This is a genomic window from Rhodosalinus sp. 5P4 (genome assembly GCF_041365695.1).
Classification (GTDB): domain Bacteria; phylum Pseudomonadota; class Alphaproteobacteria; order Rhodobacterales; family Rhodobacteraceae; genus Rhodosalinus.
The window spans coordinates 334,162-391,832 of sequence record NZ_JBGFSJ010000003.1; the positions used below are offsets into that span (position 1 = coordinate 334,162).

Genomic DNA, 57,671 nt, shown 5'->3' on the forward strand with positions numbered 1-57,671 from the left:
TTGACCCCGTTGGTCAGCGACCGGTCGGCACCCGCCGGGCCGCCCTCGACGGCGAGGGGCCCGCGCAGATCGGACAGGCGGTGCGCCTTGACCGGGAAGATCTTCACGCCTTCGCGCGTGGTGGGAACCTCGTAATAAGGATCGGCCGTCAGCTCGATTTCCTGCAACTGGTAATAGTCCGTCGGGGTGAAGGTCGCCACGGGCGCGATGCGCGTCACGGTCACGGAGCCGGGAGCGGCCTCGGTCAGGCTCGACAGCCATGCCGCGGCCGAGATGTCGGCGTTCGGATCCAGCGTGAACTGGATCGTGTGATCCTGGCTGTCGTTGAGGCCGCGGATGATGGCGATCTTCGCCTCGATCTCGTTCGCGCCATCGGTGATCCGCACCCACTGCCCTTCGAGGAAGCCCTCGCGCAGCCAGCCCTGGACGTCCTCGTTCCCGGTGCCGAACGCCTCGGAGCGCACCAGCGCCGGCGAGTTCACGCCGCCCTCGGTGATGGTCGTGTAGAATACGTCGCCCGTCCAGATCTCGCGCTCGGCAAGCTTGGACAGGATCACGTCGTCGAGGATTTCCTGCGCCGATATGGCGCCGACAGAGCCGACGAAATCGGACTGCAGCAGCGTCAGCACATCCGCCGTGACCGAGAGCACCTCGTAGTCGCCGTCCGCGAGGCCGCCCGTTCCGGCGATGCGTATCAGGTCGCCCTCTTCCCAGCCTTCGTTGAGGAAGCTGCCGAAATCCTCGCCGGTGCCGCGCGTCAGCGTCGCGTTCGCGCCGGTATCGTCGAAGATGATCGAGCCCACGAACGCTGGCGCGGCGCGCAGACCGCCGACCTCCACGTAATCGTCCGGCGTGACGGTGACACCGTCTATCGCAGTCACGTTGGCGAGGCCATCGGTGACGACAGCGACCTCGACGTTCTGCGACGGCGCCTTCGTCAGCCGCAGCTCGTAGGTGTCGGAGCCCGTGGTCGGATCGTCCGGGATCAGGACGGTATCGCGGCCGCTTTCCAGCACGACCGATCCGACCGTGTCGTTGTCCACCACCTCGATGTCGAGAAGGCCCGTGCCCGAGCGCAGGTTCGGGAAGCGGTAGTCGTCATTCGCATCCAGCGTGACCAGCCCGATCGGCGTATCGCGCGTGACCGTGACATTCGTCAAAAGGGCCGGCGTGATTGCGCTGCCGTCGATGTCGAGCACCAGCGTCAGGCCAGCCTTGTCGAAGCCCCGGACGGTCGCCGTGGTGATGCCTGGAACCCCGGTGATCGACACGCTCTCGCCGATCTCGAAGCCGCTCGCGACCCATCCGCCCGAGCGTAGCTCAAGCGCGGCGTAGAGATCGCCGGTCGCCTCGTCCTCCCAGGCGATGAGGTCCATGTCGGCGGTCACCGCCTCTAGGTTCCGGCCGAAGCCCAGGACCGCCGTCTCGGGATCCTCGCGGACATCGTCGTTCTCGGCCGTGATCGTGATGAGAACTGCCTTGTCCCAGTTGGTGCTGTCGAAGCTGATCGTGCCGGTCGCCGCGTCGAAGCGGCCCGTGCCGCCATCGGACAGTTCGATCGCCTTATCGGTGAGCGCCTTGAGGCCCGCATCGCCGAAGAGGCCGCCGATGTTCACCTTTACCACGATCATGTCGCCGGCCTCCGGCGCCTTCTGAAGCTGCACGAGTATCTGGTCGGTCAGTTGTGTGGTCGCGTCGCCCTCGACCGTCAGCGTGCGGCCATCCTCGACGAAACCCGTGACGACACCTCCGACAACGGTCGCAGATCCGTTCTCGATCTCGGTGACCAGCACGCCGGGCGTGTCGTTGTCGCGCACCTCGACCTCGACGTTGCGGACGTCGATGGCGTCGTACTCCGCCACGTTGGAGATGACCGAATGCTGCACGACCGTGACCCGGTCGCCCTCGGCGCGGAGATCGTCCACGGCCAGCAGGTCGACCGTCTGCGGCGTTTGCCAGTTGTCCTTCGTGAACTTCAGAACGACCGCGCGGCTCGGCACGTAGAGCGTCTCGCCGTCGATCACGATCTCGCGCAGGAAGTCGGTATCCACCAGCTGGTTGCCGGGATCGAGGTAATCGACGCCGAGGATCTTCGCCTGGCCAACGGTCATCGCCGTCGCCTCCTTGTCGGAGGACACCCAGAGACTGTCGCCCGACCCGCCCGGCAGGCCGTCGTTCGGCATGGTTCCGTCCTGCTCCTCCTGCGGGGAGCGAGCGGCGGACACGGTGACATAGACCACCTCGCTGCCGGTGAGAGCCTTGGCGAGGCGCACGGTGTAGCTGTCGGTCTCGCGGACGGGGTCGCCCTCTCGCACGGCGGTGAAGCCGTTGGGGCCCTCGTCGATCACAACGAGACCCTCGCCGTCGGTGGTGACGTTGTAGTCGAGCCCGTCGATGACGAGGCCGTCATAGAGGAAGTCATCCGAGCGCACGATGTGATCGGCCGCGCCCGAGACGCCCTCGAGCTCGCGGGTGATGATGTCCTCCTGCACGTCGCCGGCGACATTGATGATGTCCGAGCCGAGGCCGCCGATCACCCGGTAGGCCACGCCGAATGCGGTGGAGCGGACGTAGAACTTGTCGTCGCCCTCGAGACCGTCGACCTCGACCACCTCCACCGTGGAATAGCGGACGTTGAGGCCCGCGCCGAAGATGCCCTTGTCGGTGATGGCAATATCGTCCGCGAACTCCGTGCCGAGCACCACGAGCTTGTCGAAGCCCGTGCCGCCCTCGACGGAGACCGGTGCGTTGACGTTGTAGCGGACCTCGTCCTGCCCGCCGCCGGCGCGGATGTCGGGCGCCTGCGCAACGGAGAAGCCGAGCCCGATCTGCGGGCTGGCCACACCGTCCTCGTCCAGCACGATAACATCGTCGGAGGTGTCGCCGACCGTGAGATAGGCGTCGAGGAAGTTGATCCCGCCATCGCCGTTGCGGTCCGTGACGTAGCCGCCCATGCCGTTGGACAAGGCCGCCTTGAGAGTGTCTCCGTCCGCCCGTCCGTCGAAGGCGCTCTCGCCGTTGGCGGCGATGTCCTTGAGCAGGCTGACGCCGGCCGCAAGGTCGGAGAGGTCGATCGTGCCGTCCTCGTTCCAGTCGTAATCCGTCGTCGCCGCGATGGCGAAGGCGCGCACGATGAACAGGTCGTTGTCGTCGTCGCCCTCGAGGCGCAGCTCGGACTGGTTGGAGTAGACGCGGAACTCGTCGTTGCCGCTCCCGCCCTGGGCGACCATCGGCGCGGAAGAGCCGCGCGAGAGCCAGCCGCGCGTGGTCGGCTTGAGGTCCGGGAAGACGTCTTGCGCCAGGAGGTTGCCATCGGCCTCGTTGCGGTTCTCGCCGAAGATCTGGCCGATCTGGAAGACGTCGTTGCCTTCGCCGCCGTCGAGTGTCGTGATGACGGTCGTGTCGTCGGAGTAGAAGTGGTCGTTACCGCCCTGCCCCTCGACCGTCAGCCGGCCGTTGAGCCCGGTGTCGAAGGCGATGCGCTGCACCTCGGCGCTGTCGAACGTGTCCTTGAGAACGTCCTGGTAGCCGTCCACCGAGCCGTGCAGGAGCGAGACATAGGCCGGCCGGTCGACGGTTTCGCCGGGCAGGAAGGCCGCCGCGCGCAGCAGGAAGATGTCGTCGTTCGGGTCGTCGACACCGTTCGCGGTGCTGTCGAAGCCGTAGATGAAGGCCTCGTCGACACCGTCATCCTCCTCGCCAGTGTCGAGGATGTTGATGATGTAGTTCCGTGCGTCGCCCTGGCTGCCGAGGGTATGGACCTCGTAGGTGTCCGTATCCGACTGGCCGTCGAGCGTTAGCGTGTGCATCGCGAGGACCGACAGCTCAAAAGTCTCGGCGGCGACCGTCGTCTCGGTGTCGTAAGGCTCAGTCGCGTAGGTGATCGACTTGAGCGCCGGGCTGGTCTGCGCGGCGGCATCCTGCAGGTAGTAGACGACGAAGCTGTCCTGCCCATCGTCCCGGTCGCCCGGCGCGGCATAGTCGCCTGTCACGGCGTCGGCGGACCCGTAGGCACGCGTTTCGGAGCCGAGATAGACGTATCCGGCGTCGCCCCAGGCGGTCAGCCCAGTGCTCCCGCTGGCATCGCCGAACTGGATCCGGTCCACGTCGGCATTGCCGAAGACCCGAGTTATCCCGGCCGCCGCGCCGTCATCCGCGATGTCCTGCTCGGTGCCCCACGGACGCCATGTCCCGATCGGTGCGCTGCGCGTGGTGTTCTGTGGCGTGCTGGGCGAGCCGGGCACGCGATTGCCCAGCGTCACCATTACCGCGCCCGCGATGATCTGACCGCGCAGGATGATGTCGGCGCCGAAATTCGGATCCGAATTCGCGAGATCGCCGCCGTCGTCTCCGTAGATGTCGATGTCCTTCGCCGCCACGATGGCGCTGTTCTCGTGCGAGGCGATATCGTCGCCTGCCCGCAACTCGACATAGCCTTTCTCCGCGAGGATCAGGCCATGCGGCAGCGGCCGCTCGTTGTCGTCGTGGGTGCCCGGCGCGGTGTCGTTCGCCTCCGCGAAAAGCGCCCAGCCGTCCTGAACCAGAAGCAGATCCTGGTTCTGCGAATTGTCGGCGGCCTCCCGCACGGTCAGGACGATGTCGCCCTCGTAGCTATGGGCGAGGACCAGCCGCAGCTGTCCATCCGTCTCCGTCAGGACGATGTCGCCCTCCGCTTCGAGCGCCACGTCGTCGAGGTTCTTGGCGAGGTCGTCGTCGTCGCCCAGTCCCTTGCGGCTGTCGATCTCGAATGCGTTGGCCTTCAGGCCGATCGAGCCTCCGTTCGCGTCCAGATCGACGATGCGGGCGAAAACGTTCGCCGCGGTGACGTCATCGGTGTTCGCATCGAGGATCGAGCCGTCGGTCGTCCGCAGGCTCGCGTCGTGGATGGTAGTGACGATCCAGACACGAAGATCCTCCCGGATCTCGTCGAGGAAAATTCCGTCCGTGCGGGCCGTGCTTTCGGCGGCGTCGTAGGCCCGCAGCACGCCGTCGGTATTGTTAAGCGTCGCGACGTCGATCTCGAGGAAGTTGTCGCGTTCGCCTATGCCGCCGGACAACCCGCTGTCGAAGACGATCGGTGTGACGACCTGCGCGGAGACGTCGGCCGGGTCGGGGTTGACGAAACCGGGCGCGTCCTTGTTCAGCGAGGCTGAGGACGAAACCATCGTGATGTTCACGCCCGCGACATCGGCCGGGTTCGAGTTGTCATCGTTGTTGGCGTCGATGATTGCCTGCGGCGAATAGAGCAACACGTCGTCGCCGGTCGAGCGGATGGACTCCACCCGCATGTGGCCGGTCAGCTCGGTCAGCGCGATGTAGCCGTCGGTGACGACCGTGATATCGCCGTCATTGTAGTTCTTGCCGTCGTTCGCGATTTCCGTGAGCGCAAGCACGTTGATCTGCGGCTCGCCCGGCGTGGTGTCAGCCGCCTTCACGATGATGTCGCCGTTCTCTGCCGATTGGGCAGAGCCGCCCGCTCCGGCCTGCAGACCGGCCAGGATGCGGTCCTTCGCCGCCCGATCCAGCCCGCGGAAGTCGTAGGTCGTCCGGGGGATCGTCGTCTGGACGAGATCCGTGCCGATGAAGCCTTCGATCGGGCCGACATAGGAATTGCTGCCCCCGTCGGGCTCGAAGAAGAACTCGAAGTAATTGCTTCCGACGGCGGTGCTGTTGTCGCCGGCAACCGGGTCGTCCTCCCATTCCACGGCGATGCCGACACGTCCCGCCGTGCTGGTCTGATGGAGACCTTGCTGCAGGAGCACGTCCGCCGTGTTGCCCGCCGCAATCCGGTCGACGTTCACGATGAACTCTCCGGCCTCCGTGCCCTGACGCTTCAGCGCGCGCAGATCGAGGTCGATGTTGTCGGCGGCGTCGATGGTGATCGCCTCGACGGCCGTCAGGCTCTGCGCCGCCGTTAGGCTTCCGCTCGGCGTCAGGTCGACGGCCGTGCCGTCCGGTGTGAGCGACAGCTGCACGGACAGGCCGTCATCGCTGACCTGCACGTAGTAGTAGGCGTTGTCCGTCAGGCCGAGACCGGAGCCCGAATACTGTACGAGCTGGCCATCCACGAAACTGTTCGACTGACCGAGGAAGATGGTGTTGGTCAGGCCGCTGACCTGGCTCGTCTGGAAGCTTTGGCTCTGGGGCAGACCGGCCACGCTGGTCAGGTCGACATTGAGCCGCTCGGTGGCCGAGCCCACGTCGTTGGCGGCCTCCACGTTCAGGATGTTCGTCACGATCAGCGCGGCGCGACCGTCGCCGGTGGTGACGCCACGGTCCTTTCCGGACAGGATCGAGCCCTTGCCGCCGCCGCCGGCATTGATGATCGAGGTGGTCCCGATCGGGTTGTTGATAGTGCCATCGATGATGACGTTGCTGTCGCCGGTATTGATGATCTCGATGAGTGTTGGTGCGACCTCGGCGTTGATCGTGAAGGTCAGCGGCGCGACCTTGCCGGGGTTCAGCCAGACGAGCGGACGGTCGGTGGACTGCACGTCGATGTTGTTGATCTCGATGTCGAGGAACGAGGCATTCGTGATCCGAACCCGCTCGAGCGTCTCGCGGAACGTCCATGTGCCGCCGATACCGTCCATGCGCGACGAGTCGAAGGCCACGTCGCCGGGACCCGGGTTGCCGATGTCGTTCACGACGATGCGCCTGCTCTTGATGGTGCCGGAATCGATGGCCGCGGCACCGGCGCCCGAGCCCTCGCTGTCGTCGATGGTGACATTGATCGCCTTGGTGATCTTGCCATCCTCGTCGACATCGACTTCGCGGATCACGTCCAGTTCCGGCGAGCGTCCCGACAGGATCGTCACGTCGCTGTCGAAGTCGATGTCGTCGTCGAAATCGGTGCTCTGGTCGCCAGATTCGCTTGATCCGCCAGATGCCAGCGAACGCTTGGAATGGCGGGCATTGTTGTCGACCAGAGTATGGCCGCCGTTCACGGTCGTGACGTAGAAAGCCAGCCGGAATTTGGAGTTGTCGAACTGGGCCAGCTCGGTGAATTCGCCGTCGGGATTCTCTACCCCCGGTGTGACGAGCTCGATGCGCGGCCCTGCAGTCACCTCGGCGCCGAGGGCGCCATCGACCTTGCCGGTCAGATCCTGCTGGAGCGTCGTGTCGGAATCGACATAACCGAACAGACCGGATGACCGGCTGTAGGCCGAAGCCTTCGTGCGCACGTCATCGAAGGACGTTATAAAATCCACGCCCTGATAGCCGATGATGTCGGCATTCGCGTTGATCGTGATCTTGTTGTGCGCCTGATACTTCGCGGTCGCGTCGGCCTCGCCCTCGGAGTAGAAGCCGCCACCCCGTCCGTCCGCGCTCGCGGTGATGTTCGTGGCCCAGCCAAGGTTCAGGTCGAAGCGGTCGCCCACGGTCGACTGCAGGATCACCTCCGAGGCCTCGACCTTGGCGCCCGAGCCGATCGTGACGTCGGCACGCGCGCTGTCGGTGACGAAGTCGGCACGCGCCTCGCCGTCGCCGCCGAAGCCGTTGCCGCGGGCGGTCGCGATCGAGGAGCCGCGAACAGCGCCGGAAGCCGCCAGCTTCGCCATGTTGCCGACCAGCACGACGGCGTTCGAACCGATGGTTACGTCGACGTTGTAGTCCAGGTTAATGCGGCTGTCCGCATCGGCCACGCCGACGAAGCCACCGGTCTTCGAGCTGGCGGAACTGTCGGAATCGGCATCCGCCACCGATGTCATGACAAGGTCGTTGCCCGCGATCACCTGGCTGCCGGCATCGATCTTGGCGAGGCTGTTCAAAGTGCTGGTGGTGCGTGCGTCTACATTACCGACGGCAACCAGCCCGCCGGACCCGTTGGTCACGCTGACGGTCTGATGCACGTCGGCCAGTGAAGCGATCGTGATGTCGCCGCCCGCCCGCAATAGATCGGCCTTGATCTGTGCCGCTACATTAGGCGTCGACGTGAGGTCCGCACGGTTCTGTTTTACGCCCACGATGGCACCGCTCGAACCTTTCGCCGTCGCCGACGAAATCCCGTCGCCCGACTGTGGCGCAAAGAGCGACAGCGCCACGCCGCCCTGACCGAGAAGACGGCCGCCCCCGCTCTCGCTCGTTATGTTGATGCGAAGGTCGTGATCGCCCGTGCCCGCGCTGATGTCCACGGCGATTGCGCCCAGCTTGTGCGCCGTGACCCCGGCCGGGTTCGCGACAAGGTCGAGCCGCGCCCCGCCCTGCGTCAGGCTGAGGCCGAACTCCGTATCGCTTACCTTGTCGACGTAGTAGGTATGGCCATCGATCAGGTCGACCAGTGTGCCGCCGTCGTCGTATTGCAGCGGCAGATCCGCCAGCCGGATCAGCGAATGGATGTCGGAGTTACCGGGATCGGTGGCAGAGCCGATGGTTCCCTTGTCCGGGGTGAGCGAGATGATCTCGGTGTCGAACGTGTCGGTATCGCCGGTCGTGTACTGGACGAAGGCGTCGTTGTAAGAACCGGTCACGAGGCCGGTATCGGTGCGGTCGAGCCGGATCGTAGCACCGTCGATGTCTTCGATCGTCGCCGTGCCCCCCAGGGCCAGATTCGCCAGTTCGATCGTGTCGCCGACCGCGAAGTCCGAGACATCTGCCCAGTTGTTTCCGGTCAGCGTCAGCGTCACGTAGTCGCTCGAATTCACGGTCTCATAGTCGACCGTCATCGACTGCTCGACGCGGTTGAAGTAGCTCAGGTTGTCCGAAAGCGTGATGATGCTGTCGGAGATCGACTGGACCGTGAAGGTACCGTCGTTGGCGCCACCGGCACTACCGGAGATGATGATCTCCTCGCCCTGCTTGAAGCCGTCGTCCAACCAGCTGCCGCCGTCGTCGCGGATGATCCGGTCGCTGCCGCCGTTATTGTCGTAGTAGACGCTGACATTCTCTGCGAACGCGCGCTTCAGCGCGATGGTGCTGTCGTTGATCTTGACCACACGGTAGAGCGTATCGGCCTCAAGACCGCCGATCGCCGTGGCCCCGGGATCTTCGAAATTGGTGCCCGGGATCGGGTCGCCGTTTGCATCGAACTGCGGATCAGTGGAGTCGTCCACGAATTCAACCCGGTAGAGGACGAGGTCATTGTTCTCGAGCCCGTGATCGAGCGGCTTGCCCTCGTCGGTCCCGTCCGTGATCGCGAAGCGGATATAGTCGTTGTCGTCCGTGGTGAGGTCGATGAAACCGCCGTCGATCGTTTCGTTCTGAAACACGTCGACCTGCCGGTCGGTGAAGGTTAGCGCCTCGGGCGCGACGTAAGTGACAGCCTCCCCGTCTTCGAAACCGTGGGTGAAGCCGAAGATCGTGTTCGCCTCGGTCGCGTCCGCATCGCTTTCGTCATCGACCTTGGACGGGAGGAACGACTTGTAGGCCGAACTCGGATCGAGCGCGATCGCGACGTCGTCCGTCAGCTTGATGGTGAGCGGATCCACGACGATGACGTAATAAGTCCCGTCGTCGGTCAGGCCCGGCAGCACGTTCGAGTCGGCACGGTAGATGACCTCGTCACCTGCGCGGAATCCGTGCTCGGATTGGAACGTGATTTCTTCTGTCGCAGGATTGACGAAAGATGTCGTCCCATCGAACTCGGCGCCGAAGGCGATGGTGTCCGCGTCCACCACGATGACGGCATATTCGCGGTTAAAGAATTCCGTCGTCGGATTGTCGTTGGAGTCGAGGATCACCTCCGTGACGAAGCCGTCCAGACCGCCGATGACGCCGTTGATATCCTCGTATTCGACGATCTGCCCGGTCTCAAGGCCATGCGCCGCGACCGTCACCGTATCATCGGTCGAACTGATGCTGTCGATCTCGTAGTCGGGAACGACGCCCGTGGCCGGCGTGGCCGACGCATCGACAGAGACGTTGCCCGCCGCGTCGACGGTCGCGCCGGTGTCGATCGTCGCGCGCACGACGGGCATAAGCCGGGCCACCGCGAAGGAGCCACCTACATCCACGCCGCCGCCAGAGGTGCCCTTCACGAATGAGTCGGCCTGAGGCTTGGCGCCCGCTATGATGGTGACCTCGCCCGTGCCACCATTTTCCTTGGTGACAACAATCGCGCTGTTGGAGCCGATATATGCGCTTGCCGCTACGTAATTCGGATCCAGCGTGAAGTCGCTGTCGTCGTTACTCAGCGGATCCCAATTTTCGCTGTTCTCGCGCGCATTGGCATAAGCGATGGCACTGTTGCTACCTGCATTCACAAGTCCGCCGGAGGCGGCAACGGTCTTTGCGTTTGCGGTATCCGAAGTGGTCGCCGTGATCCCAATCGAGCCGACCGTGATTTTGGGTGTTGCAGACTGCACACCGGACGCCTCGATACCAGCCTGCGCGCTCCCGTTCGCCTCGGCATAAGTTTCCGTTGTACCCACGCTGGCGATAGCGCCGATCGAAACGCTTTCGACATCCGCATCGGCAACATTCACGCCCTTGACGGAGATCGTCAGTCCGCCATCGAGCGTGACATCCGCGCCGCCGCCCAGATACGCGTCGAGCGAAGCCGAGGCGATCGCCTTGGCCTCGGTGAACTGGAACGACAAGGCGCTGCCCTTCGCGGCCTCGCTGAAGGCACGCGACTTGCGGTCGCTGCCGACCTCAAAATTGTGCTGTGCGTTGACGTCAAGCGACGCGCCGCTGATCGTGGCGCTACCGACGAAAGCAGACAGGGTCGGCGACACGGTGGAAGTGACGTCCATCGAGCCGACGCCGATCAGGCTGCCGCCCTTGGCCGAACCCGTCGCCTCGGCCTTCCCGTCGGAGACCGCGTTGACCTTGATGTCGCCGTCTACCGTGACCGTTGCGCCATTTCCGATGGACGCTTCGAGGACCGGCGACGCCACCGCGGTGGAAACCGGAATCAACGCGTCGATCAGGCCGCCACCTGCAGCATCGGCCGTCGACCTGGCGTCCGAGACAGCGACCGCCTGAACGGTCACGTTCTGGCCACCGACGACATTGCCGTTCATCCGCGCCTTGACGCTACCGCGCGACTTTGCGTTGGCGACGGACGCGCCGAGCGCGAAACCACCCACCGAGAAGGCGAGCGCCGTGGCCTCGGTATCGAAGGCGCCATGGGCATCGACGAGCACGCTCTTGGCGCCCGAGTCCAAGCCGTAGGTCGCCGGGTCACCCCCGGATTCCACGATCGCAAGGACGTCCGTCTTGTCCTCCGCCGTCGGGATCGAGCCCTGGCCCGAAACGATGCCGCCACCGCCCGCTCCGGTTTCGACGAAGACGCCGCGCCCACTCTCCTTGCTGATCACGCCCGTCGTATTGTCGCGTGTATGGTTGTAGAGCGCGACGACATCGAAACCCTCGCTGTCGGAGTCGAGATTGGTTCCCACGCGCGCCTTGATCTCAGAATCGAAGATCGCCCGGCCAAGCGTGACGCCAGCGGCCAGTCCTCCCGCGGTCACGCCGATAATGTCGACATCGGCCTTGTGCGACGCCCTTGCCAGAACTTCGACCTTGCCCGTGGAATCGATTTCGACGTTGTTGCCGATCTCCGCCAGGACTCTTGCAGCGGTATCGACGTAGACGAAGTTGAAGCTGGCGCCGATGGCGCCAACGGCACCTGCCGTCAAGTTTGCAATCACGTCGATTGTCGAGACGGCGTGGACCGTGATGTTGCCAACCTCGTGCTGCACCTCTTGGCCGTCCACGGTGGTCGCAATCCCGATATCGACATTGTTGCCGATCCGCGCATGGGTCTCGACGGTGCCGGCGTTGCCGTCGTCCGTGCTAATCTTCGTGAAGCCGACGCCAACCGCGGCGATACCGACCTGAACCGCGACCGTATCGCTGGTGATGTCCTTGTCGGTGGTCGCCGTCACCGAAAGGCTGTTGGCATCGCGGATGATCGCGTTGTCCGAGATCTCGGCAAGAAGCGTGCTGTTGTCATTGATGATCGTGACTGCGCCGCCAAGCGCGGCAAGTCCGCCCTGGCCCGTGATCACGATGTAGTCGAGGTCGCGCTTGCCATAGGCATCGACCGTGATGTCGCCCTGCGCCGTGATCGTGCCGCCGAGTTTCGCCGTGACGCGGCTGTTGACGTTCAGGACTGCAACAGAGGCCCCCGCACCGACCAGACCGACTGCGACGGAGCCGTCGCGAACCTTGACGGTGATGTCCTCGGAGGCATCGACATTGACGTCGTCGCCCGCGTTGACGACCGCACCGGATTCCACCTTGGCATTCACGCCGGGGGCCGACCCTGCACCTGCCGTCAGAGCCGTGTTCAGGTCGTTGCCGGTGAAGCTGTTCTCGTCCTGACCGAGTTTGCCGGATAGCGCGTCGAGCGACTTGGCCGCACGGTCGTCGGCCGAATTTTCGTCGACCTCGGAATTGGATGAACTGTCGTCGAGGCTTGCGAGGTTGGTGTTGATGTCGTCCGACGTGCCGTCGAGTTCGTCTTGGGTCTGGCTCGAGGCGTTTTCGGACCCATCGTCATCCTCGAGCGCATTCTGCGACGTCGTCGTGGTCGAGCCTTCAGTGTCGTTCTCCGCGCCGGAATCGTTGTAGCTGGCGGTGAACTGCTCCCCGACGGACCAGACGTTAACGGACGCCGCGAGGCCGACCACGCCACCCGAGCCAGAGATCGTGAAGCCCTCGATCCTCTTCTTGGACAGCGCGTTGACGCTGAGATCGGTCTTGACGTTGATCTCGGTATTCTGGCCGACGGACGCGTTCACGTCGTTCTTCATCGTGCCGAAGCTGACCGCGCCCGAAATCCCGACAAGGCCGATGCCGAGGGAGCCGGCGGCGTCGATGAGGCTCACGTCGTTCGCAGCCGAGACGTACACACCCTGGTTGACGCCAACAGTGTTGTCAGTATTGCGATAATCGCCGCTGCGCTTGTTGATATCGGCATTCGCGCCGATCCGCGCGGTCGCGTCGCTGTCGATCAGGCTAACCGTGACGGCGCCCGCGACACCGGCATAAAGCCCGCCCGCCGCGGCTACGGCGATATTATAGAGGCTCTCCGAACTGTCGGCCTGTACGATGAGACCGTGTGCTGTGTCGCGCTTGAACGAGCCGTCGGTGTTCCGGCCGTCGACCAGTACGTCGTCGACGCCCGTGCCCGAGCCGCCGGCATCGATCATGGCATAGTCGCCGATCGTCGCCGAGGTGTCTTTGTCGAACAGCATGACGCCGACGCCTGCGCCGACCCCGCCGCCGCCAATGCCGACGGCCACCGCTCCCGAGACCATCAGCATCGAGCTGTCATCCGTCGCACGAACGACGACGTCGCCGCCGGCCTCGATATCTGTCCTTTTCGTGCTGGAGCTGAATACGTCCGCCTTGGTCTGGGTCGTCAGCTTGACCACGCTGACACCGCCGCCGACGGCGCCGGTCCCGCTGCCGGCCAAAGCGAAGGCAACGATGACGAAGTCGGCCTTCGCATTCGCGTCCACGTAGACATCGTCGGCGGCGTCGATGATGACGCCCTCGGCTATCCATGCCTTGGTGTTGAGATCCACCACCGAGACGTCGACGCCCGGCGTGACGGCGCCCGTTCCCGAGACGGCGACACCCACGCCCACGCCCACATGATTGAAGTCCAAGGCCGCACCCACGATGACCGATTGCGCGCCGTTCGGTGTTCCCTCGTGCTGGTTGATCTTGGCGTCTTCGCCAACGAAGCTCGATGTATCGGAATTGATGACATTGACCGCGGCCCCCACGGCGACCGCGGCGGTCCCGCCAACCCCGGCGCTGACGGCGAAAGCCTCGACATCGTCCTTGGCGGTCGCAGTGACCGCGACGCCCCGGAAAGTCGCACTGGTTCCGGCTGTGCTCACCCGCTTCTTGGTGAGCCCCTGCTTGCTGTCCGCTGACAGGTTGTCCGTTTCGTCGCCGTCCGTATCCGCCTCGACCTGATCGGTGATCTCGCTGCTCTGGCCCGCGCCGACCTCTAGGGCGTCCTTGCTGGGCGCGGCGCTGCGAAGCGCCTCCTTGGTGGGCGTAGACCCGGCGGATGGCTCGTAGCCGTCGCTGCTCATCACAGCGTCTTCGGTCTCGTAGGCGATGTTGAACCGGCCTGTGCGCGCCTCGAGCGCCTTGTTGCCGCGGCCCGTGACCTCGGAATTCTCGCCGATGAAGGCTTCGGTGGTCTTGTCGACGACCGCAACGCCGACCGACACGCCGACCCCGGCGCTGCCGCCGACCGCGATCCCGCCCACGATGAGGTCGAACTCGCTCTCCACGACGGCTTCGACCCGAACCGAGCCGTCCGCGTCGATATCGGCGCCCTTCACCGTGGCGTCGTAGTCGTCCGGGTCATCATAGAGACGCACGTCGTCGCCGATATAGGCGCGCGTCGTGGCAGTCACGATGAAGACGTCGGCGGTCAGGCCTACGCCTGCGCTCGACGAGGCAGAAGCCGTCGCCGAGACGGTCGACATGTCCTCGGTGCTGATCGCGTCGACGGTCACATTCCCGTCGACGTGCGCCTTGACATCGTTGGCGATGAACGCCGTCGTCGTCTTTTCGATCGTATGGACGTTGACGCCGGCACCCACGCCCGCGCTCCCGCCCGAAGCCGCGATCGACCCGGCAATGGCCAGCATGTCCGTCGTGTCCTCGGCCCGCACCGCCACGTCGGGATCGTTGTCCGCATCCTGCGCCGTGATGGAAGTTCCCCGGCCGATGGAGGCTTCGGTCGTCTCGTTCATGACTGAGACGACGACCGAACCGCCTACCGCGGCGCTCCCCGTCGAAATGCCGCCCGCAGCGGCGATCATGATGAAGTTGTCCTTGGACGTGGCATCAACCTTTATGCCGTTGGCCCCGCCGGACACGAGGTCGGCATTGCCTTCAACGACCGACTTGACAACGTCGGTATGAACGAAGGTCGTGTTCGACACGCCAACCCCTGCCCCCCCGAGGCTGAAGCCGACGCCGCCGGCGATCATCAGCACGTCGGCATCGCCCTCGGCGAGGACCGAGACATCCTGGCCCGCGCTGAGAACGGTCCGGGTCTCCTCGGTCGTGCCGCCCTTCTTGACCGTGACCTTCGTGTCGGTCAGCAGAACCACGACGCCGATGGACGCGGCGACAGCCGCGCTGCCTCCGCTCGCGCCGAATGTGGCAGCGATGGAAGTTACGGTATCGAGGCTGTCCGCCTTCACAAAAATCGAACCGGTATTCGCGCGCAGTTCGGACTTCGAGCCGATCTCGACCCAAGTCTCGCGGTCGACCACAGTCACGTCGAGCGCGATGCCGACGCCGCTGTTGCCGAGCGAGACGCCGAGGCCGCCCGCGCCGGTGAAGATCTCGACGATGTCCGTCGCCTTCACCGTCACGTCGCCGACAGCGTGCAGCGTGACGTTCTCGCCCAGGGTCGTCTTGGTCTCCATCAGAACGACGTTGACGTTGACCGAGCCGCCTACCGCCGTGCCCTGGTTGCCGCCGGCGAGGCCCGAAGCAAAGCTGCTGAACGGGAGCGTTACCTCCTCGAGGAAGTCATCGTCATCCTTGGTTTCGTCGTCGCCCTCATTCAGAAGCTGGAGGGTCGCCTCCTTTGGCAGAAGCTTCGCATCCGCCTCGACCGAGACCGAGCCCGACCCGGTCGTGGTGAGCTGGGCATTGTCGCGGATATCGACCGTCGTATCGAAGTTGTTGAAGATATTGCCCGCAACAGCGAGCCCGACGCCGGTGCCGCTCTTCAGGCTGAGCGCAGCGCCGCCCGCCAGGTTCTGCACCTCGTTGTAGGACGTCGCCTTCACGGTCACGTCGCCACCCGCGCCGGTCAGTTGCGCGCCCGTGCCCACATCGATATCGGTCCGGATATCGACGTAGTTCACCGAGATTGCTCCCGCGATGGACTGGTTGTCCGTCGCCGCCCCCGCGAGCGATTGAACCTGGAAGCTGTTGGGGTCGTTCACGTCGGGCGTGGCTGCACGCACCTCCACCGAGGTGCCGGACAGGACGACGCCGGCATCCTCGATCACGACCTCGTTGTCGAGATCGGCGATGTTTACGCCGATGGCGGCCGAGACCGCGTTTGAATTGCTTGGCTTGAGCGAGATGGTCGACGAATTTGCAATGGCGCGGGTATCGACCGCCATGTCGGCCGCCACGGTGATCGCGCCGGTCCCGGTGATCGACGTGCCCGTCTTGACCGTGGCGGTATTGTCGAGATCGAGATAGTTCACCACGACGGATGCGGCGACCTTGGTGCCGCCCTTGGCGCCCGTCGACTTGCCGGACTGATCGGTCGAGTTGGTGTCGGCCTGATCCAGCGATCCGTCAGTGACGTTCTCGTTACTGTTCGCCGTGGGCGTTGCCGAGCCGCCCGACTGGCTTTGCGCGAAATCGGTGTTTTCCTTGGTCTCCTCATCGGAGGTCTTGCCCCCGCCGGACTGGCCCTCGACGCCGGCCTTCGCCTCGCCGATCACCGTCTGGTCGGTATCGGCCATGATCGTGACGGTTCCCGCGCCGGTCGCGTCGCGGGCGGCGAGCGCGTCGGTGTCGGTCTGCACGATGTTCAGAGCGATGGAGACGCCGATGCCGGTCTTGCCGCCCGAGACCTCGCCGTCCGAGGTCGTGGTGACCGTGCCGTCATGCTCGGCCTTGGCGCGGAAGTCGCCACCGCCCAACCCGATCGCGCCATCGCCATCGGCCTGCGTCCCCGTGCCGGCATAAGTGTCGTTCTCGACATAGGAGACCGCGACGGCGCCGCCGACATTCGTCGCCGCCGAGCCCTGGGACCCCGCCTTAGCCGTGGTCGTTGTCGTGTCGTTGCTCTTGGCGTCGATGGTGAAGCCGTTCGTCGTCCCCGTGACCGAGGCCCCGTCAACGAACTTCGCCCTCGTCTCATTTAGCGTGATCCCGAGCGCGATCGAGATGCCGGCGCTGAAGCCACCGGTGGTTCCCGTCTTCTTCTTCGCCTGCGAGGTGCCCTCGGCGGTCGTCGTGTTCTCCGTGGTGTTGACGGCGTCAAGATCGACCGTGCCGCCGTCTAGCTTTAGGTCGGCCACGACGCCCGCGACCCCGTTCTGGTCGGCTCCGAATATGGCCTGCGTGGTGGTATCGGCAACCGAAAGGGCGAAGGACCCCGCCACGCCGGTGCTGCCACTCGACGCGCCGGACTTCGCTTCGGCGCCATAGGTGTGCTTCTCGTCGCCCGAGACGTCGCGCAGCGTCGCCCCGAGCGTAAGGCCGTCTGCCGTTAGATCGGTGCCGTCACCGATTATGGCGGTGTTGGACAGTATTCCGACGTTAACCGCGACCGCGATGCCGATCGCGTCGCCCCCCGCCGTGGTCTTGGCCGTTCCGTTCGCCTTGGCCGTCGCGGTCTGGTTGGCGCTCGACTGCACCGAGACAATACCCGTGCCGGCATCGTTATCGTCGTTGCCGGCAATGAGCGTCACGCCATCGGCGACCGAAGCCGTAGCGGTCAGCTTGGCAACGTTGACGCCGATCGCCGCGGCAACCGACACGGACGTGCCGTTCTTGCTGGCGCTCTTCGACCCGGTGAGTGTCTTGCCGTCGGTGCTGGTGTTGGACTTGTTCTGGCCGAGGGTCGTCGCGCCGTCCTTCTGCTGATCCGCCGTCGTGCTGGAATTCTGGGTCTTCTTCGCCCCTTCCGCCGAAGCGATGACATTGACAGTGGAGCTACCGCCCGCATCCGCCTTGAGCTTGATCGCCCCGTCGGCGGTCACCTCGCGCGCCAACACGGCACGCCCGGTATCGTCGACATAGGCGACGCCCAGCGCCACGCCGACCGCGGTGCTGGTTCCCTTCACCTGCCCGTCGGCCGTCAGGGCACTCTGGCCGGAATGGTCCGCGGACGCGTCGAGCGTGCCGCCAAGCGTCAGGAGGCCGCCGGTCCCGATCCGGGCCAGCGTCTCGCGGTTATGCACCGAGATCGCAAGCGCCCCGCCCCCCGCCGTGCCGCCGCCGCTCGCGCCCGATTTCGCGACGGTCTGGGATTCGTGATCCCCGTGGGCATCAAGCGTGAGATTCCCCGCACCCGTTAGAACGACGCCGTCCGCAACCTCGGCTTCGGTGTGGATGTCTTCGACACCGATCGCGATGGCGACGCCCACCCCCGTCGTCTTCGACCCGTCGCTCGACGCGCCGGCATAGACCGCGTCGCTCTGTGCGTCGGCGGTGTCCGCCGCGCCATCGCGGGTGGGCGCCGCGGAATTCGACGCCGCAGTAAGCGAGACGTCGCCACCGCCGGTGATGGTCGTGGTCGACCCGGTCTCGAGCGCGGCGCGCGTCGTGATGTCCGTGATCGACAGGGCGAAGGAGCCCGCGATGCCGGTATCGACCGAACCGGAGGCGCCCGAGATGGCCGAGGCGCCTGAACCGTGCGTGTCGTCGCCGTCCGACGTCCGCATGCCAGCGGAAAGCGTCACACCGCCCGATCCGACATTCAGCGTCGCGCCGTCCGCGATAGTCGCGGTGTTCGACAGATCGCCCACATTGATCGCCACGGCGACACCTACCGCCGTGCCGCTTCCAGCCGCAGCCGACCCATCGGCGACTGCGTCGGCCTCCATGTTGGCCTCGGTCGTCGCGCTCAGGCCGGTCGCTTTGACCATCACCGCGTCGACGCTCACTTCGGCGTCCGCGTTCGTGACGTTCAGCGCGAGGGCCGCCGCTACGCTCACTCCACCGGTGGAATCGGAGGTGCCCTGGACGGACGTGTCCTTGCCGCCCTTCTTGCCGTTGAGGGGAGTGCTGGATTTAGATCCGGCGAAAGTCTGCTTGTCGTCGGCCTGCTTGTTGGCGTCGTCGCCGGAGCCGTCTGCACCCGCGACCGAAGCAGTCGCCTGCGCAACCGACGAACTGGTGTTCAGCGCCGAGAGCGAAACGCTCCCTTCGCTGTCGACATCCCGGCGCGCCTTCGCGGTCGCGCGGTTGTCCACGAAGGCGAGCGCGATCGCGGCGCCGATCGCCGTTGTACCGCCCACGACATCGCCTCCGGCCAGCGTCAGGCTCTTGCCGGTATGATCCGCGGTCGCGGAGATGTCGCCCGTCGTGACGACCTTCCCGCTATCGCCGAGATCGGTGGTCGTGTCGTTCTCGACGATGGCCAGCGCCACCGCACCGCCGAAGGTCGTGCCATTGCCCGATCCCGAGCCGCTGGTGCCCGCCTTCGACGTCGTCGCATCGGTGTGAGTGCCGGTGGCCTGCAGGGTCAGGACGTCGAGGCCCGCGACCTTCCCGCCCGCATAGGCTGCGGCGTCGAGGGCATTGCCGGAAAGCGCAGCCCGCGTGCTGTTGTCGCCCTTGAAGAGGACGAAGCCCGCCCCGATCCCGAGGCTCGCGGACCCGCCCTTCGTGTCCTCGTTCGGCGTTGCGCTGCTGGTGACGTTGGTGGTGCTGCTCGCGATCAGCGAGAGATCCGCGCCGTTGAACTCGACCACGGCGTCCTGCAGGACGAGGGACTCCACGTCCGTCGTCACGAAGTGTAGCACAAGGCCGCCCGCGATCGCGGTCTTGGACGGATTTCCCGCGCCGGAGACCGCGGTGATGCTGTAGCCGCCCGAGCCGTTCAGCGTGGCCGTCGCCGTGACGCTGCCGGTGTCGTAGACGGTGCCGCCGCCGAGATGCGTGCCCACGTTCGCGTCGACGACACCGATGCCGACCGCCATGCCGATGCCGGTCGCCGTCTCGCCGGTGTTGATGCCGCTGGCCGCCGCGCTCACCGTGTCCGTCTGCGTCGCCGTGAGCGCGACGCTGCCGCCGCCCGCGGTGGAGATGCCGCCGGAGGTGTCCACGAGGACCTTCGTTTCCGGCAGGTAGATCGAGACGACGACCGCGCCCGCGAAGCTCACGTCCCCGCCGTCGGACTCCGCCTTGTCGGTGGTATTGCCGTCCTTGTTCGGATCGGCGAGCCGCTTCTCAGACTCGTTGCCGCCGCCCGCCGATGCATCCGCACCGCCGGCGGTGGAGGTCGCCACGGTCGTGAGCGTGCTGGTCGTCGTGGCACTGAGGGCGACCGAAGCTGGCGCGGTCGTGCCGCCGATGGAGGCCGCATCGCCCAGTTCCACGCCCGTCTCCACGTCGGCGACGGTGACGGCCAGCGTGGCGCCGGCCGTGCCGCCCGATCCGTCCGCAGTGGTGGTCACCACGAGGGTCGTGCCGGCATGGGCATCGACCGTGCCGCCGGCATCGAGCGAGCTCGACCCGAAGATGCCGATGGCGGACTTGGTGAAGAGCGTCGTCACCGCCACGGCCGCGTCGACATCGGTCTGCGTGTCGGACCCGTCCGCATCGTCCTCTCCCGTTACGGTCACGGTCACGGCCGTGTCGAGGTCGATCTTGCCGGCGGCGGTCAGCGAGGCCGACTTGGTGGTGTCGCCATCGGTGCCCAGCCTGATCTTGGCGCTCGGAAGGCCGATCACGATCGACCCGCCAAGCGCGCCGAGCTGCGCGGGCGTGGGCGTCTCGGTGACCAGGGCGGTCGCCGACATGACGATGTCGGAGACGGTGGCCACCACCGCGCCGAGAACGTCGATGACCGCCGCGGGCGCGGCGAGGATGAAGCCGTCGACCGGGCCGGTCGGGATGAGGCCGTTGCCTTCCGCGACGGAGGTGAAGGTCGTCGAGCCGCCGGTGACCGAGCCGCCCTCGGCAACACGGATGTTCTCCGCGTTGACCACCACGGCGCCCGTGGTCGTCAGACTTCCCGCGAAGACGACGGTGTCGAGCCCGTCATCGCCGCCCGCGCCGTCGTCCCCGTTCACCGTGAAGTCCGCGGCGCCCAGGTTTATGGTCCCCTCGACGGTCAGGAGGTCGCCCGCGAGAAACTGGTTCAGGTCGAGCCCGGCGATTTCGGGGACATCCGGCAGAAGATCGGCGAAGACCGTCCCCTGGTCGTTCTTCAGGTTGATCGTCAGGCTGTTCGCGGGCAGATCGAAACTGACCCGCTCGAAGGTCGTGACGCCCTCGTTGTTCGCAACCTCGATCATGGTGCCGATCTGGCGCAGGACCGCGTCGTCGGACACGTCGGAGAGGTGGACGACCACGTCATCGGCCCCGGTGAAGGTCACGGGCTCCAGCCCGGTAAAGTTCAGCGCCGCGCCGTCCACGATCACCGCGCCCGAGGTCGGACCGGTGGCGACGTACTCGACCGTGCCCGCCCCGCCGGTATCCATCGCCAGCGTGTCGAAGCCGGCATCCCCGCCGTCGACGCCGCCGTCGAGACCGCCGCCCGCCGCGACGGTGAACAGATCCTCGGTATCGCCCGCGCCGACCAGGGTCTCGACCGCCTCGAAGCGCAGCCCCTTGACCGTGCCGGCGTTCTGCCCGTCCACGAGCCACTCGGTGTCCTCGGCGGGTCCGAGGAGACTGTCGCTTCCGGCGCCGCCGTCGAAGAGGATGGCCACGCCGGCCGGGAAACCGCCCGCGACGTCCAGCGTCAGGCGATCGGCGCCGTCCGTGCCGACGATGCGCAGTTCCGTCGTCTCGGCCAGCGCCTTCTGGTCCACAAGGTCGCCGGTCTCGTTGTCGTAGATCCGGAACGCGAGCTCGGTCGCGTCGTATTCCAGCGTCCAGCTGGCGCCGCCACTGCCGTCGAGATCGGCCATCGGGATGATGTCGGCGGAGAGGAGGTACCGCGGCTCGAGCGCCTCCATCTTGACCGCCGAGACACGGACGGGAATCCGGCCGCTCTGTATGGCGCGGAAAGTGCTGAGGAAGCGGTGCCGCGAGTCACCCGAGAACCAGGAGTTCCGCGTTCGAGCCCGTCGTACCTCGTCCTGGTCGACCTTCTCTGCCCCAGAGGCAAATGCCTTCGTTCCAAATGGAAAAGCCATGATGCGCGCCTCCCCGCGGGCGAGGGACGGGCCTTGAAAATCGGCACGGATGCGCCCGGCTGCACGCCGAAGACACATCCAAGGTCGTCCCCAGTCCTTTCAAATTATCACAAACTTGAGAGGGCGGACCAAAAAGATTAGATAAGCCTATCGATTGTTTTCTTGACTTAAGGTCAATCGACAATCTTCGTATACAAGATGTGCGCGAATCGGGCGCCGCGGAGGACCGTGAGCGGCGTCTGGAATCGTTGAAGGTACGGTGTCCCGCGTCTGGGACGATCATGCCCGAGACCCTTCTCAGGCAGGCGTGTTCGCGGCGGCATCGATCCGGGTCCGCGCATGCCCGGGCCCGTTCATTCCGTTCCTCCAACGAAGGAGATCAGCCGGTTGATCCGCCGGTCCTGCCGGACGAGATCGTGGCGCGCGCGCGCGTGCACCCGCTCCGCCCGCCGCTGCGCGCGCTGAAACAGGCTCAGCCGGAGACCTATGGCATGGGGCATGCGGGCAAGGCGCTTGCCGACGGGCGCACCGACCACGTCGAGCAGCGTATCCTCGAGCGACAGGATCGTCGACACCGTGCCCGGCTCGCCGCGGCGGCCGGCGCGGCCCGCGAGTTGCCGGTCGATCCGGCCTGCATCGTGGCGTTCGGTGAGGATCACGTGCAGCCCGCCATTGGCGGCGACCTCCGGATCGAGCGCGATATCGACCCCGCGGCCCGCCATGTTGGTGGCCACCGTGATCCGCGCCGTCCGCCCGGCCTCGGCGATGATGCGGGCGCTTTCGTCGACCGTCTCGGCATTCAGCACCTCGTGGGCCAGCCCGGCGGCCTCGAGCGCAACGGAGACCTCGCGCGAGGCCGCCACCGAGCGCGTCCCGATCAGCACCGCACGGCCGCGCCCCGTCTCGCGCCGCGTCTCCTCCACAACGTCGCGCCATTTCCCCGCCTTGCGCCGATGGACGCGCGGCAGCCGGAAGCGCAGCCGCGAGCGTTTGTGCGGCGGGATGCGCACCGTCTCGAGACCGAAGACCGAGCGCAACTCGCCCCGCACCTCCCAGGCGGTTCCGGTCATCCCCGCCAGACGCATGTAGCGACGGAAGAACCTCTGGTAGGTCAGCCGCGCGATCGCGAGGTTCTGACCGGTGATCTCCACCCCTTCCTTGGCCTCGACAAGCTGGTGCAGACCGTCCGACCACGACCGGTCCGGCTGAAGCCGCCCAGTGTACTCGTCGATGATCTGAACCTTTCCGTCGGCGACGAGGTAGTGCTCTCCGTTCCTGAAGATGTGCAGCACCGACAGCGCCTGCTGGACCACTTCCTCCCGGCGGATCGGGCTTTTCCAGATGCCGTCGAGCGCGGCGCACATGAGCCCGATGGTCTCCCGCCCCCCGTCGGTCAGGCGCACGCGACGCTCGTCGCCGTCCACAATGTAGTCCCGGCCCCGGTCGAGCCCGCGCGCGATCTCGAGTGCGACGCCGGTCCCGGCGGCCTCCGCGTCCGGGTCGGTCTGGCGCGAGATGATGAGCGGCGTCCGCGCCTCGTCCACAAGGACGCTATCGGCCTCGTCCACGATGGCGAGGGCGAGGCCGCGCATGACGGGCAGGTATGGCGCGGCCGGCTCCACGATCCGCTGCAGCCGGGCGCGGGTGCCTTGTGGGCCGCCATTGCCGAAGCCGATGCGGTCACGGAGATAGTCGAAGGCGATCTCGCTGTTGGAGGCATAGGCGATATCCATCAGATAGACTTCGCGGCGGGCGTCGGGGCTCATGTCCTCGAGGATGACGCCCGTACGAAGGCCGAGACGGGCATAGACCGGGGCGAGCATCCCGGCATCGCGCTCGGCGAGGTAATTGTTCACCGTGATGACATGCGTGGGAACGCCGGCGAGCGCCGCCGTTGCGGCGGCGAGACCGGCCACGAGCGTCTTGCCCTCGCCGGTCTGCATCTCGATCAGGGAGCCCCTCAACATGGTGAGCGCGCCCCGATGCTGCACTTTCCGCGGCCGCAGACCGAGCTCGCGGAAACTGGCTTCGGCCGCGAGCGCGACCCCGAGACGGCACGCGGCCGCCGTCAGGCCCGTTCGGCGTAGCCGGGCGCGTGCGCCAGCGATCTCCCTGTCGAACCCCGCTTCGTCGAGCGCCGCGAGACGCCGGCAGGTGGCCACGACCGCGGCAACCTGCGCACGGTCCGAAACCGGCGTAATGGCGGCACGCAAGGGCCGTGCCGCCATGCCGATGGCCTGCGCCCCCAACTCGTCCAGCCGGCCCGGGTCGCGATCCTTGCGCTCGGGGTAGAACCGGACCTGCGGCGGCGCGAAGCCCACATATGCGCCCGCGTCGGACAGCGGCTCAGGCCTCTTCGGCCTCCCGCTCCCCCGCCTCCGGCGCATCGCCGTCCTCGGCCGGCGCCCCCGCCGAGGGCGTTTCGGCGAACTGGCCGAGCATGGTCTGGAAATGCCGCTGCGAGAATAGGTGCAGGAAGGTGCATTCCAGCTCGTCGGTCTCGAACATCCGGCGCAACGGCTCGTCCCCGATCTCGCCCAGCTTCTCGCGGTCGACGGTCATGAAGCCCGACAGGGAGCGCCGTTCGCCGCTCGGCAGGTTGAACTGCGCCTGCATGGGCTTGAGAAGCCCCAGATCCATCAGCCGCTTGCAATAGGCCTCCGTCCGGCGGAACTGGCCCTGGTATTCCTGCAGGAAGCGCAGGATGTTCTGCAGGTAGACCGTCTGCTTGCCATCGGCGTCGAACAGCCGCTCGCCACGCCCCTCGCGGTTGCAGCCTTCGTAGTTCTCGTCAATGTTAAGAATGAAGTTCTTGTTGTCCCGGTCGGTCGAGAAGACGAAGGGGTAGCGGCGCACGAAGGCCGGGATGTAGGTTCCCGCCTTCCAGGTGCCGTCGGCTTCCACGAAGAAATTCTCCTGGTCCTTCGCGCCGAGGATGACGGCCGGCATGACCTTGTCCTCGTTCCCTGCGAAGACGATCGGGTAATGCGCCGCCGCCGCCGCGAACTCGACCGCTGTCAGCGGGACCGAGTTGACCTTCGACGCGAAGGCGTAGCTGCCGCCGCTCCGAACGCTCAGGTCGCCGTGTTCCGAGACCGTGACCGGGCAGGCATTCTCGTAGAAGAGCAATTGAGTTGCCATGAAAGTGTCCTCTTCCTTGTCTGGTTGCAGTGTTCTCGTTTCAGAAGCCTGTGTCGAGGGTCGAGAAGTATCTCAGGAATATCCGCGTCGCCGCACGGTAGATCCGGCCGGCCAGGGGCTTCTCTCCATGCGCGAAACGGGCATAGACCCGCTCGCCATAGGCCGGCACGCGCGGAGCGCCGTCGAGCGCGAGATCGAGGTTCAGCACCGCCTCCACGGTCCGAAGTTCATTGGGCGGCGCGGTCGGGTCGAGGGCGAAGCGGCCTCCGCCCTCCGTCGACAGGGCGCGTGAAGGCAACTGCCGCGTCAGACCAGGGGCGGTCCGGGTGATCGACGCCGCATGGACGGTATCGGGGTCCGAAACAAGGCGCACGTGGAGCGCTTCCGTCGATGAGCGCACGAGGTCGGCCTGCGCTTCGGGCACCAGAACGCGCACGACCGGGTCCTCGAAGGCCGCGACCACGGCCAGAAGATCGCCCCGGCGCGCGAAACGGCCGACAAGATCGGTTTCGACGGGGAGGATCACCTGCCCGTCCGACGGCGCCCGGATCACTGTCTCCTCGATGCGCTGCACGATCAGGTCGCGGTCGGCCTCGGCGGCGGTCAACTCCTCTTCCATGATGGCGAGTGCGGCCTGGTCGAACATGTCCTGCGCCGCGATCCGCCGCCGGATCTCCTCGATCCGCGCCTCGAGCACGTCCAGCCGTGCTGCGCTCAGCGGGTCGGAGAGCGTCATCAGCGGCTCGCCCGCGCGCACGGTCTGGCCTTGCGTGACATGGACCGTGTCGATCACGCCCTCGGCCGTGGCGTTCGCATAACCTTCGGGGCGCGGCAGCACGATGCCCGCGGCCACGGTGTTATGCGGCACCGGCACGGCGAGCAGCAACGCCGCCAAGAGGGATGCGCCGATGGCCGTCGCCGCCACCGCGCGGCCGCGCCGCCGGCGCAGCGTCGGACTGGTCAGCACATGCCACAGCCCCTTCAGGATGGGCAGGATCAGCATCAGGAACAGCGCCCAGACCGCCAGCACGATGCCGACCGTGAAGAACCGGGTCGCCACGAGGCCGATGATCGTGAAGGTGATGAAGAGCCGGTAGACATAAGCCGCCACGGCATAGACCACCATCCAGCCGCGCTCGCCCCTCGCGGTCACGGGATTTTCCGCATACGGCGTGCCGAAGACGTATTTCTGGACCAGATAGCCGAGGTAGCGGTTCGCCCGCTGCCCGAGATTGGGGATCTCGATGATGTCGCACAGGACGTAATAGCCATCGAAGCGCAGCAGCGGATTGCCATTGAACAGCAGTGTCGAGATGCCGCCGATGAGCATCACGTTGAAGGCGAAGGCGCGCACCAGCCCCTCCTCCGCGCCGGCCCAGACGATCATCGCGATCGCGGCCAGAAAGATCTCGACGAGGATCCCGGCACCGCCGACCAGCGCGCGCCGCCACTTGCTCTGGAAGGCGATGCTTTCGGAGGCGTCCACGTAGGGCACCGGCATGAAGACGAGGAACATGACCCCGATCTCGTGCACCTCCCCGCCCCAGCGCTTGATCGCGTAGGCATGCCCGAGCTCGTGCACCGCCTTGACCAGCGGGTAGGCGAGCAGGAGCAGAAGGAGGTTTTCCGCCGAAAGCACGCGGTCCACGGCGTTTTCCGTGACGGGCCCGAAATTCAGCGCGAAAAGCACGAGACCGTAGCCCACGACCCCGAAGAAGAGCAGCCAGCCGAACCATGAGAAAAGCGGCCGAACAATGGGAAAGGTCGCGTCGAGAAAGCCGTTGGGGTCGAAGACCGGCAGTCGGAGGGCCAGCGGGTTGATGAGCCCCTTGACGATCTTCTGCCGCTTCGTGCGGCGGCCCCGCTCGGACAGCTCGGCGATGTCGGGCGGCACGTCCCCCGTCAGCACGTCAGCCGAGTGCAGCTGCCCCACCAGTCGGACCAGTTCGTCTTGCGTCACAGCATCGACATCCATCAAGTCGACGGCGTCGCTCCAGATTTCCTCGAGCGCGCGCCGCCCATCCATCATCGCAATCAGGCGATAGGCATCGGGGCGAAACCTGTGGAACCGGCCCGAGGCGCGATCCTGAAGCACATACCAGACATCGCCGCGATAGACGTGGCGGTGGATGCGCGCGTGGCGGCGCAGGCGGGGGCGGAAGCCGGAGACCCGGTACCACGAGGCGCTCGTCCAGGTGCGTTGCCCGCTCATGGGGCCCAGGCCCAGGCCCGCAGCCTGACCCAGTCCACGATATCGTGCAGCACGACCCAGCCGAGCCGACGCTCGTCGATCTCGGTGCGGGCCACGCCCTCCATGCCGGGCCGCAGCTTGTCGATGTTGCCGCCGAACTCCGCCTCCACGCGGAAGAAGTTCCGCCCGTCGCCCTGCTGCGCGAGTGGCGTGATCCGCGCGACGGTGTAGTCCAGCGGCATCTCCGGGAAGGCGGCGAGGCGCAGCCTGCCCTCCTGCCCCGGCTCGATCGAGCGGATATCGGCCTCCCCGATCTCGAGGACCACGCGGAACCCGTCGAGCGGCGCGATGGTGAAGAGTGTCTCGCCCCGCTCGACCGAGGCGCCGACGGCCTGCGAGAGGTCGCCCTCGACTACGTAGCCGTCGAAGGGCGCGGTGATGCGGGTGCGGGAGAGCTGTTCGTCGATCAGCGCGATCTGCGCCTCGGTCTGCTCGATCTGCGCCCGCACGATATTGGCCTCGGCCGGATCGCGTTCCGCGATCGCCCGGTCCAGCTCGCGCGAGGACTGGCTGAGCGACGTGGCCAGGCGCAGCCGTTCGAGCGAGAGGTCCGACTCGTCGAGAACCGCGAGCACGTCCCCCTCGGCGACCAGATCCCCCGCCCGCGCCCGCTGCGCCGCCAGATAGCCGTTGAAGGGCGCGACTAGGCTTCGCTGGATGGTTCCCTCCAGCCGGGCCGGCGCGCTGATCGAATAGTCCACCGTGGTGAACCACATGACGACGGCAAGCCCGGCCGCGGCCAAGACAGCCAGCTTCGCACCAAAATGCGACGGGCCCAGAAGCGCCTTGGCGTAATGAAGCAGCGAGGCGCCGATCTTTCGGGGTAGCCAGCGATTGGCCAGCCGGCGATCCTCGATGATCGGGCCGGCGATGCTGGCGACGCCATCGGCCACCTCGATGTCGCGCACGCCGAAGGGATGGCCCTCGCGCCGCTCGAAGGTCAGAGCGCCGACGATCTCGTCATTCGACTTGAGCGGGATCGTAAGGACGTTCTCGACCCCGTGAGACTTCGCCAGATCCTCGTGCGCGAGCGCAACACGGAAATCCCAGTCCTCGGGCGCCGGGTAGAGGATCACCGCCTCCTGGTCCATCGCCTCGGTCATCGCGTGGGCCACTTCGCGGATGAGGTTGGCCCGGCGTCCGAAACTCGCCGCGCTCGACACCGCCTGCACGCGCACCCCTCGCCCCTTGCGCAGGCCGAGGCTGACCGTCTCGCAATCGAGCCGCCGCGCGAGTTCGGTGACCAACGCCGAGGCGGCCTCGTCCAGCCGCGGCCGCTCCAGAAGCGTCGCCAGCGCGTCGAAGGCGACCGTGATCCGCTCGCGCAGGTCGCCGTCCTTCACGTCGTTTTCCCGGCGCAACAGGATCTCGACCCAGGCTGCGCCCCACTGGATGCGGCGGAACAGGACCGTGGTCGCCGCGGCGGATCTCGGCACCTGGAAGGCCACTGCGCCGAAGCGACCGTCGAGCGCTGCCAGCGGATGCGCGAGCACGCGGCTGTCGGTACCCTCGCCCAGCACGACGCTCTGTCCGCTCTTCAGCGCTTCGTTCGCCGCCTCGGCCAGCCGTGCGTCGACGGCGCTGCCGACCGGCCAAGCCGCCACGGGTTCGTATGCGTCCCGCTCGGGGCTGTCCGAGGCCAGAAGCAGGCCCGTCGCCATGCCGTCGATCTGTCGGGCGAGGATGCCGAGCCATGCCTCGAGATACTGACCGGCGGTCTCGGCGTACTGAAAGCGGGTCCAGAGGGTCTGGTCGAGAACGGCGTAGGACACCGGCGCCGTCGCATCGGACGGCTCCGCCGGAGTATTTTGCCGGGTATCGCTCAAAAGCCGTCCCTTCCGCTGACGGCACCTCGGCGAGGGTCCGCCAGAACTTCGGCAAAAAACATCGCCAGTGATGCAAATTACCGGCCGACCGCCGAATCACCGATAATGATCATCTTTACAGCGATCTGCGAATTTTCAAAGCGAGACGATGATGCAAGCCGGATCGGGGCGAACGGATTTCGGGTCACGAGGATCACGATCCCAATCCGACGGCGGACACGGATATCGGGCACCGCGCGGCCGGTCGCCCGAGGGATGAAACATGCGCTTGGGCGTTTGGATTGTTCCGTCCCGCGCCCTGTGAATGGTTGTCGTGGGGACATCGCTTGACTCAGGCGCGCTCGTGAAGTTCGCAGCCATATGAGCCGCGCTCACCGAGGTCGCTCCTAGAACCGGGGCCGCGCCTAACGTAGAAACCACACATTTCGTGATTGACCAATGCGCGGAGAAACCGCACGAAAGCTGGCACAACGCCCCTGCATGTGCGGCGTGTTTCTTGGCTTCGCTCCGCGGCGGTGCCGCCGCCGAGGTGGTCGGCGCGCTGCTCTCCCGAGGGCTGATCGCCGAGACGACGACCGACAGTCGGCCCAAAGCCGACGCCGCCCTCAACCGGATCTGGCGCAACGACGAGGACGGCAACGCAATCCTCCTGCACATCACCGACGCGGGCCTCGTCGCCATCGGCGTCGAGCCGGAGGGCGGCGACAGCGCGCCCACGGACGCCGACGCGGCGCCGAGCGCGGAGGCCCCGCAGGACGGCCCCGCCGAAGCCGACCCCGCCCCCAAGGCGCGCACACCGCGCACGGGCACCAAGCAGGCGGAGCTGATCGAGATGCTCCGCGCCGAGGGCGGCGCGACCATCGAGGAGATAGTTGCGGCCCTCGACTGGCAAGCTCACACGGCTAGGGGCGCCATGTCCGGCGCGCTGAAAAAGAAGCTCGGCCTGACCATCACCTCCGAGAAGGTCGATGGCCGAGGACGCTGCTACCGCGTCGCAGAGTGACTGCCCTCAAGGCGTGTCGCCCGGTTAAACGTCAGGCGGCACGGGCCGGTTACGCTTTTTTCATTTGTTTCGATTATTTCACTTGAGGGGCGCCGCGCCTCTCGCTATCTAACCTCATGTGACCGACCCGAATGGAGGCCGACATGGAGAACGCTGCCGAAGTGATTGACCTGACGCGCCGGCTTCCGACGCGCGAGGAGATTGCGAGCGCGGCGGAGGCTGCGACCGCGCTCGCCAACGCGCGCGCCGAGAACGGTGCCCTCGAGATCCGGGGCGACGACGGCGAACCTGTCCGGCTGGCGCCGGCGCTGGCCAATATCATGATCGACCTTCTCGGCCACGTATCGCGCGGCGACATGGTCACCCTCGTTCCGACCGGCGCCATGCTCACAACCCAGCAGGCCGCCGACATCCTGGACGTGTCACGCCCATACCTCAGCAAGTTGCTGAAGGAGGGCGAGATCCCGTTCATCCCTGTCGGCTCGCATCGCCGTGTGATGCATGCCGACCTGATGGCCTACAAGGAGCGGCGGGATGCCGCTCGCACGGCGGCGCTGGACGAGCTTGCGCGGCTCGGGCAGGACTTCGACGCCTCTTGAGGTACGTCGCCGACCGTTTCGTCGTCATCCTCGATGCGAACGTCCTGTTTCCGTTCCGGAAGCGGGACGTTCTCTTGCGCTTCTCGCATGCCGGTCTCTTCCGGGCGCGATGGTCGGGCGAGATCCTCGACGAGTGGACCCGCAACCTGCTGGCTCTGAAGCCTCACCTCGAGGACAGCATCCGCGCGCAGCAACGGGCGATGCAGGACCACTTCCCCGAAGCGCTTGTCACCGGCCACGAGCCGCTGGTTGCAGCGCTCGATCTTCCTGACCCGGACGACCGACATGTGCTGGCTGCCGCCATTCAATGCGGCGCCCAGCACATCGTGACTGACAATCTCGCGGATTTTCCCGCCGAGAGGCTGGAGCCCTACGACATCGAGGCCATCGACGCGGACGAGTTCCTGTCGCGCACCTTCGATCTCTATACCGCCGAGGCGCTGGCCGTTCTCCGCGAGCTTCGCGCCATCTACAGGAACCCGCCGTATTCTCCGCCAGAGTTCGTCCTGGACCTGACCGCCAAGGGGCTTCCCAAGCTGGCGGCACGCGCCCGCCAGAGTCAGCCGTTTCTCTGAACGAGCACGCGCTGGGCGGATTCCACTGGTCCGGAGTCCACTGGAGGCAGGGTGGACTCCGGATCCACCGCGGAATCCACCTTCGCGACCGCACGAACTCCAATGATCTTTGGGCTTTCCAGCGCTCCGCTGGACTCCTGCTTCCGGGGTGGCTTCCCAAAAAATCGGCCCTGTCGCTGGCGATATTGCGCGCTGCGCCCTCCCCTATACACAATCGCCCGGAAGGAACCAGAAACTTCAACGGGTTAGCGGGTGGACCCCGACTGGACCCCGGAGCGGAGTCCGGGGTCCAGCAGGGAATCCGGTCACGGCTCCGGCGCGTCCGTCGTACGGTTTCTCGGACCATACAGCTTCTCGCCCAGCTGTCGGACCAGTTCCCGCTCGGGCCAGCTCAGACGCTCATCGTCGATGGAGACGGCGAGCACGCCCTGGTCGCGCCAGCCGTCGCATTTTACGCGGTCCGGATCACGGCGATCGCCACCGTAGCCCGGAGGATGCCACCGCATGGTCTTCATGTCTGCCCTCCTTCCGACTTTTCCTTTTCTGACTTGAGCAATCCGGCGGGAACGTCTGCCGGCTGCGTCACCCCATCGGAAGGTGAGCCGTCGCCTTGGTCTTTTTCAGCAAATGCGTCGCCGAGGTGCGCGGCACGGCGACGGCCGAGGCGCCGGCCATGCTCGCGGCGTGCCTCGCTCACCGGACCGGCCCACGGATTCCTGCCCATCCGGAACGGCCAGCTCGGGCAGTCCAAGGCCGTGCAGAGCCGCACCTCCCGCGCCGAGCCGTTGCAGCAATCGAGGCATTTCAGCCGCAGGGCGCGCAGCGGCGAGACACGGGCGTGGCCCAGCCGTTCCAGCTCGCCAGCGGACATGGTGCGAGGATCGCGGCCGACGTCGTAGCCGTCCTGGCACTCGAGGCCGATGTGGCGATGCTGGCTCATGCCCGCCCCTCCTGCCGTTCCCGTTCCATGGCGGCTCGGGCCTGCTGGGCCCGGCGACGGTCGCGGTCGTTGGCGAGGTCGATCCGGCTCTCGCCGGTCTCGCGACCGATATGGCTGCCCTTGCCGTGGCGGGCCCAGGCGATGAAGGCGTTGCCGATCCTGCCGTGGAGCGCGATCAGGGAGCTCTGGCTGGCGAGCGAGATGAGCGGCGCGAGATGGCGGGAGAGGAAGGGCAGCCAGTCCGCGGGGTTCGGGACGATGACATGCTCGACGAAGGAGAGCGGCGTCTCGATCAGCACGAAAAAGCCGTGGATCTCGCTCGGCCAGAACCGGATCTCGAGGGCGCCGCCCAGCATGCCCTCTTCGGTCAGGAGCTTATGCTCGCAGTCGAGCACGCGGTCGAAGGCCCGGTGGAAATCCACGCGTTCGGTCTCGCAGAGCCGTTCGGCCTCGCGGTACCAGTCGGGCAGGTCCGTGTCGTGGAAGCGGCCGGCGTCGTAGAGGCGGATCCTGTCGTAACTCATGCCTCGGTATCCTCTTCTGGTTGGGGGTGGTGGGGGTGGCGCAGGGCGGCGGGCTTCGCGGCCTCCAGCCGGGCGGACAGCGCATCGAGCGCGGCCCGGCGCGCGGCGAGCACGACCTGCATGCTGGCGGTCAGGCGGAATGCGAGGGTGTCGAGGCGCGCGGCGTCTGCGGGGTTGGGTGCGTCGGCTTCGGCACCTGCGATGGCCCGCATCTCGAAGCTGGCGAGCGGCCCGAGGCGGTTGGTGAGCCAGGCTTCCGGATCGGGGATGCTGCAGAGATCGACGCGGGCGGTCCGGGCGCGATGGCCGGGACCCTCCGGGCGGTAGGTCACCTCCGCGGAGGAAGGGGACATTCTGCTATTATAGAGGTCTCTATAATAGTCATTTGTCCCCTTCCTCTGGCCGTCCTTCTTCGCGGCCTCCCGGGTCGGCCAGAGCTCCGGAAAGCAGGCGGCCATGTCAGCCGCGTTCTCGAGCACGATGCCGGTCAGCGCCATCAGGTCGCGCCGGGCCGGGCGGAGGTCGGACCACGGCACGAGCGTATCGACGGTGACCGGCAGGACCACGTCCGTGAGCAGGTCGATCTCGAGCGGAGCGGTGGCGGTGCGGTTGACGCCGCGCCCGCGCCCCATCGCCTGGATCAGCTCGCCCTCGCAGATGCTCCAGCGCACGGCCTCGGCAATGGGATCGGCGTGTTCCTCCGTCGCGAGCGGCGCGGTGCGGGCGCCGGTGAGCCGGATGCGGCGTTCGACCATGGGATACCACCAGCCCGCATCCTCCGGGTTCGGCGTGGACACGCGGCCGGTCAGCACCGTGGCGATCAGTTCGACCGTGCGGGGCGCGGGCAGCGTGCGGCCGAGCACGACCATGCCGCCGATCCCGCCCCAGCGGTCGAGCCCACTCAGCGCGTTGAAATGCACCGCCTCGACCCGGGGCGGCAGGCCGGCCGACCTGAGCGCATCGATGGCGGCCTTCTGGCCCACCACCAAGAGATCGATGGCCTGGCCCGGGCGATGGCACTGGCGCGCGCGGAGGTCGATCCAGGCCCGGAGATCGCGGAGCCTGCTCGCGGCAGCCTTCCGGTCCCGCTCGGGCGCGTCGGCGGCAGGCGTCAGGGCGCGGGCCGAGGTCGGGCTGCCGGTCACCTGACGGACGCGGACATGCGGCTGGCGCGCGGCGACGGGTGTGCCGATGTCGATCCTCGGCAGGTAGGTCTGGACCAGTTCCGGGCGCAGCGTGGCGTCGAGATGCAGGATCGGCGCGCCAGCGGCCCAGCCTTTCCTTAGTGTGCTGCGCCAGCGCAGGCGCAGCGCCCGGACGGAACCCGCCTCGGTCATCTCGTGGACGAGTTCCGCACCGGCGGCGTCATGGCCGTTTTCGAGCGCTTCGGCGAGGATCAGCCAGAGCGTGGCGCAGCGTCCTGGCGGTGCCCATGGCTCGCCCGCAGGCGGCAGGACCGCCTCGATGCGCTTGCGCCGCTCTACCGGCGACATGCCAGGGCGGAGACCGGCATCGCGCATCCGGCGGCGTTCCAGCGTCGCGGCGTGGCGGCAGTCTTCCGGGGTGAGACCGACTGCTTCCAACAGACCGAGGCGGAGCGGACCGGGCTCCGTGACCCGCAGCGCCTTGCAGAGCCGTTCGCGCGCGGCGATCAGGTCGGCGGTGGCGCCGACATCCATCTTTCCCTTGCCGTTGTAGCAGGTGAGCGAGGTGCGGCCGGGCTCGAGCCCGTCCTGTGTCAGCGTGGCCTTGCCGTCGAGACCGCGCTGGCCCGACTGCCAGAAGGCCTCGTCGATGACGAGCAGCCCGACCTCGCCGATGGCCTGCGGCTTCATGTGGAAAAGGCTGTCATGGGCGCAGACGATGACCTGCGCCGCCTTCGCCAGCGGCTTCTGGCGCTGGTAACCGCACCCGTGGAACCAGGGGCAGTGAAGCAGCTCCGCGCCGTTCCTGACCTTGCAGCAGCTCTGTTCGACCGGGTGCTCGATCTCGAGCGCGTCGAAGGTGGCCTCGGTATCGAGGCACATGAGCCGGTCGGGATTGTCGTCGGTGGGATCGGGCGCGGTGCGGCCCTTCCAGAGCATGGCGCTGAGGCCGAGCGCCTTGAAGGCCGCGACCTGCTCGGCGCCAAGATCGTGCCGCGGGACGGCGTAGACGACCTTGCGCTTGCCGAGTCCGCCCGCGGCGATCAGCTCGGCGATGGCGGCGCGCGCGCTCGAGGTCTTGCCGAGACCCACGTCGACCGGCAGGCCGAGGAGCGGCGGCAGGGCCGCCCGTGCGACGATGTTGAAATCCAGCGGGTCGCGGTCCGCGTCGGGGTTCTTCGCTTCCTCCTGCGCCGCCTCGACCGCCGCCCAGTAGTCGGGGATTGCAGTCATGAAACTGGCGATGGCCTCGGCCAGGCTCGCGCGGGCCTCGTCGGGCGTGAGGGTCGGCGCGGGATAGGTTGGCGGCGGCGGCGGGATCCGCGCCGCACTGGCCACCAGCGCCGCGACGGCGTCCGGGCCCTCGGCGCAGAACAGGTCGTTGGCGTCGCCCGGGCTCTCCGGCACGGCGAGGCGGCCGTCGACGGCGAGTGCGACCTTGCGGGCCGCGTCGACGCCAGGATTGGTATCACGGTCAGGCTTCGCGTCGTTGTCAGCGAAGAGGACGAGATCGGCGTCCGGGAACCGCGCCCGCAGCGCCTCGGCCACCGGCATCAGGTTGCCCGCGTCCATCGCCGCGATCACGGTATGGCCCGTGGCGATGTGCAGGCTCGCGCCAGTGGCCCAGCCCTCGCAGATCAGGACGGGGCCGGTGCATTCCTCGAGCGGCGCGGGCTCGGCGCCCACCACCGCGAAATGCCCCTTCTTGACCCCACCGGCCAGGAAGCGCTTGGCCCCGTCCGGTGCGATGGTCTCGAGACTGTGGATCCGGCCGCCGATGTCCTGCAATGGCACGACGAGCCGGCGGCTCGCGTCCATGCGCAGGGCGAGCGACGCTGCCTGCTTGGCGACCAGATAGGGATGATCCTCCGGGGCGGGACGGGCGCTGGTCCAGATGCGGGCAGCGCGCTCGGCAGCCTCGTCCGCCGGGTTTGGCGCGGGCGCGGCATCGTCATCGGGGTTGCTCTCGGGCGGCGGCGCAGCGCCCAGCGCCGTTGGTGACTCGCCCGGATCGTTTGCGGGCGTTGCGCCTGGTGTCGTTCGCTGACGAGCTGGCCTAGGCAGCGCCGCCATGCCGATCCGGTCGGCGATCCAGTCAGTCGCATCCTCACGGGCCATGCCGAGGTCACGGCCGACGAGGTCGGAGAACCAGCCGCCCCGGCCTTCCTCGTGGTCGAACCACATCCCCGCCCGCGCGCCGGAAATGACGACCGAAAGGCTGCCCTTGCGGCCCCAGCGCCATTCCTGGCCCGCCCGAAAGGTCGGCTTGCCCAGAAGCTCCATTGCCAGCTCCGGCACGCGGGCGCGCAGCTCCGCATCGAAGGCCCGCCAGTCCCGCCCGCTCATCGCCGCCCCCGCGGAACGGGCGCATGCACGCCAGTCGGCCGGTGGGCCGAGGCGGCAGGGCGCAGGAGGTGGCGGAAACGGGCGGACACGGGGGCTGGGGAACCGGATTAGGGCGTTGTTGCCCCCGGTTCTGCCGCCCATCAGGCCGCCCTCGCGACGTCGGAACCGGTCCGCCCGGCTACAGAGCGTAGCGCCGGAAAGGGGTGAACCCTTCCGGCAAGGCATTGAAATCACGTCAGATCATGGGTGGACCCCAACGGGTAAAATGACCAATCCGGAGCGCTCCTGGCAGCCGTGCCCGATCAGAGGGTGGAACAGGCGCTCATGCGAACGGGGTGAACGGTTCCGCCATTCATCGGGAAGCCGACGCCGTGGGCTCACCCCTTGGAGTTGGCCATTGTCAGTGTTGTTCGGGATCCTTCGGTGGACCAAATGCCGCCAGCCGGCGCGGCAGGTCCGAGCGGCTGTGCAGCACGTCCACCACGATCACCAGGTCCGGCATCTCGACGAACACGATGAAATGCTGCCCCGCCCGCGTGACACGCAGGTCTTCCGGCAGGTCGGGATCGATCAGGCGGCGGCAATCCTGCGACGGTGCCTCACCCGACGCGATGGCGGCGCAGCGCGCGATGAGGTCCGCCTCATAGGCCTCGGCCTGGCGCGGCCCGAAGGTCTCCAGCGTCCAGCGCGCGATCTCGACGAGCGACCGTTCCGCCTGCCGCGTCAGCCGCCAGGGCTTCGGCATCAGGACGCGGTGCGCGCGGCAGCAAAGGCCCTGCGGATCGCGTCCTCACCGGTGCCCTCGGCGAGCACACCCGAGCGTGCCTCCTCGAGCCCCGCGGCGAGCCGGTCCCGCAAGGCAGTCATCTCTGCCTCCTCGCGTTCCAGCAGGCGAAGTCCGGCGCGCAGCGCCTCCGACGCATTCTGGTAGCGGCCATCGGCAATCAGCCGGTCGATCAGGTCGGTCTGGCTGTCGGTCAGGACGACGTTGCGGGTCGGCATTGGCATCTCCTCTGGGCGCATTGGCAATATATGCCAATGAGGGTCATGTGTCGACCAGTTGCCGTCTCCCGCGTCAGCCGGTCTGCCGCGGATCGGGCCCCAGCACCCGCTTCGCTCCACCACGCTGTGCCGAGGGCAGCCGGATCAGCGTGGCCATGGCGTCGGCAAGCTTGTTGGACACCGGCTCGCCCTCGATCTGCTGCTCGAGGAACCAGTCGACGAGGCAGTCCTTTTTGCCCTGGTCCTCGGCCGTGATCCCGAACCTTGCGATCGCCGCTTGCATCAGGTCGAGGTAGGGCGTCGTATACGGCACCGCGTCCATGCCCGCCGCCGGTCGGACCTCGGGTACAAAGTCCAGCCAGATCGCCTTCACGAGGAAGCGCGGCATGCGGATGTCGATGAACTCCCAGTCCCGCGCCGTGAGTCGATCGGAGAAATACCTGCCCTCCCGCCACTGCTCGGGCCGAATGCTGGTGTGATAGCCTGAGTGCAGGCCGAACCCGCTGCTGCTGCCGTAGCCCCAGCCGTTCGGGCGCTCCTCCGTGTACCGGCCCTGCGCAATGAGATCGCCGTCCCGCAACGCGACCAGCAACTCGTTCTCGGCCTCCCCCTTCCAGGCGATCGTCGGATCTTGAGGCGGGTTCCAGTGGTTGTGCGCGGGCACAGGCTTCGGCGGTGCCTTGGCCGCCTCGGCTGCGCGCCGCGCGACCGTCACATTCTGCACATGGGCCAAGGCCTCTGCAAAACTCCATTGGGTACGGTCGAGCGATTGCAGCGACATCTGCGGCCTCGTGATTCATGCTGGATGACATGAACATAATGGGAACGCCCGAACCCCTCAACCCATTCCGATGTTGGATGGGTGGAGGGGTTCACCCTTTCCGGAGGGGCACGGGTTGACCGGTTCCGAGGTCGCGGGCGGCGGCGCGATGCGGCACCGATGGGCCATGATGTTCGATCCCGGTCCCATCCGTCGCCCCAATCCGCTCGCCCCCTCGGTGATGAGGGGCACGCGAACCGTCAAGAGATTGGTCGCGCGGCCATCTGGCAGGGTGAAATCTCTGATATGATGCACCAAAACCATCTGATCCGAATAAGAGCCGGCAGCAGAGCGGAGCCTCGCTTCATTTGCGAGCTGATTAATTCGCCTGTAGGTCAGGAATACTTTCAGTCTCGCGCAAAGAGTTCCAGCGGCTTGAACACGATCAATTCGACCGTTGTTCGCGAATTTCAATTTCCGCTGCCATGTATTGAAACTCAAAGACACGAGCTCACAAAGCTTGATCAGATTTCCGCCAGTGCGGCGAACATCGAAGAACGCCTTTTGAACGCGCGAAAGCTATTCAAGATGCTCTTGAACGGGGATCGATGACCATTGTCCTTTAACGAAGCCAACACCGTCGAAGCCTTCATCCGCGACCGCCTTTCGGGCAGCGCCAGTCCAGCCGCGGTTGCACCCGGCCTCGCCCGGCAAGGCGGCGCGATCTCCGGCCTTGGCTGGCATTTCGTCGGCCCCGTCGACCTTCCGCGCCAGTCGCAGGAGGCGCTGGTCGAGCTCTGGCTGCGCGACGCCCTGATCCGCCTGAACCCCGACATCACCGCCAATCCGTCCCGCGTGGACGACGTGCTCTACCGCCTGCGCGCCATCGTCATGAGCGCGCGCTCGGACGGGCTGGTGAAGGCCAACGAGGAATTCGCCGCCTGGATGCTCGGCGAACGCTCCATGCCCTTCGGCGCGGACGGCCAGCATGTCACCATCCGCCTGATCGACTTCGACGACATCGAGCGGAACAGCTTTGTCGTCACCCAGCAGTTCACCTTTCGCGCCGGCAAGACCGAAAAGCGCGCCGATCTGGTGCTGCTGATCAACGGCCTGCCGCTTGTCTTGATCGAGGCCAAGACGCCGGTTCGCTCCAGCCAGAGCTGGCTCGACGCCGCGCTCCAGGTTCATGACGACTACGAGCAGAACGTGCCGGAGCTGTTCGTCCCGAACGTCTTCTCGGTCGCCACCGAGGGGAAGGAATACCGCTACGGCTCCGTCCGCATGCCCGTCGATCTCTGGGGCCCGTGGCGCACGGATGCCGACGGCCCGCAGTCGATGGGCGAGGTCGAGAAATCGGTCAACGCGATGCTGCGGCCCGCGATGGTGCTGGACCTGCTCGCCAATTTTACCGCCTTCGCCACGCAGAAGGGCAAGCAGCGCATCAAGATCATTGCCCGCTACCAGCAGGTCGAGGGCGTCAACAAGATCGTCGAGCGGGTCGTCGCCGGCCAGGTGCGCAAGGGGCTGATCTGGCACTTCCAGGGGTCCGGCAAGTCTCTGCTAATGCTGTTCGCTTCCAAGAAGTTGCGCCTGCAACCCGCCTTGAAGAACCCGACAGTGCTGGTGGTGGTCGACCGCATCGACCTCGACAGCCAGATCGCCGGCACCTTCTATGCCGCCGACATGGCCAATCTGGTGCGCACCGACAGCCGCAAGGAGCTGTCCGACCTGCTGGCCAAGGACGTGCGCAAGGTCGTCATCACCACGATCCACAAGTTCGCCGAGGCAGACGGCGTGCTGAACGACCGCGACAACATCATCGTCATGGTCGACGAGGCGCACCGCACGCAGGAGGGCGACCTCGGCCGCAAGATGCGTGAGGCGCTGCCGAACGCGTTCCTGTTCGGTCTGACCGGCACGCCGATCAACCGCGCCGACCGCAACACCTTCTACGCCTTCGGCGCCGAGATCGACGAGAACGGCTACATGAGCCGCTACGGGCTCAACGACTCGATCCACGACGGCGCGACCAAGGAGCTGCATTTCGAGCCGCGGCTGGTGGACCTGCACATCGACCAGCAGGCGATCGAGGAGGCCTATGCCGAGCTGACCGAGGGCCTCACGGACGAGGACAGGGACAAGCTCGGCCGCGCCGCCGCAAAGATGTCGATCCTGGTGAAGGCTCCGGAACGCATCAGCGCCATCTGCGCCGACATCGCGCAGCACTTCCAGACGAAGGTGCAGCCGAACGGTTTCGGCGCGCAGGTGGTGACGTTCGACCGCGAAAGTTGCGTTCTCTACAAGAAGGAGCTCGACAAGCACCTGCCGCCGGAAACCTCCGACATCGTCATCTCGGTCAACAGCGGCGAGCCGGAATACGCGGCCTACAAGCGCGACCGGGATGCCGAGGAAAAGCTGCTCGACCGTTTCCGCGACCCAAAGGATCCGCTGAAGATCATCATCGTCACGTCGAAGCTGCTGACCGGCTTCGACGCCCCGATTTTGCAGACGATGTATCTCGACAAGCCGCTGCGCGACCACACGCTGCTGCAGGCGATCTGCCGGACAAACCGCCCCTACGGCGAGCAGAAGACGCACGGCCTGATCGTCGACTACCTCGGGATCTTTGACGACGTCGCACAGGCGCTCAAGTTCGATGAGAAGGGCGTTCAGAAGGCGGTGTCCAACATCGCTGAACTGGCTTCAATGCTGCCGTCCGCGATCCAGAAGAGAGATCCGGACAACCAGAACTTCGATGAAATGGAAATGGATTGCGCTGAATGTGGCGCAGTACTGGATCGCGAGGAGGTCTTCGAAGCTGCAATCGGCGAAGCCACAGCAGGTGACGCATACATCGCCATGACCGATGGTGGAGAACCCCCAGTGACCACATGCCCAGAATGCCATCGTGAAAGCTGGGTGAACGGAGAGGGCTGCGTCCTCTGTCCAGGTGCTGATCTGACGTGTTCAATGTTTGGAGAGGAGTTCAATCCGGACGATTTCAATTATGACGCCGGCATGTGTTCATACTGTGCCTGGCGAATGGACAAGGTGATGCGGGAGTAGCACGGTCGAGCTGTTCTATCCTACTACTCGCTAAAGTTTGGTCTCAGTTCCTTTTCGCGAAGGCCACTAGCGTCGAAGTGTTCAGCCGGGAAAACTTGAAACCACAATGATTTCAGATGCTTGCAAGCTATTCACCAAAACGGCGCAGTCATGAGGTCCGGAGAATATCGGCACTGAGAGACCGCTTCCGGGCCTCCTGGCAGCAGGGCCAGTGCTCAGCCCCAGCCGCATAACCCTCGAAAACCAAGGAAAAATCCGGCCCCAGCCAGATGGGGAGAACCTTTTCGCTAGGGCAAGTGGCGGAGGGGATGGAACCGGAATCGAACGTTCTCCGGCCCCTAAGCCATTGGATTTCATTTCATGGAACCGAGTTGCATCCGATAAGCGGTCCAGACACGAGCGATATCGAACGGCGCTGGTGCAGGCCGAGGCGATCAGACATGACTCGGTCGCGGTGATGGCGCTGGCGAACTGGACGACGCCGAAGACGTTCTAGGCGTTCCCGCCCAAAGCGGTGGCGAAGAACCAGAGGGGTGTGCGCAGTCGCGCATGGAGAAGCGAACATGCCGGCCATCGAAAGTGTCATCAATGGGGATGTTCAGCGGATCACCGCCTATGTCCGCGCTTTGCAGCGCGCTCACAGGATAGAGGAGCGATGACCTTCAACCTCGCGCCGGTCGAAACCGCTTGTCGCAGAGTCAGCTTCCTGGCTTGGACTGACGAGGCAGACCTTGGGAAGGCTGGTCCTCGTAGGGTCACGCAAATTCCAGTTGTCTCGACGCGTTGTCGCAACTATTTCATAATCATGAGAGAGATCGCGGACAGTTCTGCAGCGAAGCGTTTGACGGCGCTGATCGTGTGCCTTGCGCTCATGATCGCCGGAATAGCTGCGGCTGTCGCGATCGAACATCCGGGGCATGACAGCAGTGGAAGCGTCGCCTGGACGTCGTCCGATTATGGGTCGATGGACCACGCATCGCACCAGATGGCGTCCGGGAAATCCGACGCGGAGTGCTGTGAACCCGACACCACGGCTGCGTCGAGCTGCCATATATCAGCCTGTTGTCTTTCCGAACTGCAATACTCGAACGTTACGCCGTCCCTGGAGCACAGCCGAAGCGCCTGCGCTCAGTCGATGGGAAATCTGGTCGGACCTTCGATCAACACCCCTCTCCCTGAACGACCTCCCCGACTTTCCTGACAGGTTCTTGCGGGTCCGAGCCCTCGAGCGGCTCGGGTCCATCTTGAATTTTGGGCCGATCCACAGCGGATCGGCTGCCAGGAGGTTGCAATGCGTGGACGCTACACGGCTCTCGCGATCCTTGCCTTGGCGGGCGGCGCCGCCGGCGGCATCACCCTAGAGAGGTTCTACCTCAACCCGGCGAGTATGGACGGGTCAGATGGCCCGGAGATTCTCTATTGGGTCGCTCCGATGGACCCGAATTTCCGGCAACCGGGACCGGGCAAATCGCCCATGGGGATGGACCTGATCCCTGTCTATGCCGGTCAGGAACCTGCAGGCGATCCCTCAGAGGTCTCGCTCAGCGCGGCCGAAATCAATGCGATCGGGGTACGCACCGCGCTGGCGCGGATGACGGACGTGGCTCCGAAGATCGAAACCGTCGGATTTGTCGGCTATGACGAGCATCTGACCAGCCATGTCCACACGCGCGTCGATGGATGGATCGAGTTGCTGAACGTGCGCGCGGTGGGTGACGTTGTCCAAAAGGGTGACGTGCTGTTCGAGCTCTTCTCGCCGGAATTCGGCGTCGCAAGCTTTGATTTTCTGAGGGCCGTGGAGAACGGAACGGGGCTGTCGCGCGAGGCGGCTCGCAACAAACTGCGGAGCCACGGTGCCACCGAGCGACAGATCGCGGAGATCGAGGCATCCGGAGAGGTCGCGCGTCGCATAGCCGTCGAAGCCCCGAGGGACGGTATCGTGGTGGCTCTCGAGGCCGCGGACGGCATGTTCCTGCAGCCGGGAACGCAGGCGGTGTCGATCACGGATCTGAGCCAGGTGTGGCTGATCGTAGATGTGTTCGAGCGTGACATCTCGCGCCTTTCGGAAAACATGACTGCTGTCGCCAGCTTCGAGCATCTTCCGGGGCGAGTCTTCGAAGGCAGGATCGACTACGTCTATCCCGAGCTCGACCCGCGCACGCGAACCCTTCCCGTGCGCCTGCGGTTCGACAATCCGGAAGGCCTGCTTCGGCCCGGCATGTTCGGGAACGTGAGCCTCCTTCCCAATACAAGCCGTCAGGTACTGACAGTTCCGTCCGAGGCCGTGATCCGCACCGGATCGGCGGAGCGGGTCATCCTGAAGACGGGCGAGGGAACGTTCCGGCCCCGGCTCGTCACGACGGGCCTGCGCGACAGTTTCGGAGAAGGCGGCCGCACGGAAATTCTGCAAGGCTTGTCTCCGGGTGAGGAGGTCGTGGCCTCCGCCCAGTTCCTGATCGACAGCGAAAGCGCCCTGAGTGCGGGCTTCACGCGGATGGCGCCGACAGATGAAGAGCCCGCGCGCGGGACAGGCACGCTTGTAGCACTTGACCGTGACCGGCGGGTCGCGACGCTTCGCCATGGTACTCTGGAAAGCCTCGACTGGCCGGCCATGACGTCCGAGTTCCCGGTGCGCGCGGACGTGTCGCTGGACCGGCTGCGGGAGGGAGAGGAAGTGTCGTTCCGCGCCGCCCGGGGCGCCGACGGTCTGCTCGGCCTGATCGAGCTGGGTCCCGATGATGGGGTCGCGGCGACGGGAACGGGCATGGCCCTAGCCGTAACGCCCGGAGGCAAGCTGAAGCTCGATCATGGCCCTATTCCGGATCTTGGCTGGCCGGCAATGCAGATGGACCTCGATGTGGCCGGTCTCGATCCGGCAAGCGTTCCACTCGATACGCCAATCGAGTTCGATCTCGCCAAGGATGAGAACGGAATGTTCTCCATCATCGCCGTGCGCGCCGAGGGCGAAGATGCACCTGCGGTGGGGAAAGTTGACGAGACGCCGACCGCGGCGGCGCCTCCTATCGTCGTTTCAGGAACGATTAACGCCATCGACCCGGCAACTGGACAGGCAACGATCACCCACGGACCGATCACCGAAATCGGCATGCCAGGCATGACGATGGCGTTCGCTGTGGACCCGGAACTGGACCTCTCTGGAACCGAAACAGATCAGGAGATGACCCTCACCTTTGCAAGGCCGGATGGAATGACCATGGTGCTGACGGCTGCCGCGCCTGTCGTCCCGAGTGCGCCGCCAATCACCGTCACCGGTACCATCGACGCCGCAGATGCCGAGGCTGGGCGGGCGACCATAACCCACGGGCCGATCATGGAGATCGGGATGCCGGGGATGACGATGGAGTTTGCCGTCGATGCCGATCTCGACCTGGCCTCTCTGCCGACCGGGACGGAAATGTCGCTCACCTTCGCGCGCCCGGACGGCATGACGATGGTGCTGGCAAGTGTCGAGCCCACGCAGCCGCCGATGGAGGTCTCTGGCACGATCAATGCGGTCGACCCTGATACGCGGATGGCCAACATCACCCATGGGCCCATGGCCGAGATCGGCATGCCGAGCATGACCATGGATTTCGCCATCGCCGATGACATCGATCCGGCCGCCTTGCCCACCGGGGAGGAACTCACCCTGCTTCTGCATCGCAACCCCGACTTCTCGATGACACTTGTCGGCACCGCCGCTGCGCGGAGCGTATCGCAATGATCCCCACCATCATCCGCGCCTCGATCGCGAACCGCTTCATCATCGTGGCGCTCGCGCTCATGTTGGCGGCGGCCGGGGTCTGGGCCATCCGCGAGACGCCGGTGGACGCGATCCCTGACCTGTCCGACGTCCAGGTGATCGTGCGCACGCCTTATCCGGGTCAGGCGCCGCAGGTGGTCGAGAACCAGATCACCTATCCGCTCGCCACCGCCATGCTTTCGGTGCCCGGGGCGCAGGACGTGCGCGGCTTTTCCTTCTTCGGGGACAGTTTCGTCTATGTCGTCTTCGAGGACGGCACTGATCTTTACTGGGCGCGCTCGCGGGTGCTGGAATATCTCGGCCAAATTTCCGGAAGCCTTCCCGAGGGCGTCTCCCCGCAGCTGGGGCCGGATGCGACGGGCGTAGGGTGGATATACCAATACGCCCTGATCGACCGCACCGGGAACCATGACCTGTCGCAGCTCCGCACGCTTCAGGACTGGTTCCTGAAATACGAGTTACAGGCAGTCGAAGGCGTTTCTGAAGTCGCCACCATCGGCGGGATGGTCAAGCAGTACCAGGTCGTCGTCGATCCAAACAAGCTCAGAGCCTACGACATCACGCTCGCGCAGCTGCGCGGAGCGATCCAGGCCGCGAACCGCGAGACCGGTGGCAGCGTGATCGAGATGGGCGAAGCGGAGTTCATGGTCCGCTCGTCGGGCTACATCGACGAGCTTGCGGACCTCGCCAGCGCGCCCTTGAGGGTCAATGAGCGCGGCGCCGCGCTGACGCTCGGCGACGTGGCCGAGATCCGGCTCGGGCCGGAGATGCGCCGCGGCGTCGGCGAGTTCGACGGGATTGGCGACGCCGTGGGCGGCGTTGTGATCCTGCGCTGGGGCGGCAACGCATTGGCCACGATCAAGGCGGTGGAGGCGCGGATCGCGGAGTTGCGCCCGAACCTGCCCGCGGGCGTCGAGATCGTGACCACCTACGACCGCTCCGGTGTGATCGAAAGGGCCATAGAGAATCTTCAGAAGAAGCTGACCGAGGAATTCATCGTCGTGGTGCTGGTCTGCGCCGCCTTCCTTCTGCACCTGCGCTCGTCGCTGGTTATCCTTCTGTCGCTTCCCCTGGGCATCTTCGCGGCCTTCATCCTGATGAAGGCCCAGGGCGTGAACGCCAACATCATGTCGCTGGGTGGCATCGCCATCGCCATCGGCGCCATGGTCGACGCCGCCATCGTGATGATCGAGGCGATGCACCGTCGGCTCGAAAAGGAGAAGCTGACGGCTGAGAACCGTTGGCGGATCGTGCTGGAATGCGCATCCGAGGTCGGACCTGCGCTGTTTTATTCGCTCGCCATCATTACGGTGAGCTTCCTGCCGGTCTTTGTTCTGGAAAATCAGGAAGGACGGCTGTTCAAGCCGCTGGCCTATACCAAGACCTATGCGATGGCGGCAGCGGCGATCCTGTCGATCACGCTGGTGCCGGTGCTGATGGGCTATTTTGTCCGCGGCCGCATCCTGCCCGAACGCAAAAACCCCCTAAATCGCGTCGTCGTCTGGATGTATCGCCCGTTCCTTGACGCGGCCATCGCCTGGCCCTGGGCCACGACCTTTCTTGCCGCCGCTGTTGTCGCCTCAATGTGGTATCCGCTCCAGCGCCTCGGTTCGGAGTTCATGCCGGAACTGAACGAGGGCGACTTTCTCTACATGCCGACGCTCTACCCCGGCGTCTCCATCGGCAAGGCGCGCGAGGTCCTGCAGCAAACCGACAGGCTGATCGCGACCATCCCCGAGGTGGAAACAGTACACGGAAAGCTTGGCCGTGCGGAAACCGCGACCGATCCGGCACCGCTAACGATGATCGAGACCACCATCCAGCTTAAGCCGGAATCCGAATGGCGCCCGGGCATGACGATGGAAGGGATCCGTGACGAACTTGACCGTGTGGTTCAGGTGCCCGGCGTCACGAACGTCTGGATCCAGCCAATCAAGAACCGGATCGACATGCTGGCGACGGGGATCAAGACGCCCGTCGGCGTGAAGATCTCGGGCGCCGACCTGAACGTCATCGAACAGATCGGTATCGCGGTCGAGGAGGCCGTGCGCGGCATAGACGGCACCGCCTCGGCCTATGCCGAACGCCCCATCGGCGGGCGCTTCATCGAGATCGACGTGAAGCGCGACGCGGCCGCCCGCTACATGATGAGCGTCCGCGACGTGCAGGACGTAGTGCAGACGGCCATCGGCGGCATGCAGGTGTCGGAGTCCGTCGAAGGGCTCGAACGGTTCCCGATCAACCTGCGCTACCCGCAGTCCTGGCGGGACAGTCCCGAGCGGCTCGAAACCTTGCCCGTGGTCACGCCTTCGGGCGCCCATGTCCCGCTCGCCGCGTTCGCCGATATCCGGATCGTCGATGGCCCGGGGATGATCCGGTCCGAGAACGCCCGGCGCACGGGATTCGTCTTCATCGATATCGCGGGCCGTGACCTTGGCAGCTATGTCGCCGAGGCACGCACGAGGGTCGCCGAAGAGGTCACCTTGCCTCCGGGCTACTCGCTCACCTGGTCAGGGCAGTACGAATACATCGAACGGATGCAGAAACGGCTGACAATCGTGGCCCCCGCGACGCTTCTGATCATCACGCTGATGCTCTTCATGGCCTTCAACCGGGTGATCGAGGTCGGGATCATCCTCGCGGCCCTACCGCTGGCGTTGGCCGGGGGCGTCTGGTTCCTGTGGTATCTCGCCTTCGACATCTCGGTGGCCGTGCTTGTCGGCTTCATCGCGCTCGCAGGCGTCGCGGTCGAGACCGCCATCGTGATGCTTCTCTACCTCAACCTCTCTTGGGAAAAGCGCCGCAAGCTCGCGCAGACCGAGAACCGCAATCTGACTCGGGACGACATCGAGGAGGCCGTCTTCGAAGGCGCGGTTCTGCGGGTCCGGCCCAAGGTCATGACGGTGGCCACGATCTTCGCGGCTCTCATCCCGATCATGTACGGCACCGGCACCGGGTCCGAGATCATGCAGCGGATCGCGGCGCCGATGATCGGCGGCATGGTGACAGCGACCTTGCTGACCCTTTTCGTGATCCCATCGATCTTCGTGATCTGGAAGGTGCTGGCTCTGCGCCGCGTAAATCGCGAGATCGCCCCCCTCATTCTGCGGCCTGAACAATCTGTGCCTGCCGAATAATCGAACCGTAAACCAACTGATGGAGCTTCTGATGAAGACACTCACTGCAACCCTCGGCCTTCTGGCTCTGACGTCCATGCCGGCCTTCGCCCAGATGAACCATGGCATGGACCATTCCAACATGCCGATGTCGTCCGAACAGATGGAGGGCGCGGTCCACGCAAAGGCCGTGGTCAACTCGATTGGCGACGGCACAGCCAATGTCAGCCATGATCCGATCCCGGAGATCGGCTGGCCTGCGATGACCATGGATCTCCCGCTACTGGAGAACGCGGAAATGATGGGGGAGATTTCCGCGGGCGATGAAGTTACGATCATGCTCGTGAAGGGATCGGACGGCATGTACGCAATTGGCGCGATGATGCCGAACTGAACCACGCAACGCAGCGACCGGCCACTCCGCGCCGGTCGCCCACACTTCAATGAACTGGCCGAGAAATGAACCGAAAACTCTCCCGCATTCTTTCCGCGACCGCGATTTGCCTGTCGGCAACTCCGCTTATTGCGCATTCCGAAAAGGAAGGCACAACGCCGGCAGACGGCGCGCAGCTGACCGAGACGCCCGAGATGATCCACATGGTGTTCGACGACCCGATGCGGATCACCATGGTGAGACTGTTGAACGCGGATGGCGCCGAGATGCCGATGGAGCGCGGCACCGGACTGGCGCCGTCGCTGGAGTTCCATGCCGAGCCGGAACCCCTGAGCCCTGGCAGCTACACGGTGGAATGGCGTGGGCTGGCGTCTGACGGCCACGCCATGCAGGGCAGTTTTTCCTTCGAGTTGGCCGACTGAGACCGGATGCTGGCCGCGCTCGCCTCTGCCGATGCCGTCACATGGCTTTCGATCAGCGTGAAGGTGCTTGCCTATGGGGCGACGCTCAGCGCCATCGGCAGCGTGCTTGTGCTTGTGGTATTGCGCGAACTGGGCGAAGGCGGACGCACCGCGCTTCGCCTGACAGCCGTCGCCTCAGCGCTCGCCGCCGCTCTGTTCTCGGCGCTGCGGCTGCCAGTGCGGGCCAGTTTCCTCATGGGCGGCACCTGGGACGGCGCGACGGACACAATGATCCTTGGGATGGTGGCGGACAGCCCGCTTGGGACCAGCGTGGCAGTGCGGCTCGCGGGGCTTGCCCTGATACTCGCGGCGCTCTGGCGCGCGCGCGCGGGCCTTGTCCTCGCTGTCATAGGTGCATGTATCGCTTCCGTGTCCTTCGCGCTGCGCGGCCATGCGCTCGGCGAGCCGCGGGTGATTCTCGGCGCGCTCATCACGCTGCATATCCTCTGCCTTGCGTTCTGGATTGGCGGCTTTGCGCCGTTGGCGCGGGCGGCGCGATTGGACCCGCCAGCACAGGCCGGCGCCCTGGCCCATGAATTCGGGCGGCGCGCGCTTTGGGCCGTGGGCCTTGTCGTCTTTGCTGGCGGAATCACGCTGGCACTCCTGGGCGCCGCGACGCCATCCGCCCTGTCCAGCCCCTATGGACAGATGTTCGCGGTCAAGCTCGTCCTTTTTGCCGGCGTGATTGCGCTGGCCGCCGTCAACAAGCTTACGCTGACACCGGCGCTGCTGACCGGGGCGCCGGGTGCTGGCGCGCGCCTGCGCCGTTCCATCGGCGTCGAGGCGGGATTGGTGGCAGGCATCCTTGTCGCGACAGCGGCACTCACCACGCTTTCCGCGCCGCCGGGCAACGGCGACAGCGCGCAGGCCGCACTTTCCGCGCCATCCCGAGGGGCGGCGCACCAGACGTATGGAGAGGCTTCATGACCCGCATCACACGCCGGCAATTCCACATCTCCGTGCTGGCCGCCGCGGCCGCCGCAACATTGCCGACCTTCGTACGGTCCGAGACCGCGCCGATCCTGCACGCCCGGGAGGGCAGCGCCCGGCTGGCGCCGGCGGAGTATCCGGAGACGCGGATCTGGGGCTATGACGGCACCGTGCCCGGCCCCGTACTGCGCGCACGCCAAGGCGAGCGGATGACACAGAGCTTACGCAATGACCTCCCCCAGGCCTCAAGCGTGCACTGGCATGGCATCCGGATCGAAAATTCCATGGATGGCGTCGCCGGACTGACGCAACCCGCCGTCGCGCCGGGGGAAGAGTTTCTCTACGATTTCGCGCTGCCGGACGCGGGCACCTATTGGTACCATCCCCACAACCGCACCTACGAGCAGATGGCGCGCGGCCTCTACGGCGCGCTGATCGTCGAGGAAAACGAGGGCGCGCCGGACGTCGATCTGGACGAGGTGCTGTTGATCGACGACTGGCGCGTCACCGACGACGCCCAGATCGCCGAAGGCTTCGGCAACATGCATGACTGGGCGCATGCGGGCAGGATCGGCAACTGGATCACGGTAAACGGAAACGGAGTCTGGTCGAGCGAAGTGGCGCACCACACCCGCATGCGCCTGCGTCTTGTGAACACGGCAAATGCCCGGATCTTCACGTTGGAGGGGCGCGGGCTGGAAGGTTGGGTCGTCGCGCTCGACGGCATGCCGCTCGAGGCGCCGCAGCCACTTGGCGAGCTCACCCTCGCGCCGGCGCAACGGGCCGACCTGATTATCGATGTGGTGGCGGGTGAAGGTGAGGAAGCGTTCCTTGTAAGCTTCGAGCGGGACGGCGGTTACGCCATTGCGGCCTTCCCGGTTACGGGTGTTGCCCGACAGGCCCGCCTCTCCGCACCGGGCGCCTTGCCGCCAAACCACGTCCCCTTCCTTGGACCCTTGGAGACCGCTGCGCGGGCTGAACTGCGAATGGAGGGCGGCGCCATGGGCGGCATGCGCGGCGCGATGATAGGTGGACGCATGATGGGCATGCGTGACATGGCGGCAGAGGGCAAGGTCTGGGCCTTCAACGGTATGGCGGACATGGGCGATACGCCGCTGCTTGACGCGCGCATGGGAGAAACCGTGCGGATCGCCATGATCAACGACACCGCCTGGCCCCACGGGATGCATCTGCACGGGCACCACTTCCGGCAGATCGGCGTGGACGGTCGTTTGGGTCCATTGCGGGACACGATCCTTATGAACCGCGGCGAGACTGTTGAGATCGCCTTCGTGGCGGACAACCCGGGCGACTGGCTCCTGCATTGCCACATGCTGGAGCATTCGGCCGGTGGAATGATGACCTGGCTGCGCGTTACGTGACGCGTAGCTCGAAGGAAAACCGAACTGGGAGATACAACCGATGAACCGCAGACACTTCATCCTCACTGGCCTCGCCTCTTTCTTGGGCGCGGCGACGCTCACCCGCCCGGCACTGTCAACGCCCGGTCAAACGGAGGTTTTCAAATCGCCGACCTGCGGCTGCTGCTCGGCCTGGGTCGACCACATGGCTCGTGCCGGCTTCGATACAGTGGCGCGCGACGTCGATCAGGAAACCCTCTGGTCGATGAAAGCCCGGGCAGGCATCACACCGGAACTGAGTTCGTGCCACACAGCATTCATCGACGGCTACTTCGTCGAAGGCCACGTGCCGTCGGGTGATGTACAGCGGTTGCTGGCCGAGCGCCCTGACGCGCTTGGCCTCACGGTGCCTGGCATGCCGATTGGGTCGCCCGGAATGGAAATGGGCAACCAGCGCGACGCCTATGACACACTGCTCGTTCTGCGCGACGGCAGCACGGAGGTATTCGAGAGCCACGCCTGAGCTACACTTGTCGCCTCGAAGGGAATGAAGGAGTGGCGTCCGCGCGGGCCTGCGGCTTCGGGAGAGATCGGTCGCGAAACCGAATATCATTGGCACGCCCGCGCCTGCTCCCGCATCACTGCGTAGTCGGTGATCATCTCCGATACGGCCGACCCTTCCGGCAGCAGGACCAGCTCCTCAGCCGCCCGCGCCTGAAACTCATCGCTGTACCCGACGACAGGTGGACACGCCCCTGGCCCGCTACCGTCAGAACTGACCGTCGTGCAGCCACTCAGCCAAATCGTCGCGAGAGCGAGGGCGATGCGCCGCCGCCTCGAGCATCCGTCGTTGGGCGTCATGCATCTTCTCCATGGTCTCAAGGCGTTCGACGAGGCGTCCCGCTCGCTCCCCGGAGCGCCGAAGCGAAAACAGGAACAAGAGCACGGCGAGCGCGATGGCTCCGTAGCGCAGCGCCGCCCGCATCCACGGGCTCGTGGCAATCCCGGTGACCAGCCTGGCGATCACCGCCGCCCCCGGCGCCAGTCATCGAGACGCGCGTAGATCGTGACCGCGATGCCACCGAGTGCCACGACGATGAACACCCAGCGAAGCGTGTCGAGATACGGCAACAGCGGCAGGATCGCGGTCTGGGTCTCGGCCAGGACGCTCTGCGCAACCTCCACCCCGGCCGCGCCCAGCGTGGCTACGCCTGCCGCGCCACCCCCCTTCATCGTGCGGCTGCCGGCCAGCACTTCGCGCGCGGGCGGCGTTTCGGCTGCAAATGCCGTCGCCCGCACCGGGAACCGCTCGCCCCAGTGGCGAGCGGGCCCGAGGTCGACATGGATGAACCCCGAGCGCGGGTAGAAGCCGAAGCCGAGGAACCCGACCTCGCGCGCCGCGGTCTCGAAGGCCACGGGGTCGTGGTTCGCCATTGCGATGTCGAATGCGGTGCCGTCGACGTGCTTCGAGTGGGTCGCGCCGCCGACGGCACGGTTGTGCTCGGGGCTGCGATAGGCGGAGCGGACGATCAGCGGCTTGCCCAGCCGGTCGCGGAGCGCCTGCAGTTTGTCGATCGGGGGCTCGTTGATCAGCAGCTTGCCGGTACCTCGGCAGGCGATTTCGGCGGGCGAGAAGTTCGGCCAGCGCCAGCCGCTCTCGGGCACGTCGCGCCAATGGCGGTGGAAGGTCGTGGTCGTGGGTCCTCCGAAAAGAAAAACCCGCCTCGAGGGCTGACGCATTCCGCGCTGTGGGGCACGAACCCGCCGTCTGAGGGCTGACGCATTCCATTCGGTGGGATATAGGCGACGTCGCGCGCGAGATGCGCGTCCGCGAAGAGCGTGTCGAGAGCGGATGCGAACGCGCTGGTCATTGCTATATTGCTCCCATGAAACAGGAATCGATTTCAGAGCGCCCGACGAGGATCCGAGCCGTTCAAGCTCTTTCAGAGGCTTTCGTTCACCAGCACCCGGACACATCCCTCGACCCGAAGGGCTACGTCGCAGATTTTCGCGACACCCTGCTTCCGCAGGTCTCGCTGGAGGATTTCGAAGCAGACCTATCCTCGGGCGACGGCAACGAGCTGGAGACCAAGTTTCGGGCGGCCCATTCTTCATCAGGGCTGGCGGTCAACTGCTTCGCGCCGTTTCGGAGCCGGCTCGCCGACCTCGCCATGCCGATGGGTGCCGGTTTCGACGATCTTCGCTTCGAACGGAAATGCCCCACCGGACTCCGCGGTGGCCGTGCTCCCAACCTCGACGTCGTGCTTTCGGGCCCCAGCGGCGTGGTCGGGATCGAGTCCAAGCTGACCGAACACCTGTCGGCCCACCGGGCCGAATTCTCGCCCGCCTACGAGGAGCAGATCAGGGACGCGCGGCGCGATCAGGGATACTTTCGCGAGATGCTGCGCCTCCGGGATCGCCCGGACCAGTACACTTGGCTCGACGCTGCACAGCTCATCAAGCATGCCTTCGGTCTGGCTCGCACCTTTCCAGACCGCCCCGTGACGCTGCTCTATCTGTTCTGGGAGCCTGCGAACCCGGGTGCCGGTCCGGAGTTCGCCGCCCATCGGGAGGAGATCGAGGAGTTCAGGGCGCGCGTGGCAGGATCATCGCCGGCGTTCGAGGCGATGAGCTACCCGGAACTCTGGCGCTTCTGGCAGGATACCGAACCGGCCGACTGGCTGGTCCGGCATCTCAGCGATCTCAACGCCCGATACAGCGTCACGCTCTGACTCGTCAGGTCCGTCGTGCCGAGCGCAGCACCTGCGGGCGGGTGCAGATCGGCAGCGGGTTGGACTCGATCTCAAGCCGCACCCACTCGTCGCGATCCCGGTCGGGGATCGTGCGGGCGTAGAGCGGCTGGCCGAGGGTGTTGACCGTCTCGAAGGTGTCGGCGGGGGCGTAGTAGATCTCGAAGAGCCCCTCGATACCCTCAGGATAGAAGAACGCCTTGTCGGTCGGCACGGTGAAGCCGACCCCGCCCCGGTAGCGGCGGAAGGTGATGCCGCCGAAGCTGACCTCGTCGGCCACGCGGCCCCGCAGGTCGGCCGCCGCGGCGGTGTTGAGATAGGTCTCCCGCACTTCCTTGTGGGCCACGAGATCGGCGAAGAAGGCAGAGCCGCATTCGGCGCGGATCTGCACGGCGCCGACCGGCTCTACCGCTACTATGTCAGCCAGACGGTGCTGAAGCACGGCGCCGGATCCTGCCCCGTCGGCCGAGTCCCCGCCGCCGAGATCGAGGCGGCCGTCATCGACCAGTTGCGCGTCGTGTTCCGCCAGCCGGAGATCGTCGCAGGGACGTGGAAGGCGGCACGCGGCCACGCCGACGACATCACCGAGGCCAACGCCCGTGTGGCCCTGCTGCAGCTCGACCCGCTGTGGGACGAACTCTTCCCCGCCGAGCAGGCCAGCATCGTCGCGCTGCTGGTCGAGCGCGTGGACATCGGCACGGACGGGCTCAACGTCCGCCTCCGCGTCGACGGCCTCGGAGGGCTCGGTACCATTCGACCGAGTACCACCGGAATCGAAGTGTTCAGGTAGTCAGTCAGGAAAGCATTTCAATTTCAGAGGGCTACAGGCTCTACACCGAAACTGCGCAGTCGAGAGGTGCGGAGAATATCGGCCTCGAGAGACCTATCTTGGTTCAGCCAGCGCTGGCGCCAGTGCTCAGCCCATCCCGCATAACCCCCTAAAACAACGGAAAAATCCCGCCGCAGCCGGATCGGGAGAACGCTTTTGCAGGGGCAAGTGGCGGAGAGACAGGGATTCGAACCCTGGAGACGGTTTCCCGCCTACACGCGTTCCAGGCGTGCGCCTTCGACCGCTCGGCCACCTCTCCGTGAGGATGGTGTTTGCCTCAGGCGCGCGCGCGATGCAAGGGGGCGCTCAGTCGGCGAGGTGCAGCGTCACGCGTCGGTTCTGGCGGCCCTTCTTCTCGATCTTGCCGAGGCGCAGCCCCCCGATCTCGCCGGTGCGCGCCACATGGGTGCCGCCGCAGGGCTGAAGATCCACCTGGTCCTCGCCCGCGCCGATCCGGACGAGACGCACCCGCCCCGCGCCGCTGGGCGGGGCGACCGACATGGTCTTGACGAGGCCGGGGTTCGCGGCGAGTTCCTCGTCGGTGATCCAGTCCTCGGTCACGGGAAGATCGCGTGCCACCAGCGTGTCGAGCTCCGCCTCGAGCGCGGCCTTGTCTTCGGGCGCCTCGGGCATGTCGAAATCGAGCCTGCCCTTGCCCTCGCCGATGGCGCCGCCCGTGACCGGCAGCGGCAGGACCACCGACAGCAGATGCAGCGCGGTGTGCACCCGCATGTGCGCGTGCCGCCGCGCCCAGTCGAGGGTCTGCACGACCGCCGCGCCCACCGGCGGTCGCACCGCGTCGCCATCGTCAGGCAAGAGCACGATCGCGTCCCCCTCGCCCTTGACGGTCGTGGCCACGCGCAGCGCCCCACCCTCCCATTCGAGCGTTCCGCTGTCGCCCGGCTGCCCGCCCCCGGTGGGATAGAAGAGCGTGGCGTCGAGCACCACGCCGCCCTCGGGCGTCACCGCCGCGACGCGGGCGGGGGCGGTCTTGAGGTAGGGGTCCTCGCGGTAGAGAAGACGTGTCATGGGCCTGTCGGTCTCCTTAGGATTGGGGGGCGCGGCGGCCTCTGCCTCAGGCCTCGCGCGCGACGGGGGACCCGCCGTCCTGCGGCGTGCTTTCGTCGGGAGAGGCCGCCGCGGGGGGCGGCGGCGCGCCCTTGTGCAGCGTCTCGGGGTTTTTCAGCCACACGTCGCGCTGCGGGAAGGGAATCTCGATCCCCTCCTCGGCGAAGCGTTGGGCGATGTCGTGGTTCATGTCGGAATGGACCGAAAGCATCCAGTTCACGTCGCGCAGGATGGCGCGGATCTCGAAATCCAGGGAATTGTCGCCGAAGCCCTTGAAGAGAACGGCGGGCGGTGGATTGACCAGCACCATGGGATGATCCTCGGCCACGTCCATGAGGATCTTTTCCACCTTGCGGGTGTCGGTGCCGTAGGCCACGCCCACGGGCACGATCACGCGGCCGATCGTGTTCCCGCGCGTCCAGTTGGTCACCACCCCCGAGACGAGATCGGCGTTGGGGATCACCACGTCCGTGCGGTCGAACGTCTCGATGCGGGTGGAGCGCACCGAGATCGCGCGCACATATCCCATCTGCCCGTTGACCTCGATCCAGTCGCCCTCGGAGACCGGGCGCTCGATCAGCAGGATGATGCCCGAGACGAAGTTCTCGACGATCGTCCGCAGCCCGAAGCCCACGCCGACCGAAAGCGCGCCCGCGACGATCGCGAGACCGCTGAGATCGATCCCCGCCACCGAGACCGCGAACAGACCGGCAAGCAGGATGCCCACATAGCCCACGCCCGAGACGATGGCGTTGCGCCCGCCCACGTCGATCTTCGTCTTGGGCAGGATGGAGTTGCGCAGCGTGCCCTGCAGCAGGCGCGTTCCGAGATAACCCAGCAGGAAGACGATCAGGAGGGTGAGGAAATCGCTGAGCGTGATGCGCGTCTCGCCGAGGACGACCCCCTCGCGCAGCGTCGCCCAGAACTCGGTCAGATCGGCCACGCGCGCGCCCCAGACGAGCGCGATGAACGGCAGCGCGAGAAGGCTCAACAGCATTCCCAGCATGACCGGAATCAGGCCCTCCGGATCGGCCTCGGTCCGCTTGGTGACGAGCCGGTAGACGTCGCGCACGAAACGCTGGAGGATCAGCACGATCCCCGCGATCGCGAGGGTGAGCACCCAGGGGTAGATCACCTCCGCAGCGGCGCGGTAGCCGATGCCGGCCAGCACCGGTGCGGCGACGGCGACCACCATGGAAATCCGGCCCGCGAGGCGGATCAGCCGGTGATGAAAGACCTCTTCGCCATCATCTTCGGGCTCCGCGCTGTAGTTCGACAGGATCTGCCCCAGCCGGAAAAGCACGAGCCCGACGAGGGCGATCACGGGAAAGGCGAGGACGGAGACGGATTCGGGCGCGTAGTTCTCCAGTTCGACGATGCGGCCCAGAATCAGGTGCAGGACCATCAGAAGAGCCAGCGCGGACGTGTACCACCGCGCCTCGAAGCGCGCGGTGCCCTCGATCGGGATGATCGCCTCGCGCTCGTGCTGACTGAAAAGGCGCAGACCGATCCAGCGATAGCCCAGAAGCAGCGCCGCCGCGCCCGGCAGCAGCGACAGCAGAAGCTCGCCGCGCACCCCGGCCCCGCCCCCGTCACGCAGCGCCAGCACGATGGTGGAAAAGCCCACGAGCGGCAGGATGATGGTCCCCAGCGAGACCAGCGTGGTCCACACGCCGGTGCCGCGCCGCGTGCTCTGTCGCAGCCGCGCGCCGGCGATCCGAACCCAGCGCGGGCCGCGCAGCGCAAGCAGAAGCCCCACGGCGATCATGCCGAGCGTCACGGGCGCGCGGTCGCGCATCTGCGCGCGTACGGTGGGAGACGCCCAGTTTTCGCGGAATTCGCGCTGCAGCGCGACCGCGGAGCGCGACAGATCCTCCAGCGCATCCGGCCAGTGGATCGGGTTCAGCGGACTGGGCCCGAGCGAGCGAAGTTCGCGCAGCTGGCGCTGGCGGATCGTGCCGTCGATCTCGCGGATCAGCCCGTCCGCGCGCTTGAACGCTTCCTCGGCCCTGAGCACCGGTGCGAGCAGCCCCTCGAGCTGGGTG

General features: G+C 66.1%; 30 protein-coding genes, 1 tRNA gene and 1 pseudogene (2 of these 32 only partly in view). 14 read left to right on the plus strand and 18 right to left on the minus strand.

Going from position 1 to position 57,671, the window contains the following annotated elements; genetic code table 11:
• The 5 genes from AB6A69_RS07170 to AB6A69_RS07190 form a co-directional block, all read right to left on the minus strand.
• On the minus strand, positions 1–21,851 hold the 5' portion of the coding sequence (locus AB6A69_RS07170; protein WP_371060251.1) for an LEPR-XLL domain-containing protein. Its footprint begins 7,267 nt before the window's first position; 21,851 of the gene's 29,118 nt are visible here — the first part of the coding sequence; it begins with the start codon at positions 21,849–21,851; its stop codon lies beyond the left edge, outside the window.
• A gap of 275 nt (positions 21,852–22,126) precedes the next feature.
• Entirely contained in the window at positions 22,127–24,094 is a 1,968-nt protein-coding gene (locus tag AB6A69_RS07175; RefSeq protein WP_371060252.1) for a hypothetical protein, read from the minus strand.
• A 25-nt stretch (positions 24,095–24,119) separates the two neighbouring features.
• Entirely contained in the window at positions 24,120–24,914 is a 795-nt protein-coding gene (locus tag AB6A69_RS07180; RefSeq protein ID WP_371060253.1) for a SapC family protein, read from the minus strand.
• A gap of 40 nt (positions 24,915–24,954) precedes the next feature.
• Positions 24,955–27,126 carry an HlyD family efflux transporter periplasmic adaptor subunit gene (locus AB6A69_RS07185; RefSeq protein ID WP_371060254.1) on the minus strand — a complete coding sequence of 724 codons (2,172 nt, stop codon included), beginning with the start codon at positions 27,124–27,126 and terminating at the stop codon, positions 24,955–24,957.
• Positions 27,123–28,937: an HlyD family efflux transporter periplasmic adaptor subunit gene (locus tag AB6A69_RS07190; RefSeq protein ID WP_371060255.1), complete on the minus strand. Its 1,815-nt coding sequence runs from the start codon at positions 28,935–28,937 to the stop codon at positions 27,123–27,125. Before AB6A69_RS07190 ends, AB6A69_RS07185 begins: the two co-directional genes overlap by 4 nt.
• Before the next feature lie 550 nt (positions 28,938–29,487).
• On the opposite strand from AB6A69_RS07190, the gene AB6A69_RS07195 reads away from it, so the two are divergent.
• The 3 genes from AB6A69_RS07195 (at position 29,488) to AB6A69_RS07205 (ending at position 31,168) form a co-directional block, all read left to right on the plus strand.
• Positions 29,488–29,994, plus strand: a complete 507-nt coding sequence (locus AB6A69_RS07195; RefSeq protein ID WP_371060256.1) for a DUF3489 domain-containing protein — start codon at positions 29,488–29,490, stop codon at positions 29,992–29,994.
• A 143-nt stretch (positions 29,995–30,137) separates the two neighbouring features.
• Positions 30,138–30,593, plus strand: coding sequence for a helix-turn-helix domain-containing protein (locus AB6A69_RS07200; protein ID WP_371060257.1), 456 nt, complete (start codon positions 30,138–30,140; stop codon positions 30,591–30,593).
• Entirely contained in the window at positions 30,590–31,168 is a 579-nt protein-coding gene (locus AB6A69_RS07205; RefSeq protein WP_371060258.1) for a PIN domain-containing protein, read from the plus strand. Before AB6A69_RS07200 ends, AB6A69_RS07205 begins: the two co-directional genes overlap by 4 nt.
• A 305-nt stretch (positions 31,169–31,473) precedes the next feature.
• On the opposite strand, the gene AB6A69_RS07210 is transcribed toward AB6A69_RS07205, so the two are convergent.
• The 7 genes from AB6A69_RS07210 to AB6A69_RS07240 form a co-directional block, all read right to left on the minus strand.
• Entirely contained in the window at positions 31,474–31,674 is a 201-nt protein-coding gene (locus AB6A69_RS07210) for a hypothetical protein (RefSeq protein WP_371060363.1), read from the minus strand.
• A 5-nt stretch (positions 31,675–31,679) separates the two neighbouring features.
• Positions 31,680–32,108 (minus strand): hypothetical protein, encoded by a 429-nt coding sequence (locus AB6A69_RS07215; protein WP_371060259.1) that lies wholly within the window; start codon positions 32,106–32,108, stop codon positions 31,680–31,682.
• Positions 32,105–32,632, minus strand: a complete 528-nt coding sequence (locus tag AB6A69_RS07220; protein ID WP_371060260.1) for a hypothetical protein — start codon at positions 32,630–32,632, stop codon at positions 32,105–32,107. The genes AB6A69_RS07215 and AB6A69_RS07220 overlap by 4 nt, the downstream gene beginning before the upstream one ends.
• Positions 32,629–36,123, minus strand: a complete 3,495-nt coding sequence (locus tag AB6A69_RS07225) for a toprim domain-containing protein (RefSeq protein ID WP_371060261.1) — start codon at positions 36,121–36,123, stop codon at positions 32,629–32,631. The genes AB6A69_RS07220 and AB6A69_RS07225 overlap by 4 nt, the downstream gene beginning before the upstream one ends.
• A 400-nt stretch (positions 36,124–36,523) precedes the next feature.
• Positions 36,524–36,868, minus strand: a complete 345-nt coding sequence (locus AB6A69_RS07230) for a type II toxin-antitoxin system RelE/ParE family toxin (RefSeq protein ID WP_371060262.1) — start codon at positions 36,866–36,868, stop codon at positions 36,524–36,526.
• Positions 36,868–37,125, minus strand: a complete 258-nt coding sequence (locus AB6A69_RS07235) for a type II toxin-antitoxin system ParD family antitoxin (RefSeq protein WP_371060263.1) — start codon at positions 37,123–37,125, stop codon at positions 36,868–36,870. Before AB6A69_RS07235 ends, AB6A69_RS07230 begins: the two co-directional genes overlap by 1 nt.
• Before the next feature lie 73 nt (positions 37,126–37,198).
• The gene (locus AB6A69_RS07240; protein ID WP_371060264.1) at positions 37,199–37,906 is read right to left on the minus strand and encodes a hypothetical protein; all 708 of its coding nucleotides are present in this window, start codon (positions 37,904–37,906) and stop codon (positions 37,199–37,201) included.
• Positions 37,907–38,500: 594 nt separating this feature from the next.
• Here AB6A69_RS07240 and AB6A69_RS07245 point away from each other — a divergent pair.
• The 9 genes from AB6A69_RS07245 (at position 38,501) to AB6A69_RS07285 (ending at position 51,502) form a co-directional block, all read left to right on the plus strand.
• A complete protein-coding gene (locus tag AB6A69_RS07245; protein ID WP_371060265.1) occupies positions 38,501–40,954 on the plus strand; it encodes a type I restriction endonuclease subunit R in 2,454 nt (817 codons plus the stop codon).
• 805 nt (positions 40,955–41,759) lie between these two features.
• Positions 41,760–42,155, plus strand: coding sequence for a hypothetical protein (locus AB6A69_RS07250; RefSeq protein ID WP_371060266.1), 396 nt, complete (start codon positions 41,760–41,762; stop codon positions 42,153–42,155).
• A 90-nt stretch (positions 42,156–42,245) separates the two neighbouring features.
• Positions 42,246–44,678, plus strand: coding sequence for an efflux RND transporter periplasmic adaptor subunit (locus AB6A69_RS07255; RefSeq protein WP_371060267.1), 2,433 nt, complete (start codon positions 42,246–42,248; stop codon positions 44,676–44,678).
• Positions 44,675–47,854 (plus strand): efflux RND transporter permease subunit, encoded by a 3,180-nt coding sequence (locus AB6A69_RS07260; RefSeq protein ID WP_371060268.1) that lies wholly within the window; start codon positions 44,675–44,677, stop codon positions 47,852–47,854. The genes AB6A69_RS07255 and AB6A69_RS07260 overlap by 4 nt, the downstream gene beginning before the upstream one ends.
• Before the next feature lie 31 nt (positions 47,855–47,885).
• A complete protein-coding gene (locus AB6A69_RS07265; protein WP_371060269.1) occupies positions 47,886–48,227 on the plus strand; it encodes a copper-binding protein in 342 nt (113 codons plus the stop codon).
• A 65-nt stretch (positions 48,228–48,292) separates the two neighbouring features.
• The gene (locus AB6A69_RS07270; RefSeq protein ID WP_371060270.1) at positions 48,293–48,649 is read left to right on the plus strand and encodes a copper resistance protein CopC; all 357 of its coding nucleotides are present in this window, start codon (positions 48,293–48,295) and stop codon (positions 48,647–48,649) included.
• A gap of 6 nt (positions 48,650–48,655) precedes the next feature.
• The gene (locus AB6A69_RS07275; RefSeq protein ID WP_371060271.1) at positions 48,656–49,615 is read left to right on the plus strand and encodes a copper resistance D family protein; all 960 of its coding nucleotides are present in this window, start codon (positions 48,656–48,658) and stop codon (positions 49,613–49,615) included.
• Complete coding sequence (locus AB6A69_RS07280; protein WP_371060272.1) at positions 49,612–51,000, plus strand: multicopper oxidase family protein; 1,389 nt, start codon at positions 49,612–49,614, stop codon at positions 50,998–51,000. The genes AB6A69_RS07275 and AB6A69_RS07280 overlap by 4 nt, the downstream gene beginning before the upstream one ends.
• Positions 51,001–51,040: 40 nt before the next feature.
• The gene (locus AB6A69_RS07285; protein WP_371060273.1) at positions 51,041–51,502 is read left to right on the plus strand and encodes a DUF411 domain-containing protein; all 462 of its coding nucleotides are present in this window, start codon (positions 51,041–51,043) and stop codon (positions 51,500–51,502) included.
• 246 nt (positions 51,503–51,748) lie between these two features.
• Here the strand turns inward: AB6A69_RS07285 and AB6A69_RS07290 are convergent, their stop codons facing one another.
• Both AB6A69_RS07290 and AB6A69_RS07295 read right to left on the minus strand, forming a co-directional pair.
• On the minus strand, positions 51,749–52,006 hold the full coding sequence (locus AB6A69_RS07290; RefSeq protein ID WP_371060274.1) for a hypothetical protein: 258 nt from the start codon (positions 52,004–52,006) through the stop codon (positions 51,749–51,751).
• Positions 52,003–52,719, minus strand: coding sequence for a YcbK family protein (locus tag AB6A69_RS07295; protein WP_371060275.1), 717 nt, complete (start codon positions 52,717–52,719; stop codon positions 52,003–52,005). The genes AB6A69_RS07290 and AB6A69_RS07295 overlap by 4 nt, the downstream gene beginning before the upstream one ends.
• Before the next feature lie 146 nt (positions 52,720–52,865).
• Between AB6A69_RS07295 and AB6A69_RS07300 the strand changes: the two genes are divergently transcribed.
• Positions 52,866–53,711 carry a hypothetical protein gene (locus tag AB6A69_RS07300; protein WP_371060276.1) on the plus strand — a complete coding sequence of 282 codons (846 nt, stop codon included), beginning with the start codon at positions 52,866–52,868 and terminating at the stop codon, positions 53,709–53,711.
• A gap of 4 nt (positions 53,712–53,715) precedes the next feature.
• Here AB6A69_RS07300 and AB6A69_RS07305 read toward each other — a convergent pair whose 3' ends face one another.
• The gene (locus AB6A69_RS07305; RefSeq protein WP_371060277.1) at positions 53,716–54,075 is read right to left on the minus strand and encodes a major capsid protein; all 360 of its coding nucleotides are present in this window, start codon (positions 54,073–54,075) and stop codon (positions 53,716–53,718) included.
• A 51-nt stretch (positions 54,076–54,126) separates the two neighbouring features.
• Here AB6A69_RS07305 and AB6A69_RS07310 point away from each other — a divergent pair.
• Positions 54,127–54,519 (plus strand): annotated as a pseudogene (locus tag AB6A69_RS07310) (zinc ribbon domain-containing protein); the annotation flags it as partial.
• Positions 54,520–54,727: 208 nt separating this feature from the next.
• Here AB6A69_RS07310 and AB6A69_RS07315 read toward each other — a convergent pair.
• From AB6A69_RS07315 to AB6A69_RS07325, 3 genes are all read right to left on the minus strand, one after another.
• Positions 54,728–54,817: transfer RNA gene (locus tag AB6A69_RS07315), tRNA-Ser, on the minus strand.
• Positions 54,818–54,864: 47 nt separating this feature from the next.
• Positions 54,865–55,587 carry an alanyl-tRNA editing protein gene (locus AB6A69_RS07320; protein WP_371060278.1) on the minus strand — a complete coding sequence of 241 codons (723 nt, stop codon included), beginning with the start codon at positions 55,585–55,587 and terminating at the stop codon, positions 54,865–54,867.
• Positions 55,588–55,633: 46 nt separating this feature from the next.
• On the minus strand, positions 55,634–57,671 hold the 3' portion of the coding sequence (locus AB6A69_RS07325; protein ID WP_371060279.1) for a DUF3772 domain-containing protein. It continues 353 nt past the right edge of the window; only the last 2,038 of its 2,391 coding nucleotides appear in the window; the start codon falls outside the window, past its right edge; its stop codon occupies positions 55,634–55,636.

Bases quoted from the DNA above. Each gene is read 5' to 3' on its own strand.
- AB6A69_RS07180 (WP_371060253.1), bottom strand. From the start codon at position 24,914: ATGGCAACTCAATTGCTCTTCTACGAGAATGCCTGCCCGGTCACGGTC.
- AB6A69_RS07185 (WP_371060254.1), bottom strand. From the start codon at position 27,126: ATGAGCGGGCAACGCACCTGGACGAGCGCCTCGTGGTACCGGGTCTCC.
- AB6A69_RS07200 (WP_371060257.1), top strand. From the start codon at position 30,138: ATGGAGAACGCTGCCGAAGTGATTGACCTGACGCGCCGGCTTCCGACG.
- AB6A69_RS07210 (WP_371060363.1), bottom strand. From the start codon at position 31,674: ATGCGGTGGCATCCTCCGGGCTACGGTGGCGATCGCCGTGATCCGGAC.
- AB6A69_RS07215 (WP_371060259.1), bottom strand. From the start codon at position 32,108: ATGAGCCAGCATCGCCACATCGGCCTCGAGTGCCAGGACGGCTACGAC.
- AB6A69_RS07220 (WP_371060260.1), bottom strand. From the start codon at position 32,632: ATGAGTTACGACAGGATCCGCCTCTACGACGCCGGCCGCTTCCACGAC.
- AB6A69_RS07225 (WP_371060261.1), bottom strand. From the start codon at position 36,123: ATGAGCGGGCGGGACTGGCGGGCCTTCGATGCGGAGCTGCGCGCCCGC.
- AB6A69_RS07230 (WP_371060262.1), bottom strand. From the start codon at position 36,868: ATGCCGAAGCCCTGGCGGCTGACGCGGCAGGCGGAACGGTCGCTCGTC.
- AB6A69_RS07235 (WP_371060263.1), bottom strand. From the start codon at position 37,125: ATGCCGACCCGCAACGTCGTCCTGACCGACAGCCAGACCGACCTGATC.
- AB6A69_RS07240 (WP_371060264.1), bottom strand. From the start codon at position 37,906: ATGTCGCTGCAATCGCTCGACCGTACCCAATGGAGTTTTGCAGAGGCC.
- AB6A69_RS07250 (WP_371060266.1), top strand. From the start codon at position 41,760: ATGAGAGAGATCGCGGACAGTTCTGCAGCGAAGCGTTTGACGGCGCTG.
- AB6A69_RS07255 (WP_371060267.1), top strand. From the start codon at position 42,246: ATGCGTGGACGCTACACGGCTCTCGCGATCCTTGCCTTGGCGGGCGGC.
- AB6A69_RS07260 (WP_371060268.1), top strand. From the start codon at position 44,675: ATGATCCCCACCATCATCCGCGCCTCGATCGCGAACCGCTTCATCATC.
- AB6A69_RS07265 (WP_371060269.1), top strand. From the start codon at position 47,886: ATGAAGACACTCACTGCAACCCTCGGCCTTCTGGCTCTGACGTCCATG.
- AB6A69_RS07270 (WP_371060270.1), top strand. From the start codon at position 48,293: ATGAACCGAAAACTCTCCCGCATTCTTTCCGCGACCGCGATTTGCCTG.
- AB6A69_RS07275 (WP_371060271.1), top strand. From the start codon at position 48,656: ATGCTGGCCGCGCTCGCCTCTGCCGATGCCGTCACATGGCTTTCGATC.
- AB6A69_RS07280 (WP_371060272.1), top strand. From the start codon at position 49,612: ATGACCCGCATCACACGCCGGCAATTCCACATCTCCGTGCTGGCCGCC.
- AB6A69_RS07285 (WP_371060273.1), top strand. From the start codon at position 51,041: ATGAACCGCAGACACTTCATCCTCACTGGCCTCGCCTCTTTCTTGGGC.
- AB6A69_RS07295 (WP_371060275.1), bottom strand. From the start codon at position 52,719: ATGCGTCAGCCCTCGAGGCGGGTTTTTCTTTTCGGAGGACCCACGACC.
- AB6A69_RS07300 (WP_371060276.1), top strand. From the start codon at position 52,866: ATGAAACAGGAATCGATTTCAGAGCGCCCGACGAGGATCCGAGCCGTT.
- AB6A69_RS07320 (WP_371060278.1), bottom strand. From the start codon at position 55,587: ATGACACGTCTTCTCTACCGCGAGGACCCCTACCTCAAGACCGCCCCC.